This is a genomic window from Stieleria marina (genome assembly GCA_007741555.1).
In the GTDB taxonomy this organism is placed as follows: Bacteria; Planctomycetota; Planctomycetia; order Pirellulales; family Pirellulaceae; genus K23-9.
Map to the genome: position 1 here is coordinate 7,266,608 of CP036526.1, position 57,671 is coordinate 7,324,278.

The window sequence follows — 57,671 nt, forward strand, 5'->3', positions numbered from 1 at the left end:
AAACAGCGCATCAAAGAAGTCTCACCGGGTTTGCCGACGAAAGTACTCGTCGACTACACGAAGACGTCGGCTGATGAAGTTGACCTGTACGCCGATCGTCATGACCTGGAGCCGATCACGGGCGCGACCGCCAGCAGCGATGCGTGGGTGAAGCACCTTCGTGGCATGTCGCAAGAACAGTGGCCCAGCTGGATCACGACCAGTCAAGTCGCGGTTGTGCCGTTCTACGATCGTACGGGCTTGATCTACGAAACACTGGGCACGTTGAACACGGCGCTGTTTGAAGAAATCCTCGTCACGATCATCGTAATCTTGGTGATGGTCATCCATTTGCGCAGCTCGTTCCTCATCAGTGCGTTGCTTCCGCTGGCTGTTTTGATGTGCTTCATCGCCATGAAGACCTTCGGTGTGGACGCGAACATCGTGGCGTTGTCGGGAATCGCGATTGCGATTGGGACAATGGTCGACATGGGGATTATTGTCACGGAGAACATTCTCAAATATCTCGATGAGGCCGATCCCGAAGACGACAAGATGACGTTGATCTTTAAGGCCACTCACGAAGTCGCCGGCGCGGTTTTGACCGCCGTGACAACCACCGTGGTCAGTTTCCTACCCGTGTTCACGATGATCGGTGCCGAAGGAAAGCTGTTTCGGCCGCTCGCCTTCACCAAGACATTCGCACTCGCAGCATCCGTCATCGTGGCGTTGACCATCATTCCGCCAGTCGCCCACGTCCTGATGGGCGGACGCATTGAATCAAAGAGCCTGCGTCGTGGAGCTTGGTTCGCGTTGCTGATCCTCGGCATTGCCGCGTCGATGCTGCTGACATGGTGGGTCGGTGCAATCTTGATCGTGCTATCGGCCTACAAACTGTATGAAGATCGGATTCCCGAGAGTTACCAGCGTTACGGCCCGTATGCGACCAGCGCACTTGCGGCGCTGGTCGTCGGCGTGTTGCTGACTCAGGAATGGTTGCCGCTGGGGCCGCAGAAAGGTTTGCTACTGAACTTGCTGTTCGTCGGCGGATTGATTGGCGGCATCCTGGGGTTCTTTACCGTCTTTCAACGATTCCTGTACGAACCGATCCTGCGTTGGTGCCTCGATCACAAACTTGCGTTCATGACGCTGCCGATCGCGATCCTTTTGTTCGGCGGATCGGCTTGGTTGGGCTTCGACAAGGTGTTCGGGTTCATCCCCAAGACGCTCTCGATGGTTGGCGTTTCGGAAACCACCGTTCGGCAATCCGGTCCTTGGCAAACCGCAACCGGCGTGCTGCCGGGACTCGGCAAAGAGTTCATGCCGCCGCTTGATGAAGGCTCTTTCCTCTACATGCCGACAACGATGCCGCACGCTTCGATCGGTGAAGCTCTCGACGTGTTGCAATTACAGAATCAATTGCTGGTGTCGATTCCCGAAGTCGAATCAGTCGTCGGCAAGATCGGTCGCGCCGACACGCCGCTCGACCCGGCTCCCGTGTCGATGCTCGAAACCTACATCACTTACAAATCGGAATACAAAACCGATCAGAACGGTCATCGGCTGAACTTTCGCTACGACAACGCATCCGAAGAATTTGTCCGCGACGAAACAGGCGAATTGATCCCTGATCCCGGCGGCCGACCGTTTCGACAATGGCGTGACGAGATTCGCAAGCCAGACGACATTTGGCAAGCGATCACGACGGCGGCCCAGATACCCGGCACGACGTCGGCACCCAAGCTCCAACCGATCGCTGCTCGGATCGTGATGCTGCAAAGCGGCATGCGTGCGCCGATGGGGATGAAGGTCAAAGGCCCGGACCTAGAAACGATCGAACGCGTTGCCTTGGAATTGGAATCGCTGCTGAAACAGATTCCCACCGTTCAATCGTCTGCCGTGATAGCTGACCGCATCGTCGGCAAGCCGTACTTGGAAATCGACATCGACCGCGACGCGATCAAGCGATACGGACTGCACATCCGCAGCGTTCAGGATGTGATCGAAGTCGCGATCGGCGGCCGGCAAATCACCACGACCGTCGAAGGCCGCGAACGGTTCCCCGTCCGAGTCCGATACGCTCGGGAGCTACGTGACGACCTGGAATCGCTCGACCGAATTTTGGTCCCGACGCCGATGGGGCCGCAGATACCGCTCGGACAACTCGCCGACATTCGCTACACACGCGGCCCACAAGTCATCAAGAGCGAAGACACGTTCTTGCTCGGTTACGTGCTGTTCGACAAGAAGCCTGGCGAAGCGGAAGTCGATGTGGTCGAAGATGCTCAGGCGTTCTTGCAATCGAAGATCAACTCGGGCGAGTTCACGCTGCCGGCCGGTGTGACTTACACGTTTGCGGGCAACTACGAAAACCAAATCCGATCGCAGAAAACGCTGGCGATCGTGCTTCCACTGGCACTCGGGATCATCTTCTTGATCCTGTACATGCAGTTCAAATCCGCCATCACGACATCGCTGGTGTTCAGCGGCATTCTGATCGCATGGGCCGGCGGCTTCATCATGCTGTGGCTGTACGGCACCGAGTGGTTCCTCGACTTCAGTTTGCTCGGCACGAACATGCGTGAGCTGTTCCAAGTCAAAACGATCAACCTCAGCGTCGCCGTCTGGGTCGGTTTCCTGGCCCTGTTCGGAATCGCCAGCGACGACGGCGTCGTAATCGCGTCCTACCTCGACGAAAGCTTCCGCAAGGATCGCATTGAAAACGCCAAACACGCTCGCGAAGCCACCGTCACCGCCGGAATGCGTCGCGTACGACCGTGCTTGATGACCACGGCAACCACGCTGCTAGCACTCATCCCCGTCCTCACTTCCACCGGACGCGGCAGCGACATCATGGTGCCAATGGCGATCCCCAGTTTCGGCGGCATGACCATTGAGATCATGACGATGCTCGTCGTGCCAGTGCTTTATTGCAGTGCGATGGAGTGGAAGCTGAAACTTGGCGTCAAGGACGAACGCTTTGCAGAGGACGCTTAGCTTCTTCGGATCGGCAAATTGTGGTCCTGTAAGATGGATTCAAGTTGCACCGGTGCCGGCCACCACACATGGCGTGAGCAACTTTGCAGTGGGTGACTACTTTCGTCGAGGACGCAGGCGGTCAACCCAGTCCTGCAGGCCCTGTATGTCATTCTTTAGCTCGTCCGGTTCCGGGAAAGGTGCATTCTCCGCCGAAGCTTGATCATGTCCAGGTAACCACCGCGATGTTTTTGTCATCGCCGCTTCGAGCGTTGTACAATCCTCCTCTGTAATATCGCACAGGCACGACGCCCGTTGGGTCTCGACGGACTTTCGGTAGCGTTCGACGACGCCCCCAATAAGCACCTCTTCAACGGCTCGCTCCCAAGCTTCTCGCAACATGCCGTAGATGGTTGTCGCTTGAAATTCGTAAGCAGATTGGTTGCCAGTCCTATATTGCTTCTCCGCCTGAACGTAAAGCTCCTTCAGGAAACCAATACGCGACTTCACTTTCATGGCCACCCATGGCAATTGCTTGGCAGTGACGCCAGCACCACTCTTGTCTCGTCTCAAATATTGGTGCGTAAGGTCGACGCCAAGCTCATCCGCTTTGTCGACGAGCGATAACAAGAAAACGATGTCGTGCGTGAAAACAATCACCTGCCGCTTTTGTGCTTCATGAGCTAGACGACGTGCTACGTTCTCCCTCCAATTGTGGTCAAGTGATGAGACCGGATCGTCGAACAGAATCGCGGACCGGTCAGCTGTCGTGCTAAGTTCAGCGAAGAACGAGGCGATAGAAAGGCACCTCGCCTCTCCTTCACTTACCACTTTTGGAACCGACACGCCTGGGGCACGCTTCAGCTGCAATTTATGAAACAGTGATCCGCGAGCTCCCCCAGCGGAAGTTAACTCCACTTCGACATGCTTGAACCGCAGCGCATCTAGCTCACTAGCAAAACTCTTCGCCAACTGCTTCGTAACTGCTCGTTCCGTAATGTCACTACTTTTTCGGGTGATCTTGTTCGTCTTCGTTTCTTCAAACGCTAACTGATAGGCCGCAATCTTCTTTTGCCGGGTTATTTCGTTGAGAACCGCATCGACGTTCTCTGAGAGTTGCTCTCGGGCCGCAAGCTCCGCAATCGCCAACTGCAATTTCTCCTTTTTCTTGTCGTCTTTTCCTTCTCGCAGTTCTTGCGATCGCACCTTGAGGCTGGTCACTCGAGCTGCAAGAATGTTGTCGCTCAATGAAGCCGCGTCCAAGTCGCTCGGACATTCTTTTTCTTCGTCAATTGCCTCCAACACCGCTTTACATCGAGCTTCCGCCGATACGAGGAAAGTCCCCGTGACCTCTGCTATTTCTGGGGATTCAACTTTTAGCTCGTCGAGAGCCAAATTGGATTCCTCGTTGGTTACAACAAGTTCGGCAAATCGCTTCTGGTACTGTCGATATGCACGGACGTCTTTGTCATGCTCTATTTGAAGTGCGGACTCGAGAAACTTTTTGAACGCAAGCAGTCTCTCTGACGCCTCATCTGAAAGCTCTTGCTGACAAAGCACACATCGTGCGTCAGCCTCCGTCACCGGGAACATCTGCTCGGAGTACGGACCAGTATCCGAAAAACGTTTTGCCGCCGACCACAATTCTCGCCATGCCTCCGAACCGGTGTTCAGCAATGGCTGGCCATCAAACGCGTTGGACCGCATCTGCTCACTAAGTCGCGCAGAATCTTCCATCTTGTTGCGAGCCTCGAACGTCTTTCGAATAACATCATCGGTGAGCGAGGCTGTTACCTTAGCCACGTGTCCCGCCATCCACTCCATACGCCTGGCTCTCAGGTCCAAGACCTTCGCCTCCTTGACCGGGTCTTCGGCGTCCGTGTCTCGTAGTCTCACTCGCAGGCCTTCCAGCTCGGAAGCGTCTTCGGTCGTGAATTCGGCCAACACCTTTATGGCGTCGGCGTCTGTTAGCGATGTAATGTGTGAGATTAGATTGTCGACCGCCGTTCCTTCGGGGATGTTCGCAACAATTGGCACTGTTGGTGAGAAAAGCTGCTTCCGTTCTTTCTCCAGCAGGTTTCGTAAAGCTTCGCATGCATCGGATAGTTTGTCGAAGAGGTCGAGTCCGAGCGGCCGAAATGCTACGTCGGTCTTTTCCGCGATATAGACGCTGGCACAATGGCGGTCGAAAACGCTGATACGACCCAGCGAGACCGAATCAGCCCCATCATCTCCCCAGAGAAATTCTTCATGCTCGGCACCGATATCAAATTGAATAGATGCTTGCGGTCGCCCGGGGGCAACATCCAAAACGACGTTTCCAAGAATGGCCTCTGCACCACGTGCTCTGCACGCTTTCTTCAGTATGCGTGTATACCCTGATTTCCCTGCCGCGTTCCCTCCATATACAACCGTGATTGAAGAACCAAAGTTCAACGTCTGTTCTTTGGCTAGTGCGTTGACACCGTCATGGTGCGTCAGTGATTTCAGACGCAACGGTTCCATTGACGCTCCACGTTCGGGGAGATATTTAACTGCGAGCGGCTCCGAGCTGCACTTCTCCGCTAGTCCGAAAGACGCTTTGCAAATTGATGCCAGTTCATCTAGATCCTCAACGGTCAGCTCACCTTTCACCACGAGACGTCGCAGAGCATCCCTTTGCCACGCCGGCAGTGATTCGGACCAAACCAAAATCTCAGTCAGAACGTCAACAATCGGCATCCAAATTTCCTCCAAACAACCATGAAGTAAGAGTAACATCCAATTGTACCATTCATGTTCCCTTACCGAACCTTGGTCATTGGGTTTGACACGTGTGGTCACAAACGCTCGCGTTTCGGATGTTGCGGATCGCTTGCAGACGTTTTTACCTTCGCGAACCGAGCAATCTTATCGACACGAAATGCGTCCGATTTCATTGCCCGGTTTTCCGGTGGTTCAGTAACCCGACGCAACGCACCTTTGCGAAATCGGCTGCGGAACGCTAACGGCACGGTATAGTAATCGCCGACATGAGTGGGAGATCGAATACCCACATCGAAGATCGACGTGATGTCGCGCCGTGGTAATCTTGTGCAAATCGAAACGGAAGGTAATTGTTTGAATGAACAGGCCAACTTTCGAGCTTAGTCGTCGAAACTCCAAGAACGGAAGGAGCGGAGTTTGTCATGTCCTGAAGGGTCGCTCATTTACCATCCGAGCGAGTCGTTCGCGTACACGGGCGTGGTTCGATTTTGACATGCACTGTGGCAATCACGAAATTAAAGAGATTGTGAGCAAATCGTTATGGAGTCGATATCTTCAGCACCTGGAAGCTGAACGCTATCGGCCAACGATGTACGTAAACGTGACTCACAAGGTCATCTTGCTGCAAGTGCGTAAAGATTTCGAGGAAGAGTGGTTTTCGTCTGCATATGATGTCTGCGCAGATCTGGAGAACCTAATTCGAATCCGGGCGATGTCATGGCTGACCAATGACAAGACGACGTACGAACTTCCTGCAGGCATTTTGCGTGTTGTAGGTAGGGTAGAGGACGGCGACGTTGTTGAAATCGATAAGCGTCTGTTTACCAGGTTCATAGAGGACCTGACGATGGACTATCACATTCTTAAACGTATGTCACCCCGTGACTTTGAGCGAGCAATTGCCGCAGTTTACGCGCGAACCGGTCAATTTGATCGCGTAATTCTGACTCCTGCCAGTGGTGATGAAGGTCGTGATGTGATCTTGGAAGCGTCGAAGTGGGGCGATAAGCGAATGATCGTTGAGGTCAAACGCTACCGTCGTCGTTGCGTTAGCGCCGAGACGGTAAACTCATTAGTCGGCGTCTTGACCGGCGAGGAACCTGGGGCGAAAGCGGCGCTTTTGACCACTTCCACATTTGCTCCTCAACTGAAGCGTCATCGAAGTATCCGGAAAGCTCTCGAGAACGAGAGCCTCGAATTGCTAGAGCTTATTGAGCTTGTGGAAGGCTGCATCCAAAGCGATTACTCAAGTGAACCACTACATTTCGGGACGCGACGGTAGCAGGTCAGCAAGGTCCGATGCGCTGCGCGTATTTCTGGCCAAAGTGGTGCATGGTCTGTCGCTGCAACCTTGATATACATCCGGTTTCGTCGACCGGCAGTGGTTACTTCGATATGCAGTTGTAGGCATACGGCTCAAGCTTCGCTGGATACATTCGGCTTCCCAGCCAGTTGTAGCAGCAGACGATCAGGGCTCCGAAGAGCCAGCCGAGATACGACACTGCGCTAGCGGCTGCCACCGCGAAACTAAACCGCTTAATGTCTAGACTTTGCATGATCGTCTCCATGTGTGGGCTGAGTGTGGTTTGTATGCGTAGATTCGTGGCCTCGCATCATCAGCAAGTGGCATCCCAGCATCAGGACGATGAACACGGTCAACGTGACGCCTTCGCTGACACCGACCCCACATTCAACAACACCTTCTGGCCTTTGCATGACAATGCCATTCAAATCGCAGCTGGCCGCGTTGGCAATCAGATGTCGGTCAACCAAAAGGTGCCGTTCCCAGACAAGCTGAAAACGAAAAACAGCAGCAACTACCACGACCAGTGAAACGATGGTTCCTGTAACAAGCCGCGACCGTGCCAATCGTCAATGACTCGCGACAAGGATAGACTTACCTTTCGCATCAGTTTTGCCGATAAAGCCGATAAAACTGTTCGACTTTCGTGGTATGGCAAAATCATTATTGGCGCGCGACGTGTTACGGCGTACCATTCAACAACCGCTGATCCCCCGTTAGTCACTAGGTTTTCCCCAGTCCCTGATGTTCCGTTTACTTCTGCTTTCGTTCATCGCATTGAGGGTAATTGCTTGCCCAGTGTGTTGTGCCATGGACGGATGTCACGCGGAAAGTGTTGAGGCTGCGGTCACGCATTCTTGCTCTTGCTCGAAGGATCGGGAAGAACCATGTGGAGAGAACGAACTGCCTCCGATGGATTCGCCTTGTCCGTGTGAAACCGGTTGTGAGTGCCAAGTCACTCCAGAGATGAACCATCGGGTAGTCGTGGACGTTCAGTCGATGCTGGACTTTGCGCCGCTTTGTCTGGACACGCTCGATCTACCTGAAGCTCTTGTGGTTCGGTTCGAGGAACAACCTCGCCGACTTGATCTGCCTACTGGTCGATCGGTGCGTCTTGCGCACGCTTCTCTCTTAATCTAGGCCGCTGCTGGCCATCGCTCGCTAACCAGCGAACTGCGTTGCTGTTACCAATCTCTGGTCGTTGCTGCGCGTTTTGATTTGATTTGTCTGGTTGGCCTGCATCCACGGATCGTGCTTGGAAAACGCAACGGTTGCGTTTCGAGCTTGTCCAATCTTTTGCCAGCAGGAGTCGTTCCATGAGTCATTCCATTGTTGATGCGCCGAAACAGCCCCCATCGCGTCATCCGGCGGAGCCGTCCGTCAACGATCATCAGGTCGGTACAGGCGATCCTGAGAATGCAAAGAAAACCGAACAACGCGGACCGCTCCGGCGAGGGTTGTCTCTTGTACTGAGTAGCATCGGGCCGACGTTGGTTCTGATCGGCTTTGCTGCCGTTTTCTACTACGGGCACCACAACGATTGGCGAATTCCTAAGTTCGCCGCGTTGACTGGTAGTGTCGAGACGGTCGCCGACGATTGGTGTGAAGAACACGCCGTGCCGGAGTCGATCTGCGTCGAGTGCGATCCCATCCTGATGCCGAAAGGCCCCGACTACGGTTGGTGCGCGGTGCATGGCGTTCACAACTGCGTGCTCGGTCATCCCGATGTTGCACAGTTGAAGGAGACGACGTCGATCTTGCCAGCCGATCTTGAGCGAGCCGCTCGGGCTTTGGCCGTGGCTCCGCGAAAAGAGAACAACAGTGCTTGCAAGATTTACCAGACCCGCATTCAGTTCGCTTCCATTGAGTCAGTGAAACAGGCTGGCGTTGATGTGGAATTGATTGAACGTGCTCCGATTGTCGAAGCGATCACCGGCAGCGGGGAGATTGTTTACGACCCCACGAAGCAAGCGAGCTTGGCATCGCGAGTTCCCGGCAGCGTATGGCTCGTTACCAAGGGCGTTGGCGATTTGGTCACCAAGGGAGAAGTTCTCGCCGTCGTGGATGCAGTACAGGTCGGTGATTTGAAAACAAGCCTCCTGCGGGCGTTGGCCGAAGAAAACCTGCAACGACAAAACGTCTCACGGCTGAATCAAGCTCGAAGTGCCATTGCGGGTTCGCGGATCCTCGATGCTGAAGCTGCCCTGTCCAAAGCTCAAGCGGATGTGTTGTCCGCTGAACAGTCGTTGCGAAATCTTGGATTGCAGATCGAAACCGAATCGCTGCGAGGTTTGTCTGAGCGACAAGTCCTCGACAATCTGCGCTTGCTCGGAATTCCCGGTGAGATTCGCGCCCAACTCAACAGCAAGACAATCACCTCGAACCTAATTCCGATCGTTTCGCCGATCGAAGGCTTCGTCACGCAACGGCATGTTGCTCCGGGTGAAGTCGTTGACCCGACTCGCATTCTGTTTGAAGTCGCGAACACCAGCCAGATGTGGCTCACACTCAATGTTCCACTAGAGAACATGGATCAGCTTGCGGTCGGGCAACCGATTCGCTTTCAAGCCGATGGCAGTCGCTATGAAGTGGAAGGCAAGTTGGACTGGATTAGCACGGCGGCGGACTCGCAAACGCGGATGGTGCAGGTGCGAGCAATGCTGCCGAACGTTGGCGGCAAGTTGCGAAGCGAAACGTTCGGTACGGGCCAAATCATTTTGAGGGAAGAGTCAGACGCCATCGTGATTCCCAACGGATCGTCGCACTGGGAAGGTTGCTGCCAAGTTGTATTTGTGCGTGACAAGCATTACTTCGACAGTCCCGACAGCTTCAAAGTCTTTCACGTCCGTTCGGTACGCTTGGGTGCAACGAACGGGGAATTCACGGAAGTCATTTCTGGTGTGCTTCCCGGTGAAGTGATCGCCGCAGCGGGCAGTGACGTGCTGCGAGCGCAGTTACTAAAAAACAATCTTGGTGCAGGCTGCGACTGCGTCGCAGAATAAAGGAGAGCACGGATGCTAAATTGGCTAATCGACGTATCACTGCGCCATCGTGCGCTCGTGATTCTAACGACGGCGTTGTTCGCGGCTGTCGGCGTGTTCTCACTCCAGCAGCTCGATATCGACGCATTCCCGGACACCACTCCGGTTCAAATTCAGATCAACACGGTCGCCCCGTCGCTGGCGTCCGAGGAAATCGAACGGCAGATCACCTTCCCCGTCGAGCAGGCAATCAGCGGATTGCCAGGACTCCACGAATTACGTTCGATCTCCAAGTTCGGACTGTCACAGGTCGTGGTCATCTTTGATGATGGCATCGACATCTATTTTGCTCGTCAGTTGATTAACGAACGGTTGTCCACAGTCGAGCTACCCGACGGCATCAGCCGACCGCAGATGGGTCCGGTCTCGACCGGTTTGGGAGAAGTTTTTCACTACGTTCTGGTTTACGACGGTGTTGACTTCTCGGAAGCCTCTCAGGCCGAGCGTGTCAAACGCATGACCGAGTTGCGAACGATTCACGACTGGGTGGTCAAGCCACAATTGCGATCGGTTCGAGGTGTGGCCGAAGTCAACAGTTGGGGTGGGTACGAGAAGCAATATCAGATTCGTCTCGATCCCGAAGGGCTGTTCAAGTACGGCCTGACCTTCGAGCAGGTATCTGATGCAATTGAAACGAACAACGAGAATGTCGGCGGCGGTACGGTCACTGACGGCAGCGAAATGCTGCTGGTGCATGGAATTGGCCGAACGGTCAATATCAAGGAGATCGAAGACATCGTCATCACTTCCAAGGATGGCGTGCCAGTTCGCATTCGCGACGTCGCCGATGTGATGATTGGCCATGAGATTCGGCGGGGCGCGGTCACGGCAAACGGTCGCGGTGAAGCGGTGTTGGGGTTGGGCTTCATGCTGATGGGCGAGAACAGCCACGACGTCACTTGGGCCATCAAAGAAAAGATCGAAGGTATTCAGGAATCGCTCCCTGCTGGCGTCAAGATTCAAACAGTCTATGACCGTACCGAGCTAATTGACCATGTCATTCACACGGTTCAGAAGAATCTGTTCGAGGGCGGTTTGCTGGTCGTTGCAGTGTTGTTCATTTTCCTGGGAAATCTGCGAGCAGGAATCATTGTGGCGCTCGCAATTCCGCTGTCGATGCTGTTCGCGTTCTCAGGAATGCTGAAGTTCGGCATCGCTGCCAGCTTGCTTAGCCTCGGTGCCATCGACTTTGGATTGGTCGTCGATAGTTCAGTCGTGATGATTGAAAACTGCGTTCGTTGCCTGGCCCATAAGTCGGACGGTCGCAGTCGCTTGCAGATCATTCGCGATGCTGCGGTTGAGGTTCGCAAGCCGACCATGTTTGGCGAACTGATCATCATGATCGTCTACTTGCCGATCCTGACGCTTGAAGGCATCGAGGGCAAGCTGTTCCGACCGATGGCAATGACCGTGATTATGGCTCTTGCCGGGTCGATGGTTCTTTCACTGACACTGATGCCCGTGTTGGCGAGCCTGTTCCTGCCCAAGAACATCAAAGAAACCGAGCCACTACTGATTCGCGTGTTGAAACGTCTCTACGCACCGGTGTTGCGGTTCACGATGCACCACAAGACGTTCATTATCGGATCGGCCCTGTTGTTACTCGTATCCGTTTTTGGCCTCGTCGCTCCGAATCTCGGCAGCGAGTTCGTCCCGCGACTTTCTGAAGGTGCTATCACGATCAACGTGGTGCGACTGGCGGGGACGACGCTGGAAGAATCCATGCGCTACAACACGAAAATGGAGCAGGTCATTCTCGAAAAGTTTCCGGATGAAGTCGCACAGGTCTGGAGTCGCATCGGAACGGCGGAGGTGGCGACCGACCCAATGGGTACGGAGTTGACCGACTTGTTTCTGACGCTGCATCCACGTGAGAAATGGACGCGCGCCGAGACGCAGGATGAATTGGTGATCAAGGTGCAGGAAGAGCTGCGTGATCTACCCGGTCCGCGATTGGCGATGTCGCAGCCGATTGAAATGCGAATGAACGAAATGATCTCCGGTGTACGCTCGGATGTCGCCGCGATTCTTTACGGCGATGACTTGGACGTTATGGTGGAGAAAGCCGAAGAAATTGAGCGGGCACTCAACTCGATTCCCGGTTCGGAAGACGTGAAAGTCGAACAGGTTTCTGGCCAGCCGGTTCTGCAAATTCGCATCAACCAAGACCAGATCGCTCGCTACGGAGTCCCCGCCAGCACGGTCATGAATCTTGTCCGCTCTTTGGGCACGCATAACGTCGGCGAAGTCTACGAAGGCCAATTGCGGTTTCCACTGATCATCCGACTGCCCGAAGAAGCTCGCGCTAATCCGGAGGCCATCAAGCAAATCTTGGTTGCCACGCCATCTGGAGAACGTATCCCGCTTTCCCGACTGGCCACGATCGAAACCGTGGAAGGTTGGAACACGATCAAGCGAGATTGGTATCAACGACGGATCACAATTGAATCGAATGTCCGTGGTCGCGACTTGGGCAGCTTCGTTGCCGAAGCTCAACGTGTGGTTGCTGAAAAGGTGCAATTGCCCGCAGGACGCTACCGCATCGAATGGGGTGGGCAATTCGAGAATCTACAACGGGCTCAAACCCGTCTAATGATCGTGGTGCCAATCGCACTCCTGATGATTCTCTCGCTGCTTTACATGACGTATCGCAACTGGGTTGACTCGTTCCGTGTCTTTACAGGCGTTCCATTCGCGTGGATTGGCGGGATTCTGGCGTTGTGGATTCGCGACATGCCGTTTTCGATTTCGGCAGCGGTTGGATTCATCGCATTGTCCGGAGTCGCGGTGCTCGATGACATGCTGCTTGTGTCAACGATTCGGCAACTGCGACGAAAAGGGCGATCACTTGACGAAGCGGTCGAAGAGGCCGCGATGACTCGATTGCGTCCAATCTTGATGACGACGCTCGTGGCGAGTCTTGGATTCGTCCCGATGGCATTCAGCACCGGGATGGGAGCCGAAGTGCAACGACCACTGGCAACGGTGGTCATTGGCGGCGTGTGTAGCGCGATGGTGATGAGTTTGCTCGTGCTTCGAGTGCTCTACGTCGTGTTCAACACGCCGATGGACAAACTGCGCAGTGATGCTGATGCAGGTGATGACGACGACGGAGACGATGACGGTCATCGTCTTGAACCCAATGAACCGATTGACCCAGATATCAGGCGCGCGTCTGAAACGGCATCGGTCTAACTTTAGTTCGGCCATGCCGAAGGAGAATTTTACGATGACAATGATGAATTGGATGACTAGCTTCAAAGGCATTTCGCTCGCAACCATCGCCGCCATGGCGATCGGATTGAGTGGATGCAATAAAGACCAAGTCACAAGCGACGGTGCAGCAGATCCCGTCGCGGCAACCAACGTCGATCACAGCCACGGTGGTTGGTGGTGCGTCGAACATGGTGTGCCTGAGGAAGAATGTGCGCTCTGCGACAAGTCGCTGGTGTCGAAGTTCAAGGAGGATGGAGATTGGTGCGACGAGCACGATCGACCAGAATCGCAGTGCTTCATTTGCAGTCCTGCACGATTCGACAAATTCGCAATGCGATACGAAGCCAAAACGGGTCAAAAGCCACCGCAACCGGAGGAGTAGAACTGCCCGGCGTAGTGGCTGAGGCGTCGTCCGTTTCTGACTAAGCGGTCAGATCGCGCCGCCTTAGCGTTACGCCAAACTATCAATTCGGGAACGACTTAAATGATCTGGTCTGCCAAGCACTCAATAGCGCTGCTAACTGTGTTTGCGGTTCTCCAAATGGAATGCGGCACTCCCGTTGCAGAAAATTCATTGGATGATGCACAAGCGGATGGCATCAAACCTGTCCAGTTGACCGATGCGAATTTCCAAACGGAGGTGATCGAGTCGGATCTTCCTGTATTGGTCGATATATGGGCACCATGGTGCGGGCCGTGCATCGAAATGAAACCAACGTTGCGACTTGTCACTGAAGAACTGACTGGTCAAGCCAAGGTCGCGGAACTCAATTTCGACGAAAACCCATTCATCAAAGAAAAGTATGGTATCGACCGCTATCCGACGCTGCTGATCTTTCGGAATGGCGAAGAAGTCGATCGTTTGAGTGGTGAAAGAACTGAAGGCGAGCTAATAGAAGCTCTTTCGCCGTTGCTCAGTTCGTCAATCGAAGCAGAAGACGACACGAGCCCCAGGGATAAGCATGACTGACTGCGGATGCGAATTGGAAGTAGAAAGCGACGCACAGCGAAGGACGCTGCGCGTGGTGCTGGCAATCAACGCTGCAATGTTTGTCGTCGAGATTATCGCTGGCGTGCTTGCCAGTTCGACGGGCCTGATCGCGGACTCACTCGACATGCTGGCCGACGCCAGCGTCTACGCAATCAGTCTGTACGCCGTTGGTCGTGCCGCCAACATCCGCCGCAATGCCGCGACTGCCAGCGGCGTGTTGCAACTGGCACTCGGCTTTGGTGTTTTGATCGAAGCGGTCCGCCGCTTCATCGGTGGCGGGGAACCGATCGGCGTTGCGATGATGGCGATGGGCTTCATTGCTTTGATCGCCAATTCTTTTTGCCTGTGGCTGATCGCCAAACACAAAGGCGGTGATGTCAACTTCCGAGCATCCTATATCTTCTCAGCGAACGACGTGATCGCCAACATTGGCGTCATCGTCTCGGGCCTGATCGTCAAACTCTCTGGCTCGCAAATTCCCGATCTCGTCATCGGAATCCTGATCGCTGGCGTTGTTATCCGGGGCGGCGTCAAGATTCTTAGGATGGCCGGTTCCGGCGAGGAAGCGAGTTAAGCGATGACGGAAGGTTCCTTAGTTGCGTCAACTGACGGCAAGAGATGGGCTTCCCAAGGCCGTTAGGCTTGGTGGTGGCCCGTCCATTCGGATTGGACCATCGTTTGTGGGTGGACTGCTTGGCTGTGCCGGACGGTCGCGAGGTGCTTCGTAGCGTGGAAGCTCGGGAACTGCATTGCGGTTGGGAAGCGTTGGTGCAGTCATCGGCTGACGATCAGGCGTGCCGAAAGTGACGGCGGGGTTTCGGGGACTCGGATTCACTGGGCCGTGTGAGTGCCCATCGTGTGAATGGTCGCCATGATCATGGCCATCGTTGGCATGGTGGCCCCGGTCATTGTAGGAACCTACGGAACCCGCCGCGCCGTTTGGGACTTCATACTGACGGGGTGCGTCGAGATAGGGTGCATCCTGATATGGTGGATTCTGTTGGGACAATCCATCTAGTGGGGGCTGGTTGTACTGCAACGGGCAACCGACATCGTCGGGGCAGTACACGCTGTTGTTGCTGTGATATTGGTTCAGCGGCATGTCGATGTATCCGAGAGCGATCGGGGCGTGAACGTGATGGCTGTCTTGGTAATTGTACGAGTAGACGTGGACATAGTTATGACTGCCCTGGTAGTGCCCGTGAAAATGTCCGTGGTCGGTGTGGTGTTGAAGTCCATGACCATCTCCACGCCAGTGCTGAGCAATTGCTGGTTGCATTTGCGAAAAGGCAGCGAAAGCGAATGCGGCGAGCGCAACAACGGCGTGTTTCGGCATGTTTTTCATTTCGTTGTAAGTTTTGCACAGAGACAAGAAGACTGAAACAAGAAGGACGGACGAGACTTGCTCGCCCGTCTAGTCGATTCAAAACGGTCGGTAACATTCGCAAGCGAACAACGCTTGATTAGTGGTGTCCGCCAACACCTAGAATATGGAAGCGTCCGATATCAAGGTGCAAGCCACCGCGCTGGCGATGGGGTTGTGCCTGGTATGCGGGAGCGTACTGTTGCTGGTATCGCGGTTGATAGCTCGGTTGATACGTTTGGCCGTATCCATAACCGCCGTAGTTCGATGAATAGCCATAGTTGCCATACGTTTGCACTGGCGAGTGGGCGTAGCTGCCATGGTGGTTTCCACCGTGATGGCCGCCGGAGTAGGCGTGGTGTCCGCCGTGGAAGTAGTCGCTAGCGGTGGCATCGGCATTTCCGGCAAAGGCAAACAATCCTGCCGCGAGGGCGGCAATTGCGAAGGCACGCTTCATGGGGTTTTGTCCTGACATTTCGAGGGGAGCTTCACGGCAAGTGCCGCTGAACACCAACTAACGCAGCTTGTGTGCCAAACTAGAAAACCAACGATTGACGCGATTGTTGCCATTCGCGGCGTAGTCGCATTGATGACCAAGTGACGCGAATGAGACGACAGACTGAGAATCACTTGGAATACTGATTTGCTTCCCCTTCCCCCTCGATTGGTTGGTTAGACTCAATGTTGGTGGGCGATGCGAATGATCCGACGGATCGTGATTGTCCCACACGAATACCCCACGTAAGGAGTTGGTTTGATGAGACGTTTCCTCTCAGTCGCCGTTGCCGTCGTGGCCTTAGCGACCACCGCTCAGGCCCAATGGGTCGTGCCGCACACGACCACGCATCAACACAATGTGCCGCACACGACGACACACACCGACTATGTCCAGCATGGCAATCACGTTGATGCGGTGCCTCATACAACGACGCACATCGACCGCGTTCCCCACACCACCACGCATTTCGATCGCGTCTCGCCCTACGGCAACCAGCCGATTGTGAATCAGCAGTACCAACAACAATATCGCTCGGCCCGTCCAGTGATTCAGGGTACGGTGATTCAGCGCCAATACACGCAGCAACAGTACATTCAGGGTCAGACCTATCCGCAACAAGGGCGAGTGATCTACCGGAACGGCGTTCGACAAAGCGGCTTTGTCCAGCCTTATCAGTCGTACCGTCCCAACTATCAATCCAACGGTCATCTCCATACGGAAACGCACACTGACTACGTTCCCCACACGCAGACACACATCGACTACCAACGGCACGGCAATCACTTGCATGCCGTTCCTCACACAACGACGCACATTGACGCGGTTCCTCATACGACCACGAACGTTCACGGTGGGCACCACTGATCAAAGTGCTAGTGACCACAGTGCCTCGCTGAGGCTTTGAAATGTTGGAATGAATCATGCCGGAACGGAATCCGGCGTTCATCGGTCTCGTTTGCAGGCCCTTCTGCGGGTTTCTTCCGCACAACCGTCACCACCGCACTCGAATGCGTTGGGGAAGGTCCGACTACAGCGATTCGACGGGATATCTCGCTCGTGCTGAACCGATGGAAACCAACGGCTGGTCTAATTTTTCACGGAGGAAAACGCGGTGATCGCAACACAACCGACCAGCAATCGCACTCGTCAATCGCGGCGTCGGCGGTTGCGTGCGGCTTTGAGTATGACTATGGCATTGAGCGCAGCGATGAGTTTCACAGCGGGTTGCCAGAGTGTTGGCAATCACGTTGCGACATCAGCTCACGAATCCGCTACGCATCAATCGACCGAAGCGAGCGTTGCTTTCACTGCGGCTCCAGCCGTCGTTGCGGCACCCGTGATGACGGTCGCATTCAACGACAACTCAGATGATGAAAAGCCTGACGAGAAATTGAAGAACCGAGCGGGCAGCAACGACAAAAAGGACGCAACAGAAGCGGATGATTCCGATGAGGAGTCTGCCAGTTCCTTGCGAGACATCATGGCGTTGGATTCGCCCGAACAGTCGCTCAACGAAGTCACCGTTGAACCATTCTCAACCGGCAACGATTACTACCTCAGCGAACAGCCCGCAGGGTTGACGCTCGAAGCGATTGAGTCGATGGCTTTGGCGAACAATCCGACCATCGCTGAATTGGTCGCGACAACGCAAAAAGCCGCTGGTTTCAAATGCCAAGTCGGGCTGCGTGCCAACCCTGTACTCGGCTACAGCGCTGTCCAACTCGCCGACCAAGGCACCGATCAGCATTCGGTGTTCATCTCGCAAACGATCATTACGGGCGACAAACTGGCGTTAAATCGAGCCGTGCTCAACGAAGCCCTGCGTGGTCAACTCATGCAGCTCGAAGCCCAGAAATATCGCATCGCGACTGACATTCGCATCACGTTCTACGATGCCTTGGCGGCACAGCAACGAGTGAATTTGATCCGCGATTTCCAATCGGTCGCTGACAAGGGAGTCGATCTCGCCGAGCAACTCAAAGAGGCACAAGAAGGCTCACAGTTGGAAATCGTCCAAGCAAAAGTCCAGAAGAACGAGATTGACTTGGCCCTCCGGCAAGCCCAGATTCGCTTCGACGCCGCTTGGCGAGAGATGGCCGCATTGGCCGGCAATCCCGACATGGTGCCCGTGCCACTACAAGGCAAACTGCCCAACGCGGAAACCGCCTTGGACTGGTCGATCGTTGCGTCCACGATGATCGCATCCAGCCCCGAAGTGCAGTCGGCGCAGGCGAGAATCAATCAAGCCCGAGCCAACCTATGCCGCCAACAGGCTCAACCGATTCCAAACCTAGATTTGCAACTTGCCTCTGGGTATGACAACGGCACGGACAACGGCATGATCAACTTTCAAGTCGGAGCACCGATCCCGGTCTTCAACAAGAACCAAGGCAACATCTCCGCGGCCCGCGCTGAGTACGTGCGTGCGTCACGCGAACTCCAGCGAATCGAAAACTCGATCAAAGCACGCTTGGCCCAGGTATCGCGAGACTACGATTCTTCACGGGTCGCTGTCGAACAGTATTCCAACGACATCCTGCCCAACGCGGAGGACGGTTTGAGGCTCGCTGAGCTTGCTTACAAAGCTGGCGAGACGAGTTTCGTGCAAGTCCTAGTGGCGCGTCGAACGTATTTCGACACGAACTTGCAGTACATCGTTTCTCAACAACAACTCGCCCAAGCTCGCGCCCGAGTTGACGGATTCGTCCTGACGGGAGCACTGGATGCCGTGGTCGATAACAGCGGCGATGACAGCTTGCGAGGATTGACGCTGAGCCAGCAGTAAGCGGGATGCCTATTCCACTGGAACCCGTCTCAGGATGGGACAGTGTCGCGGTCAAATCGACAACATTCTCAGGATTTGTCAGACGTTGCTTTTGCGATATTTCCCAACAATTCCCAGTCAGATCGTGATTGGCACGACTCGTGCAATGCCTCAAGGCTAGAGATTCCGCTATAGCCTAGACGCGGCCAAGCCGATAGAACTACTGTGACGATTAGGCTCAGTACGCCGATTGTCCATGTCCTAACAAAGCGACCATGTTTCACAAGCTCCTCACCTACTCGACGATGACCGCCGTAGTGCTTCACGCATTGCTGGGTTGTTGCGTGCATCACGCTCACGCGGGTCACACGCACAGTCACGATGTTGACCAGGTGATGGTGGATGTTCCGCACGTGGTTGGTCTCAATGATGCTGACCACGATCACGATGAACATGCCCACGAAGGTCACAAGGCTTCGCACTTTGATGACGAAGCGAATGAAGTTGGTTGCGAACAGCCTTGTTCGCAGTCGCCTTGTTCGGGATCACATGGACCGCATGAATCTTGTGACGAAGCTGACTGCAACATCGTTGCCGATCAACGGGACAACACCATTTCGTTGATGTTGACCGTCGACTGGTCACCCCTGCTGACGTATTGCTTGTCTTTGTCGTCGCAAGAGTCACTCGCACTACGGTCGGAGTACGGTTTGCCGCCCGATCCGCACTGCGTTGTGCCGCCCCTTCGCCTCCAGACTCAAGTCTGGCGTCTGTAAAGGTCCGCTCTCGTCCGTGTTTGGATGAGAGTGTGCGTGCCTCTATGCCGTAGCGGAAGTCGTCAAGACTTTCGATCCTCGTGCATCAGCTCTAACACTCTTGGCGTGTTCCGCTAGCGCTGATCTGTGCTACCGGCATTCGCCGTTCATCTGCCACGGACGCTTCTTCGCGTTGACCTTACTCTGATCCACACGCATTGAATCGTGGGTCGGTTTCTCCGGCAGTTGTTCCGTTGGTTTCGTTACCATGAAAATCCGTATGCCCAAAGTGCCCATGAAGTGGGTTTGGCTAATCGCCATGCTGATCGTTGTGATCGTCGGTGGTTTTACTTGGCAGCGTTGGTTCCCGGCCACCAAAGCGTGGGTCGATCAAACCGCTGTTTCTTTCCGCAATGGCGGAGGCGAATCACACGAGGGTGAGGCGGCTGGCGAGGCTGATCCTCATGCCGGTCACGATCACGCAGCGCATGCCGGGCACGACGAGGCGACTTCGTTGGAATTATCAAAGCAGGCCATCCGCAACATTGGATTGTCCGACGAAACGATCCGCCCGATCAAGCTAGAAACCTTCAGTCGATCCATCACGGTGCCCGCCGTCGTCGTCGAACGTCCTGGTCGTTCACGAGTCCAAGTTGCCACGCCGATGACTGGCGTCGTCACGCATGTTCACGCGGTGCAAGGCGAAGCGGTCGAGCCGGGAAGTCTGCTGTTTCAGATTCGCTTGACACACGAAGACCTTGTCAACGCACAAACCGATTTCCTTCGCACGCTTGGGGAACTCGATGTTGAACAACGCGAGGTCGCTCGATTGCAACAGGTCACCCGAAGTGGTGCGATCGCTGGCAAGGTTTTGCTGGAACGACAATACGCCCGCGACAAACTGAACGCCAATTTGAGTGCCATGCGTGAATCGCTTCGGCTGCACGGGTTGTCGGACAACCAAGTGGATCAAATCGAACACGAGCGACGGTTGCTCCGTGAGCTACAAGTCTTCGCTCCGAGCGTCGATAGCCACGGTGAGGAAGAATTGCGATTGACCCAGCGAGTCATTCAAGCGGGTTACGTCAAAGGCGATTCGCCCAAACACACTGGCCCATTGATCCTGCAAGACTTGGCCGTTCACAAAGGCCAATCCATCAACGCGGGCGAAACGCTTTGCATCTTAACTGACTACGACGAACTGTTCATCGAAGGACTCGCGTTCGAGCAAGACATTCGACAACTTCGCAAAGCGTCCCAGAATGGCTGGGCAGTTGACGCGATCTTGGAAGAACCAGGCTCCGAATCCCGTGTGATCGAGGGCTTGGAAATGGCTTATCTCGCCAATCAAGTCGATGCTCAGTCGCGAACGTTGAACTTCTACGTTCGCCTCCCCAACCAAGTTGCCAAGGATCATCGCGCCGACGGCAATCGCTACGTCGAATGGCGTTACGTCCCCGGTCAACGGATGCAGTTGCGAGTACCAGTTCAAGAAATGCCGGAACAAATCGTTGTGCCTGTCGAGGCGATTGCGAGCGAAGGGGCGGAAACTTTCGTGTTCCAGCAGAACGGAAGTCACTTCGATCGCGTGCCGGTTCATGTGAAGTACCGCGATCAGTATTCCGCCGTGATCGACAACGACGGTTCGCTGTTCCCCGGTGATGTCATCGCCATGCGTGGCGCTCATCAAATGCAAATGGCTCTCAAGAACAAGTCTGGCGGTGGAGTTGATCCACACGCAGGCCACAACCACTAAGGAGCCACATCATGCTTAATTCAATCATTCGTTTTGCGTTGAAGCAACGCATGCTTGTCATCGCCGTTGCCCTGTTCCTGGTGGGATTCGGGACTTGGCAGGCGATGCAGGCTCCGATCGACGTCTTCCCCGACCTGAACCGGCCTCGCGTAGTCATCATGACCGAGGCACCGGGGTTGGCACCGGAGGAAGTCGAGACACTGATTACGTTTCCGATTGAAACGGCGGTCAATGGCGCGAATGGCGTTCAAGCCGTTCGCAGTTCGTCGGGCGTTGGTATCTCGGTCGTCTATGTCGAGTTCGATTGGAACACGGACATTTACAACGACCGTCAAATCGTCAATGAGCGGTTGCAACTCGTTCAAGAACGGATGCCGCAGGGCGTAAAGCCAACGCTCGCACCGATCTCTTCGATCATGGGTCAAATCCTGATGTTGGGAATGTGGAGCGACGACGGTGCAACCGAACCGCTTGAACTGCGAACGCTCGGCGATTGGGTCGTGCGGCAGCGATTGCTGACCATCCCTGGCGTTTCGCAAGTCTTCACGATGGGCGGCGGACGCAAGCAGTTTCAAGTGTTGGTCGACCCCGATGCGATGTTGCGATTCGGAATTGCGTTGCACGAGGTCAAGCAAGCCGTTCAGAACAGCAATGACAACGCCACGGGCGGCTACTTGGATGAACAAGGCCCGAACGAATTACTCGTTCGTGGTCTGGGCCGTGTTCAGAGCATTGAAGACCTGCAAAAGGTCGTCGTCACGATGAAGGATGGCCGCCCCATTTCGCTGGGCCAGATCGCTCGCGTCGTCGAAGGTGCGCAGGTTAAACGCGGCGACAGTTCAGCCTGGGTACGCGATGAGGACAGAAATTACAGCGGTGGCCCTGCGGTCATTCTTACGATCAACAAGCAACCGGGAGCCGACACGCGGCGAGTGACCGACGATGTGATGGCGGCAATTGCTGAGTTGCGGCCTTCTTTGCCGGGTGACCTACGCATCGAACCGCTCTACACGCAAAAGTCATTCATCGACCGAGCGATCGAGAACGTGGCCGAGGCACTTCGTGACGGCGGCATCTTGGTCGTCATTATCTTGTTCCTATTCCTGATGAACGTCCGCACGACATTCATCACGCTGACCGCGATTCCGTTGTCGCTGGTAATGACCGCGATCGTGTTTTCGATCTTCGATTTGTCGATCAACACGATGACGCTGGGTGGTTTGGCCGTCGCGATTGGTGAACTGGTCGACGACGCGATCGTCGATGTGGAAAACATCTATCGCCGATTGAAGGAAAACCGGGCCAGCGATAACCCCAAGCATCCGTTGCTGGTCGTATTCCGTGCCAGTATCGAGATTCGCAATTCGATCGTATTCGGCACGATGATCGTGATCCTCGTATTTCTACCGCTGTTCGCGCTCTCGGGCATGGAAGGACGTTTGTTTGCTCCGCTGGGTGTCGCCTACATCGTTTCGATTCTTTCGTCGTTACTTGTGTCGCTGACCGTCACACCCGTGCTGTCCTATTGGTTGCTCGGTAGCCAAAAGCTTAAGGGGCACGAGAAAGACGGATTCGTCCTGCGAGGCATCAAATGGGTTGGCGACAAAGTCATCCGCTTCAGCCTGACGGTTCCGCGATTCAATCTAGCCGTCACAGCGGTACTAGTCGTTTTGTCCGGAATGTTCCTGATGAGTCTCGAACGCGACTTCCTGCCGCCATTTAATGAAGGTGCGGTTCAACTAAACGTCGTGTTGCCGCCGGGCACTTCACTGGCTACTTCCAACGACATTTCTAGCCGCGTCGAAACTCGATTGCGAGAGATTGAAGACATCGAAGGATTCATTCGACGTACCGGCCGCGCCGAGTTAGATGAACACGCCGAGGGCGTGAATATGAGCGAGTTCATCTTGGAACTCGATCCCGAATCGCCGCGAGCCCGCGAAGAACAGCTCGAAGAAATTCGCGAGGCGATGGCCGACATTCCCGGCATCGTCACGGCGGTCGAGCAACCAATCGCTCACTTGATCTCGCACATGATCTCCGGTGTGAAGGCTCAAATTGGAATCAAAATCTATGGCGACGATCTCGATCTGTTGCGTCGAAAAGCGGGCGAGATGGAAGCGGTAATGAAGACGGTGTCCGGAACGAAGGATGTGCTGGTCGAACCCCAAGTCATCATTCCGCAATTACGGATCGAACTCGACCGCGACAAGCTATTGCTTTACGGACTCAGTGCCGTCGAAGTCAACGAGTTCATCCAAACGGCCCTCAACGGACAAGTCGTTTCCGAAATCTTGATCGGCCAACGCACGTTCGACTTGATGCTGCGTCTCGACGAAGATTACCGCGAGAACCTTCAAACTCTCAAGCGGCTGACGATTGACCTCGCCGACGGTGGCAAAGTGCCTTTGGAATCGGTCGCGAACATCTACCAATCAGGCGGCCCAAACACAATTAACCGCGAAGATGTTCGTCGCCGAATTGTGTTGCAGTGCAACGTGTCCGAGCGTGGCGTGGTCGACGTGGTGGAAGACATTCAAAAGAAATTCCAACCCATTGTCGAGTCATTGCCTCCGGGATACTTCGTTCAGTACAGCGGACAATTTGAAAGCCAGCAATCGGCATCGCGAGTCATCGGCATCCTGTTCGCCGTCTCGCTAGTGGGCGTGTTCCTGGTTCTGTACACGATGTTCCGCAGCGTCAACCTCTCGCTGCAAGTGATGATGGCCCTACCAATGGCGTTCATCGGATCGGTGATCGCGTTGGTCGTCACCGGCCAAACGCTGACCGTCGCTGCGATGGTCGGCTTCATCTCGCTTGCCGGAATCGCATCGCGAAACGGAATCTTGCTGATCAACCACTATTTGCACTTGGTCCAGCACGAAGGCGAAGACTGGACAAAAGAAATGATCGTTCGTGCCGGACTGGAACGTCTGGCACCGGTGTTGATGACCGCACTTACCTCCGGCATCGGCTTGGTCCCGTTGGTCATGGCGGCTGGCGAACCGGGCAAAGAAATCCTCTATCCAGTCGCGACCGTGATTCTCGGCGGACTGATTAGTTCGACGCTACTCGACTTCTTCGTTCACCCGGCGTTGTTCTGGCTGATCGGACTGAAATCGGCTGAACGAGTTGTCAACGAATCGAAAACCGACATTCCTCTGTTTGAAGAATCCGAAGACGAGGAATTTCACCAACGAATCAACCCTTCTCCGTCACGGACGGCAGAGACATCCCAGCCCCTTTCCGAACCCGCGACCTAAGACAGGAAGCGAACGGATCTTTTTCCAAAAAGGAAATTTTGATGTTGAAACAAATTTCAAGACTGCTGTGCTTCGTCGCACTCACATCGGTTGGCAGTATTGCCAGTGCCGAAGAGTCGATCGCGTTCTGCTTGCCGGAGTGGAAAGAGATGCACTTCGACGATTCAGCCAAGGCGCAACAGCACCTTGCTGCCGTACAGAAACTGGGCTGTGAAGCCAAGATCGACAACCACGGTGGGCACACCGATGTCGTTTATCGTTCACCAAAATGGAAGAGCATGGAAGTCGCGGACGACAAGCTAGCTCACCAATGGGAATCGTGGCTTAAGAAAGCAGGATTCGAGACCCTGCACGGTCACGCGGCGGATCACGGCGGCGACGATCATGCTGGGCATGAAGGTCATGACCATGCGGCACACGATCACGCCGGACACAATCATGCGGCAGGCCAAGTCGAAGAGGTCAACTACCGCATCACCGATTGGAGGACGGTACACATTGAAAATCAAGAACAGCTCGCCGAACTGACCGCGATGTTGAAAGGACTCGGATGCGAGCTGAAAAGCTCACAGCATTCCGGCCACGCCGACTTGAGTTTCCGTTGTCCGCAATGGAAACACATCGAAGTCGGATCACATCAAGTTGCCACAACTTGGGAACAGTGGCTCGCAAAAACGGGCTTCGAGGCGAAACACGTTCACTAGAAACTCTCAGATTATCCAACTCCATCCAGGAAATATCCAATGAGACGCTCTACCAAACTCTTCACGCTAGCACTCGCTGCCATGACCTTCGGCCTCGTCGGCTGCAAAGACGGGGCAACCAACACCGCAGCGACCGTTGAAACATCGGCACCTCCGGCAACCGTTGACGATCACGCAGAACACGCACACCCCAGCGAAGGACCGCATCATGGCGGATTGATCGAATTGGGCAACGAGGAATACCACGCCGAACTCGTTCACGACGAAGACACTGGTTCGGTGACGATCTATGTACTCAACGCAGCCGCGACTGAGCAAATCCCGATCGAGTCGACCGAAATCACGATCAATGTCAAACATGACGGCAAGCCGGAGCAGTTCAAGCTGGCCGCTTCGCCTGATGCAAATGACCCACAAGGCAAGTCGTCGCGTTTTGTTTCGACAGACGCGGAACTCGGCGAGCACCTAGATGAAGAAGGAGCCGACCCAAAACTCGTCCTAACGATCAACGGCAAATCGTTCCGAGGAACGATCGCACACGACCATGACCACGAAGGTCACGACCACGAATGATTTACGGATGATGATTCGTAGATCGGAGATTGAAATTCAATTCTCCGATCTGCTTTCGTCAGCCCTCAATCTCCAATTTCTACTTACCAAGGGAATGATAACGATGAAACGGATTTTCAATCAAACGACAATCGCACTGACGATGACGCTGGTAACCGCTTGCTTCGCGATGGCTCAATCCGCTCGCGCGGCGAGTCCCGCCGAGCAAGCGATTCGTGCGGCCGAAGCCAACAACCAGTTTTCCTTCGTGATGTTCTATCGCGGCAACGATGCGGCGACCAAAACGATGCACGGCACGCTGCAGTCAACACTGGCCAACCGGCAAGACGCCGTGGTCGTGCCCGTGCAAATTGGTGACGTCGCCGAGAAAGCCTTGGTGAAACAGTTCGACGCAACCCGAATGCCAATGCCAGCGGTGGCCACGCTGGCTCCCAACGGCGCGGTGTGCAGCGTTTTCCCGCGACGTGTAACGCAGCAGCAACTTGCCGCCGCGATCGTTTCGCCCGGACAGACCCAAATTTTGAAAGCGTTGCAAGATCGCAAACTTGTCTTGCTGTGCGCTCAACCCAGTGCCAGTGCTTCGGTCCCCGTTGGTGTTCAGCAATTCCAAGCCGACAAGCTGTACAGCAATCGAACCGAAGTCGTCACCGTGTTGGCGAATGACCCTGCCGAGGCTGAGTTCTTGACCAAGATCGGAGTGAAGCCGGGTCAGCCGACTTCCGTCGTCGCATTCATGGCACCACCGGGAGTCATGGTCGGCACGTTCAACGCAAACGTCAGCTTCGATGTCCTCGCCGAAAAACTAGCTGCGGCTGGCAAGTGCTGTGACGACGAAAGCTGCAAGCACCACAAATCGGCCCAGGCTTCGCAACCAGCACGACGCTAGTGCTCCTGGTCGGCGATCTTCACTCAACATCCCTCGATACAACGGAACGGACTCCATGAAACTTCGACACATGATTTGGAAAGAACTCTGGCAACGGCCGACGCCGATGCTTACCAGTTTGCTAGCCGTCACGCTTGGCGTCACAGCCCTTGTTGCGATTCAGAACATCACCGTGTTCTCAGAACGCAAGATCGCTGGTGACATGGAGTCGCTCGGTGCGAACGTGTTGGTATTGCCACCCAGCGTCACGCTGCAAGACTATTACGGAGCCGACATGCACGGGCATACGATGCCCGAGGAATACGTCACACGTCTTGCGCTTGCTCGATTGCCCGGCGTTGAAAATCTCGCTCCCAAGTTGTGCGTGGAAGCGGACGTGGACACGATTCCTGTCACGCTAACCGGCATCCTGCCCAAGAGTGAGTTTCAAGCCAAAGCCTCTTGGCAGGGACTCGGAATGTTAGGCAATGCCGTCGGCAGCGATCGCGGTTGTTGTGCGACTGCCGCTGACACCGGCGAAGCCGACAACGATCCTAACTCTTTGGCGACGACACGCACCATCGCCGAACTGGGCGACCGCGATGTAATCCTCGGACGCGATCTCGCCAGCCAACTTGGTGCAAAAATAGGCGATACGTTGCCGCTACTCGGTGAAGATTTCATTGTTCTCACTGTGTTGCCTTCGACCGGCACGATCGACGACGGACGCATGTTCGCTCACTTGCACAGCGTCCAGGATTTGTCGGGTGCGGGGCCAGTGGTAAACGTCATCGAAATCATGGCGTGCTGCGAAGACGCCGCTGGCGGTTTGATCACGAATCTATCCGCCGAACTTCCCGAAACGCGAATCGTCACGATCGCCCAAGTGGTTCAAACCCAAATTGCGGTCAACGGATTGATGTCGCGCTTGTCTTGGGTCTTTCTGTCGATCCTGCTGTTGGTCGGTGGAGCGAGCATTGCCAGTGTGATGTACGCCAACGTGACCGAGCGACGCAAAGAAATCGGAACGCTGATGGCAATCGGAGCTAGCCGCAACTTTGTCACGCAAATGTTCCTTGGAAAAGCTGCGGTCTTGGGACTCGCCGGTGGAGCAGCGGGCTTCGTCGTCGGCACCATTGTCGCCGCAGTACTCGGACCTCAGTTGCTAGGCATTCATGTACGCCCGATGCCGATGCTGCTGGGCGTGGGAATGGGCACGGCAACGATCGTCGCGGTCCTCGCCAGCCTACTGCCTGCCCGCCGAGCCGCTGGTCTCGATCCGTGCCTTGTTTTCAACGACGCTTGATCGCTGCGTCGCGTGATCGAAAGGTCGTGCTTCCAATCTCAAAACTACATTCCATATCGAACCATAATATGTATCAACTCAATTCCGTTACCCAGACTTACGAACGTCGAGGCCAGATCGTCACGGCACTCGACAACTCCGACCTCACAATTCCCGACAACGACTTCATTGCGATCGTTGGACCGAGCGGCAGTGGCAAGACCACGCTGCTGTCCGTCCTCGGCGGAATGCTCGCACCGTCAACCGGCGACGTGATGCTCGATGGCGAATCGTTGTATGACCTCTCTGTGGAAGAACGCACGGCGTTGCGAGGCCGAAAGATCGGCTTCGTTTTCCAGTCGTTCAACTTAATCTCGTGGCTGACCGCACGCGAGAACGTGCAAATCCCATTGATGTTGTCCGACAAAACCGCCAAGCAACAAGAAGATCGTGCGATGGAGATGCTCGACCGCGTCGGCTTGTCCGATCGAACCGATCACCGTCCCTCAGAAATGAGCCAAGGACAACAACAACGGGTCGCGTTGGCACGGACACTCGCCAACGACCCGCAAATCATCCTGGCGGACGAACCGACAGGAAACCTCGATTCAGAAACCCGTCAGCAGGTGATGAGTTACCTGAATGAATTTCACAAGGACGGACGTACGATCGTGATGGTCACGCATGACGCCGAAACCGCCGCGTTTGCCCACCGCACCATCCGCTTAGTCGCAGGAGTCACGAATGAAATCGCAATGGCGCGGGCGGCGTAAGCAAAAGATGGGGAGTACGAGAGATGGTCCTCTTGTCTCCCTCTCTGCTTGTCTCCTAACTCCCAACTTGAAAACTGGCGGCTGCCATTCAGCCGTCAGCTAGGTTCCCGGACCGCGTCACTCACCAGCCGACGCACCGGGAACCGTTTTTCGTCTCCCAATCCGAATACAGAATTTCCTATGGCACTCGTTGAAGAATTTGAACGCACGGGATCGTGGTTGTTCCGCTGGCGCAGTTGTCTGCCCTTCGTGTTCTTACCGTTGATCGTGACCGCCGTGCTTCGATATCCCGTGATTGAATCGCATCCCAATTTGCATTTCGTCTGGAGCATCGTCAGTCTAGGCGTTTCGTTAATCGGACTAGCGGTTCGTTGTCACGCGGTTGGGCATGCCGCTGACGGAACATCGAGGCGCAACACGAAAACGCAAGTTGCCGAAGCACTCAACACCTCTGGCTTCTACTCCGTCGCTCGGCACCCAATGTACCTCGGCAACTTCTTGATTGCGTTGGGCATCGTGTTGCACTCCGCATCCCCCTGGTTGGTCGTGGCCTTCCTGATGGCATTCGCGTTGTACTACGAACGCATCATGTTCACCGAGGAAGCGTTCTTGCGAAAAAAATTCGGCCGTGTGTTCAACGATTGGTCCGATCATACGCCCGCGTTCATACCAAGGCTAAGACAATGGAAGTCGGCGGAGGTTCCGTTGGACATCCCCAAAGTCATTCGAGCCGAATCTGCTGCCGTTGCAGTCATCGCATTGACATTCCCGGCACTGGAATTGGCGATGCACGCAGCTCAGCATGGCAATGTCGCCACGGAAAAATCGTGGTACATCCTGCTCGGCAGCGGTATTCTTCTCTACATCATCGCTCGGGTCATGAAACGGCAACTCCGACGATGGCTCAAATACGAGCGAATTTTGTACGAGGCCGCAAAGTGAGATCGCATAGCTTCAAGCACTCTCCTGCGAATCCTGAGCCTCTCAGCGCTAGAGTCGAACGCATCATCAGGCGATTCGGCTTTGAAGGAGTGCATGTATCCAGTGATCAGTCCTGGCACGTCACTCTTACTGGTATTGTCGATGACGTCAACGATCGTGCGTTGCTCGTCGCGATCGCCCGGACCACTCCGGGTGTCACCGTGGTCCGCAGTGAAATCACCGTTTCCAAGCCGAACTTAACGGATATACCAAGTTAGGTCGACACACGCATGAACAAAGAAAAGATTGAACTCAACCTGGTTCTACCGACGGTCAAAGATGCGGACGATTCGTGCATCAGGCGGCTGGCGGAGTTGCTGCAAAGCAAAGTTGGAATCGACGCGGCACATTCAATCAAGCCGAGTGACGAAAGCCCAGGGCAAATCTGCGTTCACTACGACCCGAGCGTGGTCTCGACGGGCGAGGTTCGCGAATTGGCACGGCGCGCTGGGGCAGAGCTTGACCAGCGGTACGGGCATTGGCATAAGCGAGTTGGGCCGATGCACGCTGGCAGAGCATCCGCCGTCGAATCGCGTTTGGCTCGCATCGACGGTGTCATCGAATCAGTCGTCTCTCCGGACGGAGCCGTTCGAGTCGAATTTGATCGTCAAACAACCGACGCTTCGACAATCGCAAGGGCACTGGATGATTGGTCATCTTCTGAACTAAAAGAACACGACGAGCATGAAGGTCATCGGCACGACGATGAAGGTCACGACCATGCCGGTCATGACCACGCGCACGGCGGCATCTTCGGACCGAAGTCGGAGCTGATCTTTGCGGTCCTTTGCGGCGTTTTTCTGTTGGTCGCTTGGCTGATTGAAACCTTCGCCGAACTAAACCAGTGGATTCTGCTGGGGTGCTACATCGCCGCCTACCTCTTCGGTGGCTACTACACCGTCATCGAAGCGATCGAGAAAATCCGAGCCGGCAAGTTTGAGATCGACTTCCTGATGATTGTGGCTGCCGCCGGTGCCGCTTCGCTGGGAGCGTGGGCCGAAGGTGCGTTGCTGTTGTTCCTGTTCAGCATCGGCCACGCCTTGGAAGGCTACGCGATGGGGCGAGCCAAACGTGCCATCGAAGCCTTGTCCGAACTGGCTCCGAAAACAGCACGAGTTCGACGCGAGGGCAACGAATCAGAAATCTCAGTCGAAGACCTGGTCGTTGGCGACATCGTCATCATCAAACCCGACGAGCGAGTCCCGGCAGACGGTTTCGTAATCGGGGGCGAGTCCAGCATCAACCAAGCACCGATCACAGGCGAAAGCGTGCCTGTCGACAAACGCCCCGTGGAGGACGTTGCCGCTGCCGCATCCGATCCCGAGTCGCTTCCGCCAGAGCATCGTGTATTCGCCGGAACGATCAACCAATCGGGATCGCTTGAAATCCAAGTCACCAAGCTCGCATCCGAAAACACACTGGCCCGTGTCGTCACGATGGTCAGCGAAGCAGAAACGCGGGTGTCGCCAACGCAGAAGTTCACCAAGAAGTTCGAGCGATACTTTGTCCCGTCAGTCATTGCCGGTGTCGTACTGTTGATGTTCGCACCGCTCGTCATCGACGAAACCTTCAGCGAATCGTTCTACCGAGCGATGGCGGTTCTAGTCGCCGCCAGCCCATGTGCGTTGGCGATCGCAACGCCCAGTGCGGTGCTCAGCGGCGTCGCCCGAGCAGCACGCGGCGGCATCCTCGTCAAAGGTGGCGGGCCACTAGAAAGCCTCGGCAGTCTCGATGCAATCGCGTTCGACAAAACCGGAACGCTCACCGAGGGCGAACCCAAAGTCACCGACGTTCGCACCGCTGACGGTGTCGATGAGACCGAATTGTTGACAACCGCTATCGCAGTAGAAGACCTCAGCAAACATCCGCTTGCCAAAGCCGTGGTCCGCGACGGATTAAAAAGACTGGATGACGGTCTAACGATTCCGGATGCTACTAATTTGCAGAGCATCACCGGGCGCGGCATTCAAGCGACGGTCGAAGGAGACATCGTCCATATCGGCAAAGACGACTTGTTCGCCGAAGTCGAGGGGCCACCGCTACCAGACAGCGTTCGCAAGATTGTTGAGTCGCTCGAAGAGAACGGACGCACGACTATGATCGTCCGACGCGGCGATCGTTACCTCGGCGTCATCGGTTTGATGGACACACCGCGTGAGGCTGCCAAACGAACGATCTCGCGGCTTCGCGAACTCGGCATCGAACGAATGATTATGATTTCCGGCGACAATCAGAAGGTCGCTGATGCGGTCGCGAAAGAAGTCGGCCTCGATGAAGCCCGCGGCGACTTGATGCCCGACGATAAGGTCAATGAAATTAAGAAGCTGCAAAGCGAAGGCGGCGTCGCAATGGTCGGCGACGGAGTCAATGACGCGCCGGCCATGGCATCTGCCTCCGTCGGCATCGCGATGGGAGCTGCCGGCAGCGACGTCGCCCTCGAAACCGCCGACGTCGCCTTAATGGCCGACAACCTCGACCACTTGCCGCTCGCCATCGGACTCAGCCGTGCCACCCGCGGCATCATCCGTCAAAACCTCTGGATGAGTCTCGGTATGGTCGCCTTCCTCGTCCCTGCAACCATCCTCGGCCTCAACATCGGCCCCGCAGTTGCGTTGCATGAAGGCAGCACGCTGGTCGTCGTTTTCAATGCCCTGCGTCTACTTGCCTACAAGCAATGACGGTTGTTACCGAGTCATTGCTTCCAAGGCAACGTGTTTGTTTTCGCTCGGGATACTGTCGTGCCTTAGGGAAAACATCAGGTCGTCGCGTACTTAATCTCGGTGACGAGCCGCATTGGTACCCCCGGTGGGTATTGGTACAATTTCAATAATGGGCAAGCCCGATGAACGCAAATCGACCGAAACGATCGCCTCTGGGACAGTCGCCGCCGCGGTGTCTGGAGATCGTTCTGCGCTGCGCTCGATCTACGAGGCGACGTCGGATCGCGTCTTCCGTTTGATGGTGCGGATGGTCGGTCAACAGGACGCCGACGACTTAACGCAGCAGACTTTCATCCGAGCGTTCACGAAGCTCGATCAGTTTAGTGGCGAATCGAAGTTCGAGACGTGGTTGTATCGACTGGCCACCAACGAGGCTTTGCAGCATATGCGCCGCGAGAAGCACCGGCGGACAAAAGAACTGGTGGTCGAGCCAACTGTTCAGCAAACCGACCACGTCGAACAAGACGAACGTGCCGCGATGGTACGAACTGCCCTCGATCAACTCGATCCGGAATTGCGGGCAATCTTCACGCTCAAAGAAGAGAGCGGTTTGTCGTACCAAGAGATCGCAGCGACGCTCGGAATTCCCGAAGGCACCGTCGGATCGAGGCTAAATCGGGCGCGGCGGGAACTTCGGAGGTTAATTGACACGCCTCAATGATTTGCGCGCCCTGTTGCACTTGATCTCGTGCCAAGAAACTGTTGGTAGGAACACACGAAGGAGAAAAATGACAGACAAAAAGAAGAGCCGTCAGATGAATTGGTCAGCAATTTCGGCGATTGCGGCGGTAGTCGCCTCTCTCGTTGCCGTCGTTGCGTTGGTGCTTGGAGCGAATCACGCAACAGAGCAACGCGCATTGGCGGTCGATCAAATGCGACAACAGCGACAGCAATTTGATGCAGAGCGAGATATGAGGATGCAGCCTTTCGTTGCGTTTGATCGTGTGACATTCGTATTCCCCGTTGAGGCTACGGAGGTAAATGGACGCCGGTTTGATTTGGTCCGAAAAGACGGCGTCGTGATTGACCAAACGCCCATTCCAACTCTCACCAATTATGGAGCCGGTCCAGCGCTCCACGTTGAGGTCAGCTACGAAGGGGATGACGAAACGCTTTTTCCGACTTCGCCAATGCACCTGCTTCCTGAGCAGCAAACTGGCTTCTTCGCCATCCCGGATGCCTTGAATAACAGCGAGAAACCAGAGCGGATGACTAAGGGCACCGCGCTTATTCGCTGTCGTGATTCCCGTGGCCGTCAGCATCGTGTCGAGCAGAAATACACCTGCAGCACGGATGGGAAGACCATGCAGTTTCAGTTTGGAACTATCACGACCCTACCCATCGACTTCACTATGCCGGAATACTCTATGTATAGTTCGTGGTCGGCTCCCGATGTCAAGCCGAGCTATGAACTTCAACCCTGACGTTCGTTATCGCCACCCAAGCGGGTCGTCCTCTTCCGTGTAGCGACCGAACGGATCACGCAGTTGATCGGGGCGTTCCTGGCTCCGTGACGTTGCCGCTAAGACGACCATTCGGTCAGCTTCAAGGGTTTGTCGAACGATCTCTTTTAGACAGTCCGTTTGGGCCGATGAAGATCCGAACCATCCAGATCGGACCATGTTGCAAAATTCAGTGTTGTTCAACGAACGAGGTTTGCTTTCCCAATCAATTCGCAGGCCGCCTTTTGGGCCTTTCGATGCTGGAGATGCAGCAAAAGCATTCCACAAACCGAGTGGAATGTAGAAACCGGAGGCCATGCTGTTGTCCAGAGAACTCTTTTGTTTCGCCTCACAGAACTTCAGAAACAGCGTCTCTTCGCCCAGACGGTAGCTTGCAATGGATGGCTCAGCGTCCTCCAATTTTCGCAGCATCGTTGCTGCTTCATTCATCCGCTCCACTTCCCCTGCGTAATTCTTGTCGCTGTTGGGGTAGTAAGTCGGTTTGCCATCTCCTTTAGCGGATAGCCTTTTGTACTGGACCATTACGAACGATTCATGGACATGACTGAAATAGATCAAGTCCACGCCGAGCGTGTGTTCGAGCGGTTGACGATTGCAGTTGATAATCGAGAGCGTCTCACCGGTGTCGTTGGACACATCAACACGACTCGTGATGAAAGGTTTAATGAAGTTGAAACCCGGAAACGACATTGCATCCAAATTGATCTGCGAGTCTTCACGGACGTTGTAGTGTGACAATCGGTTCAGAAAGCTGGTTGCCTCTTGTTGTGCCGGTGTCGTGCCACGCAGGATCTCTTTGCGCAGACGCAACCCGCCGAATATTTCGAGCGACGTTACTACTGCGTCACGCTCGATGTCGGCGATGCCACCTTCGGCTTGGCTGCGAATGGAGGCGAGTTCAGCTATCAGCGATTGAATTCCGGGCATTCCCGCCCGCAAGCTCTGTGACACGCCCTGAAGTGCCCCAAGCAAGGCTTCCGACGTCTTTTCGGGCAATCGGGTCGCCTCACCGAAGTTCGTGTCGACTCTGTTGCGAAATCGCCCGTCCAATCGTTCAAGAACAACCTCAACGTCAGTCCGACCCGTTTCCACAACGCCGCTGACTTTCAATTGCTTCTTTCCCGTTGCGATCCACTTGCCCAGCTGGGAGACACCGATGAAGTCGATGCTTAGCTCGGGGCCATCATCGCTTAGTCTGCTTTCGTCGTCCTGTAGCGATACCAAGCAGATTTGATTCGTCTGTGGTGCCACGTCTGCTACAGATACGACCGCTGTAAACTTGCCTCGATCTTCGATTGCTTGCTTGATGCTTTCCGCATCACCGCCTCGAAATTTCAGCCATATCAATTCATTCTTCATGTGATTTTCCTCTTATAAGGGTTTGATTTACCTTAAAAGAGTTCGCTTCGCAGGATTCTCGCAGCAAATTTCAGAAATGTTTTTTGGCCCGCAAATTACCGCGATTCCGTCGTGTATGGGCAGCCGACTGTTCGATCCAATTGAGCGATCGTGCCGGCCAATGTGGCGTCGATGCGGGCGAGTTGGGTCTCGAACATCAACAGTTCGCGGTAGGTTTCGATCAAGGTGAAAAAGTCGGTGCGTTTGCCTCGGTAGTCTGCGATTGACAGTTTGAGTGTGTCTTCTGTGCGTGGGATGATGCGTTCTTCGTAGATGTCGCGTTGCTCGACCAGGGCGTCGGCTTGAACAATCAGGCGGCGAATCTTGCCGTACAGTTCGTCGCGTTCGGCTTCTAGGCGTCGAGTCGTGCTGCTGCGACGGTGAGCTGCTTCGCGGACTCCGGCGTTGATCTTCTCTCGCCAGATCGGCAATGTTGTACCGAAGCTGACACTGAGTTGATCGTTTCCGTTGGCCACTGGGCTAAGAACGTCATGGTTGTCGCTGACCAATCCCCAATTCAATCCGACGCTGAAGTCTGGATACTGCTGCAAGCAAGCCAAGCGTTCTTTGTCGCGGTCGCGTTGGATTTCCCATGCGAGGCCGCGTAGCTTCGGGTTGCACTGCTCGGCCAACGCGATCAATTCGTCAATCTGCTGTGGCGTGTCAGTGATACTCAGTTCATCCGTCGCTTCGGGAAGAATGCCAACAGGTTGCTGTAGCAAGGTACCGAGGTCGGCTTGGGCAACCAGCTTCTGCCTAGCAAGCGTGATGAGTTGTTCGTCGAGTCGATCCGTTTCGAGTTGTGCTCGCAGCACGTCTTGTTGAGAACCGCCACTGCGGTAGCGTGCCTCAGCAACGTCGGTCAGGTCGGCAACGAGGTCTTTGGTTTCCTCGATGATGTCGATCGCGCGGGTTGCGAACCAGACTTCATAGTAAGCGAGGCGAACTGACTCGGTGATCTCGCGAGCAATCGCGTCAACTTCCGTTTGAGCGATTTGCACTTCACGGCTGGCGATGACCGCTTTGGTTTTTAACTTGTCTGGAAACGGTACCATCTGGTTGACCGACATCTGATTGGCGACTCGGCCGGCCGCGGTTTGAATGGCGTTGTCGTGCAAAGGCGAGAAGGTGTTATTGAATGTCGGGTCGGGCAAGGCTTTGGCTTGCGGGATAACGTTGGTCGCCGCAGCGACACGTTGTCTGGCGGCGAGGATTTTTGGATGACGTGCGAGTGCACTGCCGACGAAATACTCGACGGGCTGACCATTTGGTGAAGGCGTCGCGATCGGCTCGGCAGTGCGATCGGCCTCGCCATCTTCGGAGTCTTCCTTTTCGTCGGATTCCCGATCCTTGGATTCTATGCCTTTGGTGTCTTTGTCGTCCTGCTCGTCGTCTTTTTCTTTCACGTCCGGTTCATCACCATCCTTCTCCCCATCTTCCTTACTCTCTTTGTCGCCATCGTCTTTGGGCGGATCGAGTTGCAGGAAATCACCGAAACTTCGTTTACCGTCTTCCTGTGGCGGTTGAGCGAAGACGGCGGGCGATGCGATCACTACCCCGTCGTTGTGGCCGACGGGCTGAACGCCCCCTGTTTCCGGTTCGCGAAGGACTCGCTGCCAATCGACATCGTTCGCCACGACCGAAGTCGGGCTCGAAACGGGGGCCGGAGTGGTGGATTTTGCTACCTGAACACCACGCTGGGAGGCACAACCGGACGCCGACGCGGCAACCAATGCTGCTAGCAGCAATCGTTTCGCTGGGGTTGTTCCGGGTCTAAACAATTGCCGATCCATGACGCTGGAGTCCGTATGAGCTATACTTGAGCTGTTAAAGTTTGCCTAACCGGTTAATTCCTATTGAACTCTTCGGCCAAATTTCCGATACAGTTCATATACCGTGTATGGGTATCCTTTTCGGAAGGTCACAGTGAGTAACTCCCCCCTAATTCGCACCGCCGTTAATCTTTGTCTGATCGCTGTAATAGTGATTCAGCCGATGACGCTGGTAGCTGCGCAGGGAACATGTGCTCAAGGTCAGTGCTGCGAGGCCAAAACGGTCTGTCACGCTTGCAAATGCTGTGAAGTGAAAGTGGATGGCGATCTGTGCGGTTGCTGTAGTGGCAGCGAAGAAGACGCTGGCAGTTGCTGCACGATGAAACCCGAACAATCAAAGCACGATGAACTGTTCGGTGAAATCTCCGATGTCGTGCCCGAGCCACCGAAATCCGACAACGAGAAGTTGGTTCAAGACCAAGTTGCGTTGTCAACGTGCATGTGTGGCATTCGCTCGGAACCGATTGCACCAGGACCTCATCGCGTTCCTGTTCCGCAGGTTCGTGAATTGGTCGTGATTGCGTACCTGGATCACGTTGCATCCGAAGCTGGACTTACGATTCGTCCAGATCAACTGATGTCACGATTGCCGATCGGCGATCACTCACCGCATTTCTCTCAGCGGTTTCTTTGCATCTGGCGCATCTAGCGTCGTCTCGATAGGAGAGTTGCGCCCTCGTAGCTCTTCGTTTTCAAGTTGGCTTTCACATGAATGATGCTGCGCGCTCATTCCGTGTGAAGTCTTTCCAAATGCAATCTCTACGCGATTCGATCGCGTCACCAAAACAATGACCCGGTCACAGCCTGGAGGCGATGACTGGTCGATGTTGCGATCCCCTCCGTCGCATCGTCGGCCAGTCACCTCTTGAGCTGACGTTCGTGGATGGAACCATAAACGGGTGCCGGAAAACGCCGTGAGAACTGTCATGAATCAGGACGAACCAATCAAACCCAACGAAATCGACGTTGACGACGACGTCAGCAACGTGGACGCGGATGCGCCGACCGATAGCGAGCCAGTGGAGACTGCGACGGAAGCAACGATAACGCCAGTTGAAACCCAGCCGAGTGCTCCACAAAGTGGTGGCGGGATGAAGTGGCTAGTGCGCACTGGTGTGCAAGCCGCAACGGTCGTCATCGTCGCCGGTCTTGTGTTCTTCCTGCTCGGAGTCGCACAACGGACGAAGTGGTTGACTGCTGACGGTTTCTCGGGCGACAAAGGCGAAGCCGTGGCGGAAGCTGGCGGCGGGGAGGACAAACGGTACATCTGTCCGATGATGTGTACGCCGCCATCAACAGAACCAGGTCGCTGCCCAGTCTGTGCGATGGAATTGGTCGAAGCGACTGGCGGCGGAGGCGGTGATGGTATTTCGGTCACCATCGAGGCATCCGCCCGGCGATTGGTCGGCATTCAAACCGCGATGTCGAAGATGGGCGAAGTCAATCGAACTATACGCACCATCGGCTCGATCGACTTCGACGAAAGCCAACTGTCGACTATCAGTGCGTACATCGACGGACGCCTGGAAAAGATGTACGCAAATTACGCCGGTGTGAAAGTCAATGAAGGCGACGACCTGGCGTTGATCTACAGCCCGCAGCTTTATACCGCCCAAACCGAGTTCATCATGAGCATGAACAGTGACGGCAAGATCGGACGCTTTCAAATCTCTGGCGGCGATCTGAACAAGATGGCTCGCGAAAATTTGGCTGAGCTTGGCATGACGCAAGGCCAGATCGACCAGTTGGGGAAGTCCGGCAAACCGATGTCACGCATCCGCATCAAGTCACCGCAAAGTGGAACGGTGATCGAGAAGTCAGCCGTTGAGGGCGACTATGTGAAAACCGGTCACAAGCTGTACCGCGTTGCCGATCTCAGCAGCGTATGGCTGATGCTCGATCTGTTTCCTGACGACGCATCGGCTGTTCGCTTCGGTCAACAAGTCGAAGCGGAAATTCAGTCGATGCCGGGCGAAGTGTTTACCGGCCGCGTTGCGTTCATTGATCCGACCGTGAACACAACGACCCGAACGGTTCGGGTTCGCGTCGAAATCATGAACTTCGACGGCAAGCTGCGGCCGGGCGACTATGCAACGGCTCGCGTGACGGTGCCAGCAATCCCGATGGACCAAGTTTACGATCCGGCGCTGGCAAACAAATACATCAGCCCGATGCACCCGCAGGTCATCCGCGACGAACCAGGCAAGTGCCCGCTTTGCGATATGGATTTGGTGCCGACGTCGCAGCTCGGATTCGCATCGGAGCCTTTGCCCATGCAACAAGTCGTCACGGTTCCACGAGACGCCGTGCTGCTGGCTGGCGAAAACAGTGTGATCTATGTCGAAACCGAACCGGGGCGTTTTGAGATTCGCCGAGTCACCATTGGTCCGATGAATCGCAAGGAAGCGGTGATAGTGGAAGGACTGTCCGCTGGCGAAACGGTCACGACTGGCGGCAATTTCCTGATCGACTCGCAAATGCAGCTCGCCGGAAACCCATCATTGATGGACCCGACGAAGGCACCGAGCTACTCACCAGGACCGCTTGAGCTTCCCAAATCCAACCCTGTCATGTTGGCGACCGATGCTGGCAAATCACTTGATCGAACCTACGACGCCTACTTCGAGATTCAATGTGCGATGGCGGCCGACCAAACGCCTCCGCCCGTCGCTTTGAACACACTGATCGAAGGACTCCGCGAACTAGAAATGTCGGCCGGCGTTCCCGATGACGCTCAACGCAAATTTGCGGCCGCTCGCCACGCTTCTTCACGCATGGATGGTTCGTTGGAAACCGCTCGCGAAGCCTACCGCGGCGTCAGCCACGCGTTGTTGCGAGCTGCGACGGTTGCTCGCGGTCCGAAGACGGCACAGAAGCTGACTCACTATTACTGCCCGATGGTGCCCGGCGGCGGTGGAGACTGGATGCAACCCGGCGGCGATTTGCAGAACCCGTATTGGGGCAGCGAGATGTTGACCTGTGGCGAAGTCGTTCGTGACATGGCGATGCCGGTTGGCGAAGTTCCCTCAATCGCTCGCACGGTGCAGTAAGGAAACGAACCATGCTAAATCTGATCATTCGCTTTTGCGTCAAAGAACCCTGGCTGGTGGTGTTGCTAACCGTTGGTCTAAGCATCGCTGGCTGGGTCAGCTTCCAGTCGATCCCTATCGACGCGATTCCCGACATTGGTGAAAACCAAGTCATCGTGTTGACGCCTTGGCCAGGCCGTTCACCCAAGGACATCGAAGACCAAGTCACCTATCCGTTGAGCGTTTCGTTGCTCGCCGTTCCCGGTGCCGAGTCGGTGCGAGGTAAGAGCATGTTCGGATACAGCTTTGTGCAGGTTACGTTCAAAGACGAGATTGATTTCTACTGGGCACGCAGTCGAGTCTCCGAGCAACTCGGCAGTGCCGCGTCGCAGTTGCCTGAAGGTGTTGTGCCGCAACTTGGGCCAGACGCGACGGGACTGGGACAAGTCTATTACTACACGTTACAGCCGCCCGATGAAGGAATGGGACTCGCGGAACTTCGCAGCATGCAAGACTTCGTCGTGAAGTATGAATTGCAAGCGGTTGAAGGCGTCAGCGAGGTTGCTTCGATCGGCGGCTACGTTCGCCAGTATCAGATCGAAGTCGATCCCGACAAGCTTCGATTCCACAACGTATCGCTGGACAAGTTGGCGATGGCGATCAAGGGATCGAACGTTGATGTCGGTGCCAAAACGGTGGAAGCGACTGGCATGGAGTTCATCGTCCGCAGCAAAGGGTTCCTTGGCTCGGGCGGGGATAAGGATAAAGCGGTCGAGGACATCGAGGACACCGTCATCATGCAGCGTGACGGGGTTCCCGTTCGCGTCCGTGATATTGCCAATGTGCAGATTGGCCCTGACTTTCGTCGCGGTGCGTTGGACTACAACGGAGCCGAAGCGGTTGGTGGCGTGGTCGTGATGCGATACGGCGAAAACCCGCGAGTCGTAATCGACCGGGTGAAAGAAAAGATCGCCGCGATTACACCATCGCTGCAAGGCGTGACCATCCATGGCGTCTACGATCGCAGCGGACTGATCGACGAGACGATGGCAACTCTGACGCACGCGTTGCGTGACGAGATCATCATCACGGCGATCATCATCCTCTTGTTTCTATTGCACATTCGTAGCAGTTTTGTCGTCGCAATCTGTTTGCCGGCAGCCGTGCTGATGTCGTTCATCGCGATGCGAGTGGTTGGCGTCGGTGCGAACATCATGTCGTTGGCGGGGATCGCGATCGCGATTGGAACGATGGTCGATATGGCGATCATCGTTTCGGAGAACATCTACCAGCATCTTTCGGATTGGGAATCTGGCAGCGAAGAGGCGAGAATCAAACAACCTCGCACGGAAGTCGTCTACGAAGCAACGGTCGAAGTCGCACCCGCCGTCGTGACCGCCGTGGCGACAACCATCGTTAGTTTCCTGCCAGTCTTCTTTTTGACCGGTCGCGACTACAAGCTGTTTTCGCCACTTGCTTACACCAAGACATTTGCGATTGCTGCAGCAATGATCGCTGCCGTCACGATTGTCCCGGCTTTGTGTCGATTGATGCTGCGGAGCAACGTGCGTCGCAAATCGACCGCGTTAGTTGCCGCATTGTCGCTCTCCGGATTGCTAGGCGCAGCATCTCATTTCCTTTGGGGTTCAAGACTCGCAGAGCGTTTTGACCTGGATACTTGGATTGTGACCGCGATCGCAGCCACGATCGGCTTCATCGGCGGTTGGCAGTTGATGCGAGAACGGATTCGGCCGATCGAAGAGATTCCGTCGAGCCGCTTCGTTCGCTGGATTTACGCGGCGCGACTACGACATGCGCTCAATCACAAAGCATTCGCACTCTCATTTCCGCTGGTGCTGTTGGTCATCGGTGTGGGAGCCTACGTCGGAATGCCGACCGTACTACGCCCAGTGGAAAAGGTCGCGAACTTCTTCGGTGCCGAACTGAATAATTTCCCCGGCTACGTCGATGCCAAGCACGTCTTCACCGGTTTGCAAAGTGACGATTGGATCGCGTTGGACGAAGGAAGTTGGTTCTACATGCCGACGCTGTACCCGGCGGCGAGCTTTTCGCAAGCGATGCAGGTGCTGCAAACTCAGGATGTTCTGATCGGCCAAATTCCCGAAGTCAAAGATGTGCTCGGCAAGATCGGTCGCGTGGAATCGGCACTCGATCCCGCGCCCGCCGCGATGGTCGAAACGTATGTGATGCTAAAACCGGAAAGCGAGTGGCGCGAAGGCGTCACTGCACGCGATGTCTGGGATGAAATCAACCGCGTCGCAACGTTGCCTGGCGTCACACCCGCCTCGGCACTGCAACCAATCGAAGGCCGTGTTGTGATGTTGCAATCCGGCATCAAGGCTCCGATGGCCATTCGCGTCTACGGAGACAAGCTAGGCACGCTCGCTGATGCAGCGATGGACGTCGCTGCGGAGCTGAAGAAGTCGCCGTTGATCAACGCTGGAACGGTCAATCCCGACATCGTGCTTGGCAAACCCTACGTCGAGTTCACGGTCGATCGTGAGGCGGCTTCGCGGTACGGAATGAGTTCGTCGATGGTGAACCAAGTCATCGAAACTGCACTCGGCGGGATGAATCTGATTAAGACGGTCGAAGGACGAGAACGTTATCCTGTGCGGCTTCGCTACAACCGCGACCTTCGTGAGCAGATCGACGGCTTGAAACGCTTGCCCGTTGTCACGCACTCGGGGGCCGTCGTGCCGTTGGAAGAACTCGCAACGCTGGAGACGACGTGGGGACCAGGTGCAATCAACAGCGAGAACGGGCGACTCGTCGCACACGTTTCTTTCATGGCCAATGGTAGCAAGGGTGACTTGGAATCAGTCGCCGCGATCGAAGAACAACTCCGCAATGCGCAATCTCTGCCGCCGTCCGATCCGAATCGTTTGTCATTGCCAGCCGGCTATTCCCTCGAAGCCGTTGGCAGTTTCCGTAACCAAATCGAAGCCAACCGTCGCTTGATGTGGATCATTCCTTTGGTCATCTGCATCAATCTGATGTTGCTCTACATGGAATTCCGCAACTTCTCGATTTCGTTGGCCGTGTTCTCCGGTATCCCCGTCGCATTCGCTGGCGGCATGATCGCAGTCGCAACAATGGGCGTAGAACTCAACACGGCAGTTTGGGTGGGCTTCATCGCGTTATTCGGTCTGGCGGTCGACGATGGTGTCGTGATGGCGACCTACATCCATCAACTTCTCAAGAAGCGCAAAATTGAATCGGTCGAAGATATTCGTAGCGTAATTTATGAAGCTGGCCTGAAACGCATTCGACCCTGCATGATGACAACCGTGACGACGCTTGCCGCGTTGATTCCGGTGTTGATCGCGACCGGCCGTGGTGCTGACGTTGCCCGAGCGATGGCGATTCCCGTGTTCGGTGGCATGCTAGCTGAACCGTTCACCTCATTCATCGTGCCGACGCTCTATTGCGGCTACCTCGAATTGAAAATGCGATTCGGATTTCAAGACGAGCTATGGAAAGGCACCGAAGCGATGCCGGAGGAGGAACTCATGAAAGCGGCATAAAAGTTTTCGTTTGCCCGTGAAGAAATTCACGACTCAGGCATCCAATCAATCAACCTCACCAAGATCGACGGACCCAACGGACGGTGTCCTGACTTTCACAACGGAGTTCTCCCATGAAACGAACACTCATTATCACTGCTTTCTCACTCGCGATGTCCGCATCGAGCGTGTTTGGGCAAACGATTCAATCGCAGCACGATCACGCTGGACACAACCACGCGATGCCCGGCATGACGCAGGCTCGCGAAGTAACCCAAGCAGGGCCGCATGGCGGCAGTTTGAAACAAACCGGCAACTTGCAAATCGAAACGATTGTTTCCCAAGGCGGGCTGCAAATGTTCGTCTACGACCGCGCTGGCCAACCGGTGTCAGTCGACCAGGGACGCGGTGCTGTCTCGGTGCGAGTCGAGGGCAACGCGAAACGCTATCGCTACGACTTGTTGCCCGATGGCAAAGGGGCGTTGACGGCTCCGGTGAATCTTTCGCAGCTTGCTGGCCGACAAATCGACGTCGATATTCAGTTGGTCGGCATGAAGGCTTCCGGCGGAAACACTGTTAGCTTCAATGAAGTTGCAACGGTGCCTGCTAGCGAACAACAACTCGCCGCAGCAGCAATCGCACGTCAGAAAATCTGCCCCGTAAGCGGCAAGCCGCTCGGCAGCATGGGCGATCCTGTGGCCGTCGATGTGAATGGACAGAAGCTCTACGTTTGCTGTGCGGGCTGTGTCGACGCGGTCAAGTCGGACCCGGCTAAGTATGCCGCCGGTCGCCCGCAGATCACGGTCACCACAGCGACCCAAGCCGACGCAGCGGCCATTGCGGCTCAAAAGGTTTGCCCCGTGATGGATGAACCTCTCGGTGGCATGGGCACACCGGTCAAGGTGATGGTTGGTGACAAGCCGATCTATCTGTGCTGCAAAGGCTGCATCAAGAAAATTCAAGCAGAGCCAGCAAAGTATCTGGCGATGGTTTACGGCAACGGCACGCAAAACAGTGCTCAGCCAGCAGCTACGACGATCGCCAAGATCACCGTCTCGACATCTACCCAAGCTGACGCTGCCGCCATCGCCGCCCAAAAGGTTTGTCCCGTGATGGATGAACCTCTCGGTGGCATGGGTACACCGATCAAGGTGATGGTTGGCGACAAGCCGATCTATCTGTGCTGCAAAGGCTGCATCAAGAAGATTCAGGCCGAGCCAGCGAAGTATTTAGCGATGGTTTACGGCAGTGGCAATCAAGCGTCCGTTCCCGCAGGTACCGAACAGGTTCGGGAAGGCATCTTCAAAGTCGTTTCTGCCGATGCGCCGTTTATCGCGGCTCAAAAGAAATGCCCCGTGATGGACGAACCGCTTGATGCGATGGGTGGGCCGTACAAAGTTAACGCCGCTGGTAAAGCAATCTACATCTGTTGCCCCGGATGCGCGAAGAAGATCGCAGCCGAGCCCAAGAAGTATCTCGCCATCTTAGAACAGCAAGGAATCAACGCCCCAGTCATTCGCTAATCGACGCGGGAGGTCAGGAACGAAGTTCCGAAACCCCGATCTCGAACACGCGGGGGTGGTGTCGCCGGCCGATTCACGCAAGTGATGAAGTCACCACGCCACCCCTGCCTTTTATTTCAACCCACGACAAGGAAGTCGTCATGAAATCGCTATGTAAATACTGCGTTACCGTTGCGCTCTGTTTGACCCTCACGCTATCCGCCGGATGCCAATCGCTGCCCTGGGTGGGCAGTCGAAATGACGAACCGGCAATGACCGCTCAGCAGTACGCCGAGCAAGCTGCTGCCAACATTGAATACGACACGACGGTTGACCTCGACACTGATTATCAACCGCCCGCAATAAGTTCGTCCTCTACCGCTCCCAGTCCAGTTTCCTCTCGCCCCTCATCAGGCGGCGGAAGCTGTTGCCACTAACGCCAGAGCACGTTCTTTCATGAAGACTCAATCCACACGGTCGATACGTTGGTTGGCGTATCGAGTGGTACGGCGTTTTGCGATCGCGAACGTCTGTCACTTTTATCAATCGCCGATCGACCAAATGCCGCGAACGCCAACGCCCAGCGGATACGAAGTCTGTTCGTGTTCATCCGAGCGGCTTCGTAAACACGCATCCGCTCTGGAATACGCGATCCCAGAGCGGGACTTGGAAATGCTGGATTCCGGCGCAGCTAAGTGCTTTGCAGCATTCCAAGCCGATTCGCTCGCCGGATTCGCATGGGTCGCCTTTGGAAACATCCCTGGTGACATGAACCACGATGGCAAACCAGAAACGGGTCTGCCAATCCAACTCTCCGACGATTCCGCTTTCGTGTTCCAAGTGCTGGTCTTACCCGCGTACCGAGGCCGTCGCCTATACGCAGCAATCATGAGCCAGATGGCTGACCAGTTGCAAAAGGATGGAATCGAGACGCTGGTGCTAACAACCGAAGGCTCTAACCATCGCGCACTAAAAGCAGTCGACCGAATGGGTTTCCAAAATGTCGCCAAAGCATCACTCTTCCGGGTTGGCCCACTGTGCCGAGCAACGTACCCAAAACTTGCACAAGCCAGCAGCTTCAAAATCGGCTACTACGTTGGGGATGAATCCTAAAGACGTGTGCTGCCACAACAACTTCCGAAACTTTCGCCGTGCGAGATTCAGCCGTGAACCAACGGTGCTCTCTGGAATGATGACTGCGTTGTCAGCCTTCATGCCGCCGCATGATCTGTGCAACTTAACGAGGTTGTCTCATTTCCGGAGATTTGGCGGCCTGTTAAACTCTGGAGATGAGTCAGGCCAAACTTACATCCGATGTTGCTCCAACCAGTTTAACAGCTGGCAAAGGCACATTCTTTGAGGTCGACGTTGTCGCTGCATGTCTAGTCGAACTGTTAGCAGAGCAGGCGTTCCAGAACCAGGAAAGATCGCGACTGGTGAAGGTAAGCGTCCAGAAGCAAGATGACCGATGGCGGCTGGACGACATCTTGTTGCAATATGAATGCGATGGGGCCGAAGAGTGGCTAATTCCGGTAAGCGTGAAGAGTTTTTCGCTGTTTTCCAAAACTACGGAAAGACGCGAGTTCGTTCGCCATGCGTGGTCAGACCTCAAGGCGAAAGAACGCAGACCTCGAACATTCGATCTCGGTCGTGATCGCCTTGGCTTATTTGCCAAATTCGATGGTTCTCCTCGCCTGCACCAAATTGAAACGCTTGTTGAGAAGGCACGCCAGCAGGATGGACACTTTGCAACGCGGATTGTTGAGCCAGGAAACCTGCAGGATGCCGAGCAGTGGCTCAACTGGCTTGCGATGCCCGCCTCGTTCGCAGGCATTGATTCAGGCGGCAATGATTCGCTGCAAATGTTCATTGCGTCCTTGCACGTCCGAAATTTTGACTTCGGATCCGGAACATCTCTCTCTCTGCAGACCGTGCAGGAACATTGCCGCCTAATGTGTGTGGGTGAGGAGCCTGCCTCGGGAATGCGGATATGGCGAGACATCTGGGATATTGCCAAGACGCTTCGATTGTCTGGCGGCGACATGGATCGAGGCGAGTTGATTCATTGCCTGAAGACTTCTGTGCAACTGAAGGCGTTGCCACGATTCAACGCTGCGTTTCAGATTCTACGTTCAAGGTCTGACGACGACCTGAAGCTACAACCACGAAGTCTGGGTGGTGCAGTAGAGATCGCCCGCCCTGAAGTTGGAACCTCGATTGATGACTACTTTGGATCTCAAGAGCCAATGCACGCATTCGTCCTCGGTGATTCTGGGGTTGGCAAGTCCACAGCGGTTGCAAATTCAATTGACAAAAGTGGTTCGCTCATCGAATCATTCTTCTTCCGTCTCGAAACCGCTTGTGAAATTGCTGACAACGAGTCAGTGCTGTTTGCGCCTTATACAATTCGTGAGGTCTTCTCGGGATCGCCCGAGCGTTCCAAAGTCATTGTTATCGACGGTATCGAACAAGCGGCAGGCCGCCAACAGATCAGAAACTTGGCGAAACTTGTCCTGACCGCACAGGCTGTGCCAACTTTGCGAGTTGTCTTGATTTGCCAGCGAGAGCAGTACCAACGCGTGCTGCGATTTCTCGATGACAACAACGTCGACGCGAAAAACTGGAAACGCATTATCGTCGACAGCTTTTCGCCGATTGAGGCACTAACAGCGATCAAGTCACGGCCGTCATTGAAGCGTCTATTTCTCTCGCCAACGCTTCCGTCACTTTATCGACGACCCATTATTCTTGACGCATTCTTGCGGATAGCCAGCGATCAAGATGTCGGTCATCTAGACGCTATAGGTGAGTCCCACCTGATTCATTGGGTTTGGGAACATCGCATTGTGGCTGAACACGGAACTGGTGTCAGCAACTTGCTGTTAGAGCTTGGTCGACGACAAGGAGACGAATCGGAGTTGGAAACAGCTCAATCTCTTCTCCCAGCGTTTGCCAGTTCGGTTGACTTCGCAGTGGATGGATCGCTTTTGGTGCGAAGCCAAATGAAACTTCGGTTTGCCCACGACATCTATGCAGATTGGTCTCGCATGCTGTGGCTACTTGACCAGGGAAGTTCGATGCCGGATGTCCTGGAGCTAAAAAGCTCGCGGCCGAAGTGGTATCGAGCCATCCGAATGGTTGGTATCCACTTCCTGGAACAGGATGCGTCGACAGAAACGTGGCTTAAGTACGTAGGAAAAGGAACCGCCGTCTCAGATTTGTTCCTCGACGCCGTTGTTTTTTCTGCGAATCCGGACGAGCTTCTCGAAAACTTGTCCGAACAATTGTTCGATTCTGACGCGCTGCTTGCAAAGCGTCTCGTAAGGCGTGCAATGGTGATTTGCTCAGTTCCGGGACTGCTTGCAGCAAGGAAAGAAGCGGCTGGCGAAGAATTAACCTCAATTCTCCGGACGCTACAGCGAGATCCAAAGCCATTCCACGCCGCGTTCGGTTCGTTACTGAAGTTCTTGGAGCGGCACATTGTGACTGTCGTAGAACACATGCCACACGATTCAGCAAGGATATCGCAGATGTGGCTGGAAATGACACCAACAGACTGGCCATTCCGCGCAGAAGCGAGCAAGATTGCTATTGCCGTGTGCGAAAGCAAGATCGAAAGCGATAGGCGGTGGTCGAGATCAGATGACGAGGAATGCGAAGACATCTTCAAGGCTGTCTTCTTTGCATTTGAAGAGGATCCACAGAGTGTTACTCCACTTCTTTTCGATGCTGCCGGTTTAAACCCAGATCACCATCAAGCAAAACGTGCGCGAAAGAGAGGACTGGAGTGGGAGAAAGAACGCAGTGAGATTCTTAACGAACCTGTTCGCGATTTGACCCCATGGCCCAATGGTCCGGCATATCCTCCACACGCGGCCTTCCGAAAAGCGTGCCTAGATGGCGACGCAATGTGGCCAATTTTCAAGGATGCCCCAGGTCTTGCGACACGCCTAATTCTCGCCGTTTCCATCAAGGTACGCTCTGAAGATGTAGACGAGGGATATCACGTTGGCGGGATAGGCTACAACGAGAATGGCATGGAGAGACTTTTCTATTCGATGACTGGAAAGCACTACCGCCAAGGACCGTACCTATCGTTCTTGGCAATCAATGCAGAAGCTGCCGTCAAGCTGATTTGTGAGCTTGCAAATTTTGCTGCAACCCGTCAATTGGCGAGCATTGATCGGAGCGGAGAAAACGCTGTCTTATCGCGTGTGCGATCTCCGGTGAATCATAGTCTTGACTGGCGAGGAGACGAACACAGCTTCAACTGGAACCGAGGACTCATGTCGGCGTGCGAGTCCATGGTGCCAGCGCTATCCGCTGTCGAAAAGCATATCGGCGATCTGCTCGAATCAGGGGAAAACATTGAGAAGCTTGTGACGCAACTCATGCAAAATTGTGAATGTGTCGCGATAGCTGGCGTCCTCTTTGATCTCGGTCGGCGTCATCCATCCCTATTTCGAGGGCCGCTAAAACCACTGCTCACATCCCCAGTTCTTTTAGTGTGGGCCGAAACCATTTCCGTCAACCCTAAGCAGCCAGGGTTTTGCAATGTGTCGCTGGACTATGGCGAATGGTTCTTTGACGAGCACAAGGCATGGCTTCTCGCCCAATTTCGGTCGCAAAGCATCGTCGAAATCGCAAAATCGGTTCTTGATGTTAGTGAACTGGATTGGAGTGATCCAGCGACTGCCAATCTCAAGCAGTACCTAACCGCAACGGATCGAATGGGAAATGTTTTTGATGCGATATCCGCCGTGGCCGCAAGACGAAGCATTGGGCAGCCGATGGTCCTCAACGAAACAGTCAATCCAGAACTGGTTGATACTGACAGTCTGGCCGCGACTTCTGAGCAGAAAATGCTACAGGATGCAATCGACGAGGCTCACGCTATTGAAGAACTGCTTTACCAGAACAACCAGTTCCCAGAATCCGAACTGTCGAGTATCGCCGCAGAGCTTCTGAATCCACGCGAAGAATCGGATGACCCAGTTGTCGCAGTGATCCAAAGCAACAACCGATTTGGGCTGCTTTTGTATCTTCTGTTACGCCATGAACAGTGGATCGTTGAGAACGGACAGGAGGATGAATTTGTATCGACGATTCTGGCTTTGTTAGAAACGCCTATCGTAAAGTTGCCAAAAGAAGTGATTGACGCCGGAGCAATGCCTCGGTTCATGCAGCAACTGGCTGAGCTTTCTGTGTATCTGCTTGCGAGAGATGCGAGCAACCTTGAATACAGGAAGTTCGTGTTTCAGTTTATCGTCAATCATCGCGGTCACGTGCACTCTGCGATCACCCGAGCGACATGGAGGCGTTGGACTCGCCTTGACTCGTGGGGGCCGCGAATCATTCGACTGATGTTCGATACCGCCTCCGCTTTCTGGTATTTGCAGCCCAGCTATCCGACCCTGCCGCGAGACTCGACTGGATTTGACAAAGATGCTTGGTTGATGAGTCGAGAGGAACAATTTCTGGCTGGCACATACCAAGATACTATTCCCAGCTTAAACGAATTACCTCTCACACCACCGAGGCTTGTTTGGGCGAATTGGAGGACTTCGCGTCGGTCTGACGACGATGAGCAGTGCTTTAAGCAACTGCCAATCGAGGAAACAGTTCTTGAGACTATCGTCGCAAATACGCCTCTTTGTGTCCTCTCAGAAAGCGAGAGCTTGCAATCAGCAAGAATGGCAACAGTCCAAGTTCTCCTCGACTATGAATTGGGGATTCTCAAAGCGTTTTCGACCGAGGGCGAGTTCATTGACCGACAGGATGACGATCATCCAACGATGTATGGTCAACGAGCGATTCTGGACCGCATCGGCGCGGAGATCAAGTACGCTGTCGATCCGGAGCACGCTGCTTTGCTATGGCGGCAAATTTTCGATCTCGGCGTAAGATGTCCGAAATGGATTGAGCAAGTCATGCATTCGTGGATGGGACCGCTTATTAGTGAGCCTGCTGATGCAACACAATTTGCTCAAACCTGGTCACTGATGCTTCAGTACGTTAAAGATCACGACGGCTGGAGAGACGTAGCGGATGCTGACGGATGGGATCCCGCTCGCGCCGAGTTGATCGCATCGCTATTGTGCGTGGACCAATCGTACGAGAGCTTTTGGAGTGATTCCCATGCCGAACTGATTAGCTCAATGAAAGAAGCGATCGAGCCACTTCTCCGCGAGGTGGTTGAGGATCCAACCACCTCAGCGTCTGCCCTTAGATGGATAAGCCGCAAGGTTGGTGCTTGCTTTCTTCCACAGGCAGTTTCCTGGTGCCAAGCAATCGGGAAGAAGTGCGAATCGTCAGGCGCTAACACAAGGCGAGTTCAATCGCTTGTCATGTTTTTAGATGTCGCATATCGAGAGCACACGAACGCCATGACTGGAGAATACCAAAACGAGTTTTTTGACCTCGTCTCAATGGTCGCGAGATCAGAAAATGCGATGGCTATCGAGCTTCAGCAACGGGTTGCCGATCTTTAATCGGCTGGTGCCAACAAGTTCTTCGATGACCATTCACTGAGAATACTGAACTCAACTTGCTGCTGCGTCCAGGTAGCTTTCGCAATTTGCGACCTGCTCGGCTTTGTCTTGAACCAGCCGTAGCTACTGAGCATCGCGATATCCTCGGAGACCAAGCTGCCCCGCATCGCCTGCACCATCGCTCGATTCATCCTCACGGTCGGCCGCCCGTGATTCTTGGCGGCACACCCTACCCTAGTTGAGCAACCAGCAGCGTTGTGTCATCGAACGCTTGGCGACCTTTGCGAAAGGTATCGAGCGACGACTCAAACTCTTCGACCAATTCACGAGCGGTCGAGGTCGGGACTTTTCTCATCAATTGCTCGATTCGATCGGTGCCGTATTGGTCCTCACTAGGATCGAACGCCTCGGTCACTCCGTCACTTACAATCACAATACGAGTGGAACCGTTGAGTTCGACCGTGTCCTCGTCGTAGTGCGTGTCCTCCTCGACACCCAAGATCAAGTTGCCCACGTTCAATCGCACGGGAGTGTCGCGTCCAATTTGCAAGAACGGTAATTCATGGCCAGCATTGGCATAGGTCAGTTGTCTCCTTTGCGGGTCAACGACCAGAAGCGTCATGGTCGCAAAGTGTCCCATCATCACGTACTCGCAATAGCGTTGATTCACATCTGTCAGAATTTCAGCGGGGCTGGACGACTTCTTTGCTGCTTCCGACACGAACGCCTTCAACAACGTCGCCGCCATCGCGGCTGGCACGCCATGTCCCGAAACATCTGCGACGCAGAGCAGATAGCGTCCATCGGATAGTGGAATCACGTCGTAGTAGTCACCGCCAACATCGTCGGCTGGCTCGAAAAGCTCGGCGACGTCGATTCCCACCAATCCATTGACTGCCGGGCGTAAGTTCTGTTGAATCTGGCGTGCCTTTTCCATGTGAACGCGATGGTCGCGTTGAGCGTGGTCCAGTGCCTCAGTCATTGAATTGATCTGATCGGCGAGATAACTCAGTTCTCGACAGCTTCGTGTGCGTGCAATGACGCTCAGGTCGCCGGCCGCAACACTCCGTAGCGCCGAGACGAAACCTTGGATCGGTTTGGCGATCAATTGCCGCAGTACCGCGCTGACCACGAAGGCTGCAATCGCTCCGAGCAACAACACCGCTAGCATCTGGATCAACAACGACCGACGTGTTGCGCCCACCACGGCTGAACGTTTCTCGGAAATGTAAACCGTGCCCGCTGGTCCAGCGAAGGCTCCGACGACGAGCGCCCTGGTGGCGTTCGATCTGGTGACCTTTGAATCAGCAGCCGTCCGCATTGCCAGGAGCATCCCGTCGGAGGCATGCCCATGCGAGACGGCTTGGTACGGCAGCCCTCGCCAATCCGCAGCGATATGGTGACCAGGCGAATCGTCTGTGTTCATTCGAGCACAAACGTTGTCAACCAAATCTTGAATCGCCTCGCCACCATGGGCTTCTGCGACCAGTAACGATTCGTACATCGTCTTAGCTTCTTCGGTCAACGCGATCTGCTTCTCGTTCAAATGCCGATCCATCCGCACGCGGTAGTCAACGACAAGAAACAGAACGACAAACCCAAAGAGAATTGCATTGACGAGGACAAGCAATTGCCGGCTGATCGGCAACTGATGCCATCGGTGTTTGAATGTGTCCATCATGGCACCTTTAACAGAGAAGCCGGGCGAGTTTTCACGCTCGCCCGGCTGATATGGGATCGAACAGAATCAGAAGCAATTAGCTGCGCTGAGCAGGTTCGTCTTCCGTGGCACTTGCCGATCTTTTTCCGCAGCAGGCCGCGCCAACACTGCAGCAGTACGCCCGCTTTCACAGCACGTCGGTTGACCCGTGAGGCTGGCGACGCCGCCGGTAGCAGCATTCGCTTCAGCGTGCTTCCCGCAGCATCGTGTGTTTACCGAGCAGCAATAGGCATGCTTGGCACAGCACGTGGGTTGAGAAGTTGCGTTCACCACTTCGTCAGTGGTCGCTTGCGATTCACCGTGTTTTCCACAGCATGGCGCATGAACCGTGCAGCAGTATGCGTGCTTGGCACAACACGTCGGACCAGCCGATGCGGCGGAGGCTTCAGCATTACCAGCGGGGACGAACGAAACGGCAAACAAAACAGCAGAGAATACAGTCGCTAACATTTTGGAAACTCCAGGATTGATGGCGCAGCCGACATCGACATGCACCGATTGGGAAACTGAAACATCTTCGTTTTTGGGATTGGGTCTGGCTTCGCAGGTCGAAGCAGAGCCAATCGCTAAATCTGAAGACGAACGTGCCAATCAATCAGAGAGTTGGGACGGACAAAAGAATCCGGCCGACCAAAGGCGACCGATTCGGTCTTCCAGGTGATCCGCAAGAAGTCGCTGCGTTCCAAGCCGCGAGGCGACGGATCGTCGCCAGAAGTTCGCGGCGGCAACCAGACTGTCGTCTCACACGAAGCCATTGCAGGGCATTCGTGCAAAGGATCACTGTAACAGCAGCCGTGCCCGACCGGCTGCGGCTGGCAGCACACATGAGGGCAAGGCTTCGCGTCGTGTGATCCTGCCCGAGCGGCTGGCGAGGACGCCAACAGCACCGCGATCACTGCAAAAGCAGCAAACAATCGAATGGCAGGGTTGGTGTGACGACGGTTCATGGCGGACAGTTCCAAGAGCTTTCAAAGGACTCCCACTGAGGGAATCTCTTCTTTGATGCTCTTTGGATGCACGGCCCCGACGTTTCTTCACGACTTCGATAAAAGATTTCAGGATTCTTTTCGGGGTTCGCTTCTGGTGCAAACAGCAAGCGCGTTCAGGTCGTGAAGCCACTCGGATTGCTGATCGACAAAGGCTGATTTTAGCTGGTCCGATAAGTCGTCAGAGTCGCCGATCGACCGCGAAATCTCGATCGCCAACCGTGGGTCGGGAACGTCATGCGTCGAGTGACAGATCACGAAATGCCGTTTGGTCTCCTCCAGCATCTGCATGCTAGCGTGCCAAAGCCGATCGACAGCCTCGGCACTGGCGGCGGGCCTGGCAGTATCGACGTGCCGCGCCGCTCGCATCATTGAAGAAACCTCCAAACAGAATCGCAGCATTCGGCTCATCGCATACCGCGGTTCGCTAAATCGAAAGTAATGCAGGACAGGATAGAAATGATGCGACTCCAACAAGTCCGCCATGTTCGACGACATTGTGTATAGGTCTTGGTTTACCAACGAAGGATCGCTCTCGGTCAGATACGCTCGCAAATAGCCAAGGCTGTCTCCGGTTCGTCCAGTGCGATACTCAATTTCGTTGGCAAACTGGTTGCGACGGGCGAGGGTTGAATAGACCGAGATGACGTAAGCCAACACGAGCGTGAAGAAGCTGAACCCCAAGCCGGCAGCGGTGATCGTCAAGAACTGCATCACTGGCGTTCGCGGCACCAAGTCACCCACACCCAACGTGGTAATCGTGAACCCAGCGTAATACACCGCGCTCGCAAAATCCGTATCCGTCGGTGTCGATCCGGTAGCCGTGATGCCCGTGCCAAGTTGAGGCCACACGATCAGGCTGATGCCAATCAACAGCAGCGTCGCCCAACACAAAACTTGTGTAACGATCAACGCCGGCCCGAAGAAAACCAGAACTCGCGGATGGGAGAATACTCGCGTTCGGACTAGATAGTGAAAACCACGATTGATGACTGCCGTAATCGGACCAACAGTCGCACGTGGATGCAGAACTGCCATGAACGTTTCCCAGACGCCAAGGCAAGTCATCAGAAACCCGCCAGCAGTCAAAAACCAATTCATGACGTTAGTATTTCACTCGCCGTACTTCCGAAAGACCGTCATCAGCTCTTCGATCTTCTCGTCACGTTCCTTGGCACTACCGCTTTTGATCGCCTCGCTAACACACGTTTGGATGTGCTGTTCCAAGACAATCTGGCCGACTTTGTTCAATGCTCCCGTCGCAGCGGACAACTGCATCAAAATATCGACGCAGTATTCCTCATCCTCGATCATACGACCCACCGCTTCGACTTGTCCGATGACACGTCGAAGTCGGTTCTTGAGCTTCTTTTTTTCGTCGTCTGAAAGCATTCGTGGGAACTTTGGATAGGCTGGCTTTTCAAGAAGCCCGATTTTAGCGTGATAGGTCGATAGTCGTTAGATGGGTCTCGGTCGGCTCCTTTAGAAGCGAAAGCCTGCTTTGCCACAGTTTAGGTGAGTTTGGCGGCACGAAGGCGTAACGCGTTTGCGATTACCGATACGCTGCTGAAGCTCATCGCTGCCGCCGCAATCATGGGACTGAGAAGTACGCCGAACACCGGATACAAGAGTCCTGCAGCAACCGGGATTCCCAGAGCGTTGTAGATGAATGCGAAGAACAGGTTCTGACGAATGTTGCTCATCGTTTTGCGGCTCAAGTTCGCAGCCGCTGCCACACCGCGAAGATCACCACCAACGAGCGTGACGCCCGCAGACTCGATCGCAACGCCCGTCCCGGTACCCATGGCGATGCCAACGTTCGCTTCGGCGAGTGCCGGAGCGTCATTGATTCCATCGCCACACATCGCAACCGTTTTGCCTTCCTTTTTCAACTTGCGAACAAAGTCATGCTTTTCCTCGGGCGAAACACCGGCATGAAATTCGTCGATACCCAACTTCGTCGCCACGGCTTTCGCAGTCGGTTCGGCGTCGCCAGTTAACATCACCACCTTCAATCCGAGTTCATGCAACGTCTTCAAAGCCACTGGCGTGCTCTCCTTGATCGGATCAGTAATCGCGAGAATTGCTGCCAGCTTGTTGTTGATCGCTACGAACACAACCGTCGCACCTTCGGCCTGATGCGATCCCGCTTGTTCCCGCCCCGCATCCACGCCCTCGATTCCCTGTTCGTCCAACAAGTCAGCCTTGCCGATCAATACATCATGATCATCGACGCGAGCGCGAACTCCACCACCGGTGATACTGTTGAATTCACTTGCCTCCACAACCTGCAACTCATCCGCCTTCGCTCGGCGAACAACCGCCTGCGCCAACGGATGTTCGCTCTGTGCTTCGACCGCCGCAGCCAACGTCAATACATCGTTCTCATTCCAGTCACCAAACGTCTCGACGCCTGTCACTTCCGGTCGCCCCTTGGTTAGTGTGCCGGTCTTGTCGACGACGATCGTGTCAACCTTCTCCATGACTTCGAGGACTTCTGCATTCTTAATCAACACGCCTTCCTTTGCACCGCGGCCTACGCCGACCATCACCGACATCGGCGTCGCTAGCCCCAACGCACAAGGACAAGCAATGATCAACACAGCAACGGCCGCTACAAACGCATGAGCAAGTTGCGGCTCCGGACCAAACACCGCCCAACCGATGAACGCGAGAATCGAGCAAACAATCACCGCCGGCACAAAGTATCGAGCGACCACATCGACCAGTTTCTGAATCGGCGCGCGACTTCGCTGAGCGTCCGCGACCATTTGCACGATGCGATTGAGAACCGTGTCGCCGCCTACACCGACGGCTTCCATCACGAGCGCACCGGTCTGGTTCAACGTCCCGCCCGTGATTTCATCGCCTTCCACCTTCTTCACCGGCATCGGCTCACCCGTCAACATCGACTCGTCAACGCTGCTTGATCCGCTAAGAACTTTCCCATCAACCGGAACTTTCTCGCCAGGACGAACTCGCAGCCGATCGCCCTTGTGGACTGAATCGAGCGAGACCTCTTCCTCGCCATCGCCCGTGATTCGGTGTGCCGTATCGGGAGCAAGCTTCATGAGTTCGCGAATCGCTCCGCCCGTTTGCTGTCGTGCACGCAGTTCCAACACTTGCCCGAGCAGCACCAACGTGATGATCACGGCCGCTGCTTCAAAGTAG

Annotated in this window: 40 protein-coding genes (2 of these 40 running past the window's edge); 30 read left to right on the forward strand and 10 right to left on the reverse strand. The window is 54.9% G+C overall.

Annotation, left to right across the window (positions count from 1 at the left end; all coding sequences use genetic code 11):
• On the forward strand, window positions 1-2,976 hold the 3' portion of the coding sequence (locus K239x_RS25655; RefSeq protein ID WP_145421150.1) for an efflux RND transporter permease subunit. It extends 1,002 nt beyond the left edge of the window; the window shows 2,976 of its 3,978 coding nt (coding positions 1,003-3,978); its start codon lies beyond the left edge, outside the window; its stop codon occupies window positions 2,974-2,976.
• 96 nt (window positions 2,977-3,072) lie between these two features.
• Here K239x_RS25655 and K239x_RS25660 read toward each other — a convergent pair whose 3' ends face one another.
• Window positions 3,073-5,676, reverse strand: coding sequence for an AAA family ATPase (locus tag K239x_RS25660; protein ID WP_419189391.1), 2,604 nt, complete (start codon window positions 5,674-5,676; stop codon window positions 3,073-3,075).
• 517 nt (window positions 5,677-6,193) lie between these two features.
• Here K239x_RS25660 and K239x_RS25665 point away from each other — a divergent pair.
• The 7 genes from K239x_RS25665 (at window position 6,194) to K239x_RS25700 (ending at window position 14,825) form a co-directional block, all read left to right on the forward strand.
• Window positions 6,194-6,982 (forward strand): restriction endonuclease, encoded by a 789-nt coding sequence (locus tag K239x_RS25665; protein ID WP_419189392.1) that lies wholly within the window; start codon window positions 6,194-6,196, stop codon window positions 6,980-6,982.
• A 308-nt stretch (window positions 6,983-7,290) separates the two neighbouring features.
• Window positions 7,291-7,533, forward strand: coding sequence for a hypothetical protein (locus K239x_RS25670; RefSeq protein WP_419189393.1), 243 nt, complete (start codon window positions 7,291-7,293; stop codon window positions 7,531-7,533).
• A gap of 786 nt (window positions 7,534-8,319) precedes the next feature.
• Window positions 8,320-10,005 carry an efflux RND transporter periplasmic adaptor subunit gene (locus tag K239x_RS25680; RefSeq protein ID WP_145421155.1) on the forward strand — a complete coding sequence of 562 codons (1,686 nt, stop codon included), beginning with the start codon at window positions 8,320-8,322 and terminating at the stop codon, window positions 10,003-10,005.
• A gap of 12 nt (window positions 10,006-10,017) precedes the next feature.
• The gene (locus K239x_RS25685) at window positions 10,018-13,239 is read left to right on the forward strand and encodes an efflux RND transporter permease subunit (RefSeq protein ID WP_145421156.1); all 3,222 of its coding nucleotides are present in this window, start codon (window positions 10,018-10,020) and stop codon (window positions 13,237-13,239) included.
• 43 nt (window positions 13,240-13,282) lie between these two features.
• A complete protein-coding gene (locus tag K239x_RS25690; protein WP_145422584.1) occupies window positions 13,283-13,642 on the forward strand; it encodes an RND transporter in 360 nt (119 codons plus the stop codon).
• Between the two features lie 102 nt (window positions 13,643-13,744).
• Window positions 13,745-14,230 (forward strand): thioredoxin family protein, encoded by a 486-nt coding sequence (locus tag K239x_RS25695; protein WP_419189394.1) that lies wholly within the window; start codon window positions 13,745-13,747, stop codon window positions 14,228-14,230.
• A complete protein-coding gene (locus K239x_RS25700) occupies window positions 14,223-14,825 on the forward strand; it encodes a cation diffusion facilitator family transporter (protein ID WP_145421157.1) in 603 nt (200 codons plus the stop codon). Before K239x_RS25695 ends, K239x_RS25700 begins: the two co-directional genes overlap by 8 nt.
• Before the next feature lie 27 nt (window positions 14,826-14,852).
• On the opposite strand, the gene K239x_RS25705 is transcribed toward K239x_RS25700, so the two are convergent.
• Window positions 14,853-15,587 carry a hypothetical protein gene (locus tag K239x_RS25705; RefSeq protein ID WP_145421158.1) on the reverse strand — a complete coding sequence of 245 codons (735 nt, stop codon included), beginning with the start codon at window positions 15,585-15,587 and terminating at the stop codon, window positions 14,853-14,855.
• Between the two features lie 127 nt (window positions 15,588-15,714).
• The gene (locus tag K239x_RS25710) at window positions 15,715-16,071 is read right to left on the reverse strand and encodes a hypothetical protein (RefSeq protein WP_145421159.1); all 357 of its coding nucleotides are present in this window, start codon (window positions 16,069-16,071) and stop codon (window positions 15,715-15,717) included.
• Between the two features lie 300 nt (window positions 16,072-16,371).
• Here K239x_RS25710 and K239x_RS25715 point away from each other — a divergent pair, with 300 nt between their 5' ends.
• The 15 genes from K239x_RS25715 (at window position 16,372) to K239x_RS25785 (ending at window position 33,976) form a co-directional block, all read left to right on the forward strand.
• Window positions 16,372-16,977 carry a hypothetical protein gene (locus K239x_RS25715; protein ID WP_145421160.1) on the forward strand — a complete coding sequence of 202 codons (606 nt, stop codon included), beginning with the start codon at window positions 16,372-16,374 and terminating at the stop codon, window positions 16,975-16,977.
• 343 nt (window positions 16,978-17,320) lie between these two features.
• Window positions 17,321-18,898 carry a TolC family protein gene (locus K239x_RS25720; RefSeq protein ID WP_419189395.1) on the forward strand — a complete coding sequence of 526 codons (1,578 nt, stop codon included), beginning with the start codon at window positions 17,321-17,323 and terminating at the stop codon, window positions 18,896-18,898.
• 254 nt (window positions 18,899-19,152) lie between these two features.
• Entirely contained in the window at window positions 19,153-19,653 is a 501-nt protein-coding gene (locus K239x_RS25725) for a hypothetical protein (protein ID WP_145421162.1), read from the forward strand.
• 247 nt (window positions 19,654-19,900) lie between these two features.
• Window positions 19,901-21,388, forward strand: a complete 1,488-nt coding sequence (locus K239x_RS25730; RefSeq protein ID WP_473163553.1) for an efflux RND transporter periplasmic adaptor subunit — start codon at window positions 19,901-19,903, stop codon at window positions 21,386-21,388.
• Between the two features lie 11 nt (window positions 21,389-21,399).
• Window positions 21,400-24,651, forward strand: a complete 3,252-nt coding sequence (locus K239x_RS25735) for an efflux RND transporter permease subunit (protein WP_145421163.1) — start codon at window positions 21,400-21,402, stop codon at window positions 24,649-24,651.
• Between the two features lie 41 nt (window positions 24,652-24,692).
• Complete coding sequence (locus K239x_RS25740) at window positions 24,693-25,355, forward strand: hypothetical protein (RefSeq protein WP_145421164.1); 663 nt, start codon at window positions 24,693-24,695, stop codon at window positions 25,353-25,355.
• 39 nt (window positions 25,356-25,394) lie between these two features.
• On the forward strand, window positions 25,395-25,928 hold the full coding sequence (locus K239x_RS25745) for a hypothetical protein (protein WP_145421165.1): 534 nt from the start codon (window positions 25,395-25,397) through the stop codon (window positions 25,926-25,928).
• A 103-nt stretch (window positions 25,929-26,031) separates the two neighbouring features.
• Window positions 26,032-26,814: a hypothetical protein gene (locus K239x_RS25750; protein WP_145421166.1), complete on the forward strand. Its 783-nt coding sequence runs from the start codon at window positions 26,032-26,034 to the stop codon at window positions 26,812-26,814.
• Window positions 26,815-26,869: 55 nt separating this feature from the next.
• Window positions 26,870-28,099 (forward strand): ABC transporter permease, encoded by a 1,230-nt coding sequence (locus K239x_RS25755; RefSeq protein ID WP_145421167.1) that lies wholly within the window; start codon window positions 26,870-26,872, stop codon window positions 28,097-28,099.
• Window positions 28,100-28,167: 68 nt separating this feature from the next.
• A complete protein-coding gene (locus K239x_RS25760; protein ID WP_145421168.1) occupies window positions 28,168-28,851 on the forward strand; it encodes an ABC transporter ATP-binding protein in 684 nt (227 codons plus the stop codon).
• 180 nt (window positions 28,852-29,031) lie between these two features.
• Entirely contained in the window at window positions 29,032-29,793 is a 762-nt protein-coding gene (locus K239x_RS25765) for a methyltransferase family protein (RefSeq protein ID WP_145421169.1), read from the forward strand.
• Window positions 29,790-30,050 (forward strand): BON domain-containing protein, encoded by a 261-nt coding sequence (locus K239x_RS25770; RefSeq protein ID WP_419189396.1) that lies wholly within the window; start codon window positions 29,790-29,792, stop codon window positions 30,048-30,050. Before K239x_RS25765 ends, K239x_RS25770 begins: the two co-directional genes overlap by 4 nt.
• A 12-nt stretch (window positions 30,051-30,062) precedes the next feature.
• Window positions 30,063-32,510, forward strand: coding sequence for a heavy metal translocating P-type ATPase (locus K239x_RS25775; RefSeq protein WP_145421171.1), 2,448 nt, complete (start codon window positions 30,063-30,065; stop codon window positions 32,508-32,510).
• Between the two features lie 151 nt (window positions 32,511-32,661).
• Window positions 32,662-33,213 (forward strand): RNA polymerase sigma factor, encoded by a 552-nt coding sequence (locus K239x_RS25780; RefSeq protein WP_419189397.1) that lies wholly within the window; start codon window positions 32,662-32,664, stop codon window positions 33,211-33,213.
• 67 nt (window positions 33,214-33,280) lie between these two features.
• A complete protein-coding gene (locus K239x_RS25785; RefSeq protein WP_145421172.1) occupies window positions 33,281-33,976 on the forward strand; it encodes a hypothetical protein in 696 nt (231 codons plus the stop codon).
• A gap of 6 nt (window positions 33,977-33,982) precedes the next feature.
• Here the strand turns inward: K239x_RS25785 and K239x_RS25790 are convergent, their stop codons facing one another.
• Both K239x_RS25790 and K239x_RS25795 read right to left on the reverse strand, forming a co-directional pair.
• Entirely contained in the window at window positions 33,983-35,374 is a 1,392-nt protein-coding gene (locus K239x_RS25790) for a hypothetical protein (protein WP_145421173.1), read from the reverse strand.
• A gap of 95 nt (window positions 35,375-35,469) precedes the next feature.
• Window positions 35,470-37,206, reverse strand: coding sequence for a TolC family protein (locus K239x_RS25795; RefSeq protein ID WP_145421174.1), 1,737 nt, complete (start codon window positions 37,204-37,206; stop codon window positions 35,470-35,472).
• A 133-nt stretch (window positions 37,207-37,339) separates the two neighbouring features.
• Between K239x_RS25795 and K239x_RS28960 the strand changes: the two genes are divergently transcribed.
• The 7 genes from K239x_RS28960 (at window position 37,340) to K239x_RS25835 (ending at window position 51,794) form a co-directional block, all read left to right on the forward strand.
• Window positions 37,340-37,894 carry a hypothetical protein gene (locus tag K239x_RS28960; RefSeq protein ID WP_419189398.1) on the forward strand — a complete coding sequence of 185 codons (555 nt, stop codon included), beginning with the start codon at window positions 37,340-37,342 and terminating at the stop codon, window positions 37,892-37,894.
• Between the two features lie 277 nt (window positions 37,895-38,171).
• Window positions 38,172-40,295, forward strand: a complete 2,124-nt coding sequence (locus K239x_RS25810) for a heavy metal-binding domain-containing protein (protein ID WP_145421176.1) — start codon at window positions 38,172-38,174, stop codon at window positions 40,293-40,295.
• 11 nt (window positions 40,296-40,306) lie between these two features.
• Window positions 40,307-43,822 carry an efflux RND transporter permease subunit gene (locus K239x_RS25815; RefSeq protein ID WP_145421177.1) on the forward strand — a complete coding sequence of 1,172 codons (3,516 nt, stop codon included), beginning with the start codon at window positions 40,307-40,309 and terminating at the stop codon, window positions 43,820-43,822.
• 113 nt (window positions 43,823-43,935) lie between these two features.
• Window positions 43,936-45,324, forward strand: coding sequence for a hypothetical protein (locus K239x_RS28965; RefSeq protein ID WP_419189399.1), 1,389 nt, complete (start codon window positions 43,936-43,938; stop codon window positions 45,322-45,324).
• Between the two features lie 140 nt (window positions 45,325-45,464).
• Window positions 45,465-45,740 carry a hypothetical protein gene (locus K239x_RS25825; protein ID WP_145421178.1) on the forward strand — a complete coding sequence of 92 codons (276 nt, stop codon included), beginning with the start codon at window positions 45,465-45,467 and terminating at the stop codon, window positions 45,738-45,740.
• A 19-nt stretch (window positions 45,741-45,759) separates the two neighbouring features.
• Window positions 45,760-46,416: a GNAT family N-acetyltransferase gene (locus K239x_RS25830; protein ID WP_145421179.1), complete on the forward strand. Its 657-nt coding sequence runs from the start codon at window positions 45,760-45,762 to the stop codon at window positions 46,414-46,416.
• A gap of 1,889 nt (window positions 46,417-48,305) precedes the next feature.
• The gene (locus K239x_RS25835; RefSeq protein WP_419189400.1) at window positions 48,306-51,794 is read left to right on the forward strand and encodes a hypothetical protein; all 3,489 of its coding nucleotides are present in this window, start codon (window positions 48,306-48,308) and stop codon (window positions 51,792-51,794) included.
• A 229-nt stretch (window positions 51,795-52,023) separates the two neighbouring features.
• On the opposite strand, the gene K239x_RS25840 is transcribed toward K239x_RS25835, so the two are convergent.
• From K239x_RS25840 to K239x_RS25860, 5 genes are all read right to left on the reverse strand, one after another.
• On the reverse strand, window positions 52,024-53,475 hold the full coding sequence (locus K239x_RS25840) for a PP2C family protein-serine/threonine phosphatase (RefSeq protein ID WP_419189401.1): 1,452 nt from the start codon (window positions 53,473-53,475) through the stop codon (window positions 52,024-52,026).
• 605 nt (window positions 53,476-54,080) lie between these two features.
• On the reverse strand, window positions 54,081-54,461 hold the full coding sequence (locus K239x_RS25845; protein WP_419189402.1) for a hypothetical protein: 381 nt from the start codon (window positions 54,459-54,461) through the stop codon (window positions 54,081-54,083).
• Window positions 54,462-54,569: 108 nt separating this feature from the next.
• Window positions 54,570-55,601, reverse strand: coding sequence for a potassium channel family protein (locus tag K239x_RS25850; RefSeq protein ID WP_473163554.1), 1,032 nt, complete (start codon window positions 55,599-55,601; stop codon window positions 54,570-54,572).
• Window positions 55,602-55,613: 12 nt separating this feature from the next.
• Window positions 55,614-55,892: a metal-sensitive transcriptional regulator gene (locus K239x_RS25855; protein ID WP_145421181.1), complete on the reverse strand. Its 279-nt coding sequence runs from the start codon at window positions 55,890-55,892 to the stop codon at window positions 55,614-55,616.
• Window positions 55,893-56,011: 119 nt separating this feature from the next.
• On the reverse strand, window positions 56,012-57,671 hold the 3' portion of the coding sequence (locus K239x_RS25860) for a heavy metal translocating P-type ATPase (protein ID WP_145421182.1). It continues 731 nt past the right edge of the window; the window shows 1,660 of its 2,391 coding nt (coding positions 732-2,391); its start codon lies off the right edge, out of view — the gene reads right to left on this strand; it ends in the stop codon at window positions 56,012-56,014.

Coding starts and splice junctions, on each gene's coding strand:
- K239x_RS25760 (WP_145421168.1), top strand. CDS start 28,168: ATGTATCAACTCAATTCCGTTACCCAGACTTACGAACGTCGAGGCCAG.
- K239x_RS25835 (WP_419189400.1), top strand. CDS start 48,306: ATGAAACTTCGGTTTGCCCACGACATCTATGCAGATTGGTCTCGCATG.
- K239x_RS25765 (WP_145421169.1), top strand. CDS start 29,032: ATGGCACTCGTTGAAGAATTTGAACGCACGGGATCGTGGTTGTTCCGC.
- K239x_RS25710 (WP_145421159.1), bottom strand. CDS start 16,071: ATGAAGCGTGCCTTCGCAATTGCCGCCCTCGCGGCAGGATTGTTTGCC.
- K239x_RS25780 (WP_419189397.1), top strand. CDS start 32,662: ATGGGCAAGCCCGATGAACGCAAATCGACCGAAACGATCGCCTCTGGG.
- K239x_RS25680 (WP_145421155.1), top strand. CDS start 8,320: ATGAGTCATTCCATTGTTGATGCGCCGAAACAGCCCCCATCGCGTCAT.
- K239x_RS25815 (WP_145421177.1), top strand. CDS start 40,307: ATGCTAAATCTGATCATTCGCTTTTGCGTCAAAGAACCCTGGCTGGTG.
- K239x_RS25670 (WP_419189393.1), top strand. CDS start 7,291: ATGCGTAGATTCGTGGCCTCGCATCATCAGCAAGTGGCATCCCAGCAT.
- K239x_RS25825 (WP_145421178.1), top strand. CDS start 45,465: ATGAAATCGCTATGTAAATACTGCGTTACCGTTGCGCTCTGTTTGACC.
- K239x_RS25775 (WP_145421171.1), top strand. CDS start 30,063: ATGAACAAAGAAAAGATTGAACTCAACCTGGTTCTACCGACGGTCAAA.
- K239x_RS25810 (WP_145421176.1), top strand. CDS start 38,172: ATGAATCAGGACGAACCAATCAAACCCAACGAAATCGACGTTGACGAC.
- K239x_RS25700 (WP_145421157.1), top strand. CDS start 14,223: ATGACTGACTGCGGATGCGAATTGGAAGTAGAAAGCGACGCACAGCGA.
- K239x_RS25730 (WP_473163553.1), top strand. CDS start 19,901: ATGAAAATCCGTATGCCCAAAGTGCCCATGAAGTGGGTTTGGCTAATC.
- K239x_RS28965 (WP_419189399.1), top strand. CDS start 43,936: ATGAAACGAACACTCATTATCACTGCTTTCTCACTCGCGATGTCCGCA.
- K239x_RS25740 (WP_145421164.1), top strand. CDS start 24,693: ATGTTGAAACAAATTTCAAGACTGCTGTGCTTCGTCGCACTCACATCG.
- K239x_RS25665 (WP_419189392.1), top strand. CDS start 6,194: ATGCACTGTGGCAATCACGAAATTAAAGAGATTGTGAGCAAATCGTTA.
- K239x_RS25795 (WP_145421174.1), bottom strand. CDS start 37,206: ATGGATCGGCAATTGTTTAGACCCGGAACAACCCCAGCGAAACGATTG.
- K239x_RS25785 (WP_145421172.1), top strand. CDS start 33,281: ATGACAGACAAAAAGAAGAGCCGTCAGATGAATTGGTCAGCAATTTCG.
- K239x_RS25725 (WP_145421162.1), top strand. CDS start 19,153: ATGTTTCACAAGCTCCTCACCTACTCGACGATGACCGCCGTAGTGCTT.
- K239x_RS25695 (WP_419189394.1), top strand. CDS start 13,745: ATGATCTGGTCTGCCAAGCACTCAATAGCGCTGCTAACTGTGTTTGCG.
- K239x_RS25720 (WP_419189395.1), top strand. CDS start 17,321: ATGAGTTTCACAGCGGGTTGCCAGAGTGTTGGCAATCACGTTGCGACA.
- K239x_RS25660 (WP_419189391.1), bottom strand. CDS start 5,676: ATGCCGATTGTTGACGTTCTGACTGAGATTTTGGTTTGGTCCGAATCA.
- K239x_RS25690 (WP_145422584.1), top strand. CDS start 13,283: ATGAATTGGATGACTAGCTTCAAAGGCATTTCGCTCGCAACCATCGCC.
- K239x_RS25855 (WP_145421181.1), bottom strand. CDS start 55,892: ATGCTTTCAGACGACGAAAAAAAGAAGCTCAAGAACCGACTTCGACGT.
- K239x_RS25745 (WP_145421165.1), top strand. CDS start 25,395: ATGAGACGCTCTACCAAACTCTTCACGCTAGCACTCGCTGCCATGACC.
- K239x_RS25830 (WP_145421179.1), top strand. CDS start 45,760: ATGAAGACTCAATCCACACGGTCGATACGTTGGTTGGCGTATCGAGTG.
- K239x_RS25840 (WP_419189401.1), bottom strand. CDS start 53,475: ATGATGGACACATTCAAACACCGATGGCATCAGTTGCCGATCAGCCGG.
- K239x_RS25735 (WP_145421163.1), top strand. CDS start 21,400: ATGCTTAATTCAATCATTCGTTTTGCGTTGAAGCAACGCATGCTTGTC.
- K239x_RS25845 (WP_419189402.1), bottom strand. CDS start 54,461: ATGAACCGTCGTCACACCAACCCTGCCATTCGATTGTTTGCTGCTTTT.
- K239x_RS25790 (WP_145421173.1), bottom strand. CDS start 35,374: ATGAAGAATGAATTGATATGGCTGAAATTTCGAGGCGGTGATGCGGAA.
- K239x_RS25755 (WP_145421167.1), top strand. CDS start 26,870: ATGAAACTTCGACACATGATTTGGAAAGAACTCTGGCAACGGCCGACG.
- K239x_RS25705 (WP_145421158.1), bottom strand. CDS start 15,587: ATGCCGAAACACGCCGTTGTTGCGCTCGCCGCATTCGCTTTCGCTGCC.
- K239x_RS25685 (WP_145421156.1), top strand. CDS start 10,018: ATGCTAAATTGGCTAATCGACGTATCACTGCGCCATCGTGCGCTCGTG.
- K239x_RS25715 (WP_145421160.1), top strand. CDS start 16,372: ATGAGACGTTTCCTCTCAGTCGCCGTTGCCGTCGTGGCCTTAGCGACC.
- K239x_RS25850 (WP_473163554.1), bottom strand. CDS start 55,601: ATGAATTGGTTTTTGACTGCTGGCGGGTTTCTGATGACTTGCCTTGGC.
- K239x_RS25750 (WP_145421166.1), top strand. CDS start 26,032: ATGAAACGGATTTTCAATCAAACGACAATCGCACTGACGATGACGCTG.